This window comes from Hutsoniella sourekii ATCC 700629 (assembly GCF_000518205.1).
GTDB lineage: Bacteria > Bacillota > Bacilli > Lactobacillales > Aerococcaceae > Hutsoniella > Hutsoniella sourekii.
The window spans coordinates 1-57,671 of the sequence record NZ_JADD01000010.1; the positions used below are offsets into that span (position 1 = coordinate 1).

Annotated in this window: 58 protein-coding genes (1 of these 58 running past the window's edge); 50 read left to right on the forward strand and 8 right to left on the reverse strand. The window is 38.1% G+C overall.

Features of this window, described 5'->3' with window-relative positions; translation table 11 throughout:
* Nucleotides 1-446: 446 nt before the first annotated feature.
* A complete protein-coding gene (locus T408_RS0102255) occupies nucleotides 447-1,427 on the reverse strand; it encodes an MBL fold metallo-hydrolase (protein ID WP_028118499.1) in 981 nt (326 codons plus the stop codon).
* 136 nt (nucleotides 1,428-1,563) lie between these two features.
* Between T408_RS0102255 and T408_RS0102260 the strand changes: the two genes are divergently transcribed.
* The 23 genes from T408_RS0102260 to rpe all read left to right on the forward strand — a co-directional run bounded on the left by T408_RS0102260 (nucleotide 1,564) and on the right by rpe (nucleotide 21,824).
* Nucleotides 1,564-1,875 carry a biotin/lipoyl-containing protein gene (locus T408_RS0102260; RefSeq protein WP_028118500.1) on the forward strand — a complete coding sequence of 104 codons (312 nt, stop codon included), beginning with the start codon at nucleotides 1,564-1,566 and terminating at the stop codon, nucleotides 1,873-1,875.
* 20 nt (nucleotides 1,876-1,895) lie between these two features.
* Entirely contained in the window at nucleotides 1,896-2,567 is a 672-nt protein-coding gene (locus tag T408_RS11660) for an HAD family hydrolase (RefSeq protein WP_028118501.1), read from the forward strand.
* A gap of 82 nt (nucleotides 2,568-2,649) precedes the next feature.
* Nucleotides 2,650-3,591: an ATP-dependent 6-phosphofructokinase gene (locus tag T408_RS0102270; protein WP_035419865.1), complete on the forward strand. Its 942-nt coding sequence runs from the start codon at nucleotides 2,650-2,652 to the stop codon at nucleotides 3,589-3,591.
* A gap of 157 nt (nucleotides 3,592-3,748) precedes the next feature.
* Nucleotides 3,749-5,638, forward strand: coding sequence for a BglG family transcription antiterminator (locus T408_RS0102275; RefSeq protein WP_028118503.1), 1,890 nt, complete (start codon nucleotides 3,749-3,751; stop codon nucleotides 5,636-5,638).
* Nucleotides 5,635-6,090 carry a PTS sugar transporter subunit IIA gene (locus tag T408_RS0102280; RefSeq protein ID WP_028118504.1) on the forward strand — a complete coding sequence of 152 codons (456 nt, stop codon included), beginning with the start codon at nucleotides 5,635-5,637 and terminating at the stop codon, nucleotides 6,088-6,090. Before T408_RS0102275 ends, T408_RS0102280 begins: the two co-directional genes overlap by 4 nt.
* A 28-nt stretch (nucleotides 6,091-6,118) precedes the next feature.
* Complete coding sequence (locus T408_RS0102285) at nucleotides 6,119-6,436, forward strand: PTS fructose transporter subunit IIB (RefSeq protein WP_028118505.1); 318 nt, start codon at nucleotides 6,119-6,121, stop codon at nucleotides 6,434-6,436.
* Between the two features lie 2 nt (nucleotides 6,437-6,438).
* Entirely contained in the window at nucleotides 6,439-7,491 is a 1,053-nt protein-coding gene (locus tag T408_RS0102290; RefSeq protein ID WP_035419866.1) for a PTS fructose transporter subunit IIC, read from the forward strand.
* Nucleotides 7,492-7,509: 18 nt separating this feature from the next.
* Nucleotides 7,510-8,775: a class II D-tagatose-bisphosphate aldolase non-catalytic subunit gene (locus T408_RS0102295; protein ID WP_028118507.1), complete on the forward strand. Its 1,266-nt coding sequence runs from the start codon at nucleotides 7,510-7,512 to the stop codon at nucleotides 8,773-8,775.
* A 151-nt stretch (nucleotides 8,776-8,926) separates the two neighbouring features.
* Nucleotides 8,927-10,924: a transketolase gene (tkt, locus tag T408_RS0102300; RefSeq protein WP_028118508.1), complete on the forward strand. Its 1,998-nt coding sequence runs from the start codon at nucleotides 8,927-8,929 to the stop codon at nucleotides 10,922-10,924.
* A 121-nt stretch (nucleotides 10,925-11,045) separates the two neighbouring features.
* Complete coding sequence (locus T408_RS0102305; protein ID WP_028118509.1) at nucleotides 11,046-11,879, forward strand: class II fructose-bisphosphate aldolase; 834 nt, start codon at nucleotides 11,046-11,048, stop codon at nucleotides 11,877-11,879.
* A 12-nt stretch (nucleotides 11,880-11,891) separates the two neighbouring features.
* Nucleotides 11,892-12,572, forward strand: coding sequence for a triose-phosphate isomerase (locus T408_RS0102310; protein WP_028118510.1), 681 nt, complete (start codon nucleotides 11,892-11,894; stop codon nucleotides 12,570-12,572).
* Nucleotides 12,573-12,584: 12 nt separating this feature from the next.
* The gene (locus tag T408_RS0102315) at nucleotides 12,585-13,106 is read left to right on the forward strand and encodes a YjbQ family protein (RefSeq protein ID WP_028118511.1); all 522 of its coding nucleotides are present in this window, start codon (nucleotides 12,585-12,587) and stop codon (nucleotides 13,104-13,106) included.
* Nucleotides 13,107-13,113: 7 nt separating this feature from the next.
* Nucleotides 13,114-13,845 carry an SDR family NAD(P)-dependent oxidoreductase gene (locus tag T408_RS0102320; protein ID WP_235731610.1) on the forward strand — a complete coding sequence of 244 codons (732 nt, stop codon included), beginning with the start codon at nucleotides 13,114-13,116 and terminating at the stop codon, nucleotides 13,843-13,845.
* A gap of 174 nt (nucleotides 13,846-14,019) precedes the next feature.
* A complete protein-coding gene (locus T408_RS0102325; RefSeq protein ID WP_028118513.1) occupies nucleotides 14,020-14,469 on the forward strand; it encodes a PTS sugar transporter subunit IIA in 450 nt (149 codons plus the stop codon).
* A 16-nt stretch (nucleotides 14,470-14,485) separates the two neighbouring features.
* Nucleotides 14,486-14,770 carry a PTS sugar transporter subunit IIB gene (locus tag T408_RS0102330; RefSeq protein ID WP_028118514.1) on the forward strand — a complete coding sequence of 95 codons (285 nt, stop codon included), beginning with the start codon at nucleotides 14,486-14,488 and terminating at the stop codon, nucleotides 14,768-14,770.
* A gap of 27 nt (nucleotides 14,771-14,797) precedes the next feature.
* Nucleotides 14,798-16,069 carry a PTS galactitol transporter subunit IIC gene (locus T408_RS0102335; RefSeq protein WP_028118515.1) on the forward strand — a complete coding sequence of 424 codons (1,272 nt, stop codon included), beginning with the start codon at nucleotides 14,798-14,800 and terminating at the stop codon, nucleotides 16,067-16,069.
* A gap of 19 nt (nucleotides 16,070-16,088) precedes the next feature.
* Nucleotides 16,089-17,141, forward strand: a complete 1,053-nt coding sequence (locus T408_RS0102340) for a galactitol-1-phosphate 5-dehydrogenase (protein WP_028118516.1) — start codon at nucleotides 16,089-16,091, stop codon at nucleotides 17,139-17,141.
* A gap of 78 nt (nucleotides 17,142-17,219) precedes the next feature.
* Entirely contained in the window at nucleotides 17,220-17,651 is a 432-nt protein-coding gene (gene rpiB / locus T408_RS0102345) for a ribose 5-phosphate isomerase B (RefSeq protein ID WP_028118517.1), read from the forward strand.
* Nucleotides 17,645-18,322 (forward strand): ribulose-phosphate 3-epimerase, encoded by a 678-nt coding sequence (locus T408_RS0102350; RefSeq protein WP_028118518.1) that lies wholly within the window; start codon nucleotides 17,645-17,647, stop codon nucleotides 18,320-18,322. The genes rpiB and T408_RS0102350 overlap by 7 nt, the downstream gene beginning before the upstream one ends.
* A gap of 19 nt (nucleotides 18,323-18,341) precedes the next feature.
* Nucleotides 18,342-19,292: a sugar-binding transcriptional regulator gene (locus tag T408_RS0102355; RefSeq protein ID WP_028118519.1), complete on the forward strand. Its 951-nt coding sequence runs from the start codon at nucleotides 18,342-18,344 to the stop codon at nucleotides 19,290-19,292.
* Between the two features lie 77 nt (nucleotides 19,293-19,369).
* Nucleotides 19,370-20,416, forward strand: coding sequence for a zinc-binding dehydrogenase (locus T408_RS0102360; protein ID WP_028118520.1), 1,047 nt, complete (start codon nucleotides 19,370-19,372; stop codon nucleotides 20,414-20,416).
* Between the two features lie 67 nt (nucleotides 20,417-20,483).
* Entirely contained in the window at nucleotides 20,484-21,152 is a 669-nt protein-coding gene (locus T408_RS0102365) for a fructose-6-phosphate aldolase (RefSeq protein WP_028118521.1), read from the forward strand.
* A gap of 21 nt (nucleotides 21,153-21,173) precedes the next feature.
* The gene (gene rpe, locus T408_RS0102370) at nucleotides 21,174-21,824 is read left to right on the forward strand and encodes a ribulose-phosphate 3-epimerase (RefSeq protein ID WP_028118522.1); all 651 of its coding nucleotides are present in this window, start codon (nucleotides 21,174-21,176) and stop codon (nucleotides 21,822-21,824) included.
* A gap of 53 nt (nucleotides 21,825-21,877) precedes the next feature.
* On the opposite strand, the gene T408_RS0102375 is transcribed toward rpe, so the two are convergent.
* On the reverse strand, nucleotides 21,878-22,807 hold the full coding sequence (locus T408_RS0102375; protein ID WP_028118523.1) for a sugar-binding transcriptional regulator: 930 nt from the start codon (nucleotides 22,805-22,807) through the stop codon (nucleotides 21,878-21,880).
* Nucleotides 22,808-23,048: 241 nt separating this feature from the next.
* Here T408_RS0102375 and T408_RS0102380 point away from each other — a divergent pair, with 241 nt between their 5' ends.
* The 9 genes from T408_RS0102380 to T408_RS0102420 all read left to right on the forward strand — a co-directional run bounded on the left by T408_RS0102380 (nucleotide 23,049) and on the right by T408_RS0102420 (nucleotide 30,775).
* Complete coding sequence (locus tag T408_RS0102380; protein WP_028118524.1) at nucleotides 23,049-23,942, forward strand: aldo/keto reductase; 894 nt, start codon at nucleotides 23,049-23,051, stop codon at nucleotides 23,940-23,942.
* 26 nt (nucleotides 23,943-23,968) lie between these two features.
* Nucleotides 23,969-24,700: a deoxyribose-phosphate aldolase gene (gene deoC, locus T408_RS0102385; RefSeq protein WP_051444744.1), complete on the forward strand. Its 732-nt coding sequence runs from the start codon at nucleotides 23,969-23,971 to the stop codon at nucleotides 24,698-24,700.
* Nucleotides 24,701-24,984: 284 nt separating this feature from the next.
* Nucleotides 24,985-25,788: an SDR family oxidoreductase gene (locus T408_RS0102390; protein ID WP_035419870.1), complete on the forward strand. Its 804-nt coding sequence runs from the start codon at nucleotides 24,985-24,987 to the stop codon at nucleotides 25,786-25,788.
* 11 nt (nucleotides 25,789-25,799) lie between these two features.
* A complete protein-coding gene (locus tag T408_RS0102395; protein ID WP_028118527.1) occupies nucleotides 25,800-27,644 on the forward strand; it encodes a BglG family transcription antiterminator in 1,845 nt (614 codons plus the stop codon).
* A 4-nt stretch (nucleotides 27,645-27,648) separates the two neighbouring features.
* On the forward strand, nucleotides 27,649-28,131 hold the full coding sequence (locus T408_RS0102400) for a transcriptional regulator GutM (protein ID WP_028118528.1): 483 nt from the start codon (nucleotides 27,649-27,651) through the stop codon (nucleotides 28,129-28,131).
* 1 nt (nucleotide 28,132) lies between these two features.
* Nucleotides 28,133-28,687, forward strand: coding sequence for a PTS glucitol/sorbitol transporter subunit IIC (srlA, locus tag T408_RS0102405; RefSeq protein ID WP_028118529.1), 555 nt, complete (start codon nucleotides 28,133-28,135; stop codon nucleotides 28,685-28,687).
* A gap of 15 nt (nucleotides 28,688-28,702) precedes the next feature.
* Nucleotides 28,703-29,710, forward strand: a complete 1,008-nt coding sequence (gene srlE, locus T408_RS0102410; RefSeq protein ID WP_028118530.1) for a PTS glucitol/sorbitol transporter subunit IIB — start codon at nucleotides 28,703-28,705, stop codon at nucleotides 29,708-29,710.
* 15 nt (nucleotides 29,711-29,725) lie between these two features.
* Nucleotides 29,726-30,082, forward strand: a complete 357-nt coding sequence (locus T408_RS0102415) for a PTS glucitol/sorbitol transporter subunit IIA (RefSeq protein WP_028118531.1) — start codon at nucleotides 29,726-29,728, stop codon at nucleotides 30,080-30,082.
* Nucleotides 30,083-30,124: 42 nt separating this feature from the next.
* The gene (locus T408_RS0102420; protein ID WP_028118532.1) at nucleotides 30,125-30,775 is read left to right on the forward strand and encodes an HAD family hydrolase; all 651 of its coding nucleotides are present in this window, start codon (nucleotides 30,125-30,127) and stop codon (nucleotides 30,773-30,775) included.
* A 138-nt stretch (nucleotides 30,776-30,913) separates the two neighbouring features.
* On the opposite strand, the gene T408_RS10620 is transcribed toward T408_RS0102420, so the two are convergent.
* From T408_RS10620 to T408_RS0102430, 3 genes are all read right to left on the reverse strand, one after another.
* The gene (locus T408_RS10620; protein ID WP_328285591.1) at nucleotides 30,914-31,450 is read right to left on the reverse strand and encodes an SDR family NAD(P)-dependent oxidoreductase; all 537 of its coding nucleotides are present in this window, start codon (nucleotides 31,448-31,450) and stop codon (nucleotides 30,914-30,916) included.
* The gene (locus T408_RS12190; protein ID WP_235731612.1) at nucleotides 31,431-31,610 is read right to left on the reverse strand and encodes a hypothetical protein; all 180 of its coding nucleotides are present in this window, start codon (nucleotides 31,608-31,610) and stop codon (nucleotides 31,431-31,433) included. The genes T408_RS10620 and T408_RS12190 overlap by 20 nt, the downstream gene beginning before the upstream one ends.
* A gap of 242 nt (nucleotides 31,611-31,852) precedes the next feature.
* The gene (locus tag T408_RS0102430) at nucleotides 31,853-32,746 is read right to left on the reverse strand and encodes a LysR family transcriptional regulator (RefSeq protein WP_028118533.1); all 894 of its coding nucleotides are present in this window, start codon (nucleotides 32,744-32,746) and stop codon (nucleotides 31,853-31,855) included.
* 159 nt (nucleotides 32,747-32,905) lie between these two features.
* Between T408_RS0102430 and T408_RS10625 the strand changes: the two genes are divergently transcribed.
* The 6 genes from T408_RS10625 (at nucleotide 32,906) to T408_RS0102460 (ending at nucleotide 40,159) form a co-directional block, all read left to right on the forward strand.
* Complete coding sequence (locus T408_RS10625) at nucleotides 32,906-33,463, forward strand: NADPH-dependent FMN reductase (protein WP_051444745.1); 558 nt, start codon at nucleotides 32,906-32,908, stop codon at nucleotides 33,461-33,463.
* 15 nt (nucleotides 33,464-33,478) lie between these two features.
* Nucleotides 33,479-35,782, forward strand: coding sequence for an FAD-dependent oxidoreductase (locus T408_RS10630; protein WP_084543873.1), 2,304 nt, complete (start codon nucleotides 33,479-33,481; stop codon nucleotides 35,780-35,782).
* Nucleotides 35,783-35,808: 26 nt separating this feature from the next.
* Complete coding sequence (gene aroE, locus T408_RS0102445) at nucleotides 35,809-36,681, forward strand: shikimate dehydrogenase (protein ID WP_028118534.1); 873 nt, start codon at nucleotides 35,809-35,811, stop codon at nucleotides 36,679-36,681.
* 30 nt (nucleotides 36,682-36,711) lie between these two features.
* Complete coding sequence (locus tag T408_RS0102450; RefSeq protein WP_028118535.1) at nucleotides 36,712-37,929, forward strand: MFS transporter; 1,218 nt, start codon at nucleotides 36,712-36,714, stop codon at nucleotides 37,927-37,929.
* A 16-nt stretch (nucleotides 37,930-37,945) separates the two neighbouring features.
* The gene (gene aroD, locus T408_RS0102455; protein WP_028118536.1) at nucleotides 37,946-38,695 is read left to right on the forward strand and encodes a type I 3-dehydroquinate dehydratase; all 750 of its coding nucleotides are present in this window, start codon (nucleotides 37,946-37,948) and stop codon (nucleotides 38,693-38,695) included.
* A gap of 93 nt (nucleotides 38,696-38,788) precedes the next feature.
* Nucleotides 38,789-40,159 carry an SLC13 family permease gene (locus tag T408_RS0102460; RefSeq protein ID WP_235731613.1) on the forward strand — a complete coding sequence of 457 codons (1,371 nt, stop codon included), beginning with the start codon at nucleotides 38,789-38,791 and terminating at the stop codon, nucleotides 40,157-40,159.
* 118 nt (nucleotides 40,160-40,277) lie between these two features.
* On the opposite strand, the gene T408_RS0102465 is transcribed toward T408_RS0102460, so the two are convergent.
* Nucleotides 40,278-41,174, reverse strand: coding sequence for a Cof-type HAD-IIB family hydrolase (locus tag T408_RS0102465; RefSeq protein WP_028118538.1), 897 nt, complete (start codon nucleotides 41,172-41,174; stop codon nucleotides 40,278-40,280).
* A 21-nt stretch (nucleotides 41,175-41,195) separates the two neighbouring features.
* The gene (locus tag T408_RS0102470; RefSeq protein WP_028118539.1) at nucleotides 41,196-42,131 is read right to left on the reverse strand and encodes a sugar-binding transcriptional regulator; all 936 of its coding nucleotides are present in this window, start codon (nucleotides 42,129-42,131) and stop codon (nucleotides 41,196-41,198) included.
* Between the two features lie 179 nt (nucleotides 42,132-42,310).
* Here T408_RS0102470 and T408_RS0102475 point away from each other — a divergent pair, with 179 nt between their 5' ends.
* The 7 genes from T408_RS0102475 (at nucleotide 42,311) to T408_RS0102505 (ending at nucleotide 51,172) form a co-directional block, all read left to right on the forward strand.
* Complete coding sequence (locus T408_RS0102475; protein WP_035419874.1) at nucleotides 42,311-44,677, forward strand: phosphoketolase family protein; 2,367 nt, start codon at nucleotides 42,311-42,313, stop codon at nucleotides 44,675-44,677.
* A 113-nt stretch (nucleotides 44,678-44,790) separates the two neighbouring features.
* Nucleotides 44,791-45,423, forward strand: a complete 633-nt coding sequence (locus T408_RS0102480) for a copper homeostasis protein CutC (RefSeq protein WP_028118541.1) — start codon at nucleotides 44,791-44,793, stop codon at nucleotides 45,421-45,423.
* Nucleotides 45,424-45,517: 94 nt separating this feature from the next.
* Nucleotides 45,518-46,666, forward strand: a complete 1,149-nt coding sequence (gene nagA, locus T408_RS0102485) for an N-acetylglucosamine-6-phosphate deacetylase (RefSeq protein WP_051444746.1) — start codon at nucleotides 45,518-45,520, stop codon at nucleotides 46,664-46,666.
* Nucleotides 46,667-46,686: 20 nt separating this feature from the next.
* On the forward strand, nucleotides 46,687-47,580 hold the full coding sequence (locus T408_RS0102490; protein ID WP_028118543.1) for a DUF7916 family protein: 894 nt from the start codon (nucleotides 46,687-46,689) through the stop codon (nucleotides 47,578-47,580).
* 24 nt (nucleotides 47,581-47,604) lie between these two features.
* Nucleotides 47,605-49,059, forward strand: coding sequence for an N-acetylglucosamine-specific PTS transporter subunit IIBC (nagE, locus tag T408_RS0102495; protein WP_028118544.1), 1,455 nt, complete (start codon nucleotides 47,605-47,607; stop codon nucleotides 49,057-49,059).
* A 224-nt stretch (nucleotides 49,060-49,283) separates the two neighbouring features.
* Nucleotides 49,284-50,219 (forward strand): nitronate monooxygenase, encoded by a 936-nt coding sequence (locus T408_RS0102500; RefSeq protein ID WP_028118545.1) that lies wholly within the window; start codon nucleotides 49,284-49,286, stop codon nucleotides 50,217-50,219.
* Between the two features lie 164 nt (nucleotides 50,220-50,383).
* Entirely contained in the window at nucleotides 50,384-51,172 is a 789-nt protein-coding gene (locus T408_RS0102505; protein ID WP_028118546.1) for an enoyl-CoA hydratase/isomerase family protein, read from the forward strand.
* Here T408_RS0102505 and T408_RS0102510 read toward each other — a convergent pair.
* Nucleotides 51,169-52,110: a LysR family transcriptional regulator gene (locus tag T408_RS0102510; RefSeq protein ID WP_028118547.1), complete on the reverse strand. Its 942-nt coding sequence runs from the start codon at nucleotides 52,108-52,110 to the stop codon at nucleotides 51,169-51,171. The genes T408_RS0102505 and T408_RS0102510 overlap by 4 nt on opposite strands.
* A 174-nt stretch (nucleotides 52,111-52,284) precedes the next feature.
* Between T408_RS0102510 and fabG the strand changes: the two genes are divergently transcribed.
* The 5 genes from fabG to T408_RS0102535 form a co-directional block, all read left to right on the forward strand.
* Complete coding sequence (fabG, locus tag T408_RS0102515; protein WP_028118548.1) at nucleotides 52,285-53,022, forward strand: 3-oxoacyl-ACP reductase FabG; 738 nt, start codon at nucleotides 52,285-52,287, stop codon at nucleotides 53,020-53,022.
* A gap of 72 nt (nucleotides 53,023-53,094) precedes the next feature.
* On the forward strand, nucleotides 53,095-54,432 hold the full coding sequence (locus tag T408_RS0102520; RefSeq protein ID WP_028118549.1) for a GntP family permease: 1,338 nt from the start codon (nucleotides 53,095-53,097) through the stop codon (nucleotides 54,430-54,432).
* 34 nt (nucleotides 54,433-54,466) lie between these two features.
* Nucleotides 54,467-56,050 carry an acyl CoA:acetate/3-ketoacid CoA transferase gene (locus T408_RS0102525; RefSeq protein ID WP_028118550.1) on the forward strand — a complete coding sequence of 528 codons (1,584 nt, stop codon included), beginning with the start codon at nucleotides 54,467-54,469 and terminating at the stop codon, nucleotides 56,048-56,050.
* A 68-nt stretch (nucleotides 56,051-56,118) separates the two neighbouring features.
* The gene (locus T408_RS0102530; RefSeq protein WP_028118551.1) at nucleotides 56,119-57,366 is read left to right on the forward strand and encodes a thiolase family protein; all 1,248 of its coding nucleotides are present in this window, start codon (nucleotides 56,119-56,121) and stop codon (nucleotides 57,364-57,366) included.
* A 28-nt stretch (nucleotides 57,367-57,394) separates the two neighbouring features.
* Nucleotides 57,395-57,671 carry the 5' portion of a class I adenylate-forming enzyme family protein gene (locus tag T408_RS0102535; protein WP_028118552.1) on the forward strand. It continues 1,232 nt past the right edge of the window, so only the first 277 of its 1,509 coding nucleotides appear in the window; it begins with the start codon at nucleotides 57,395-57,397; its stop codon lies off the right edge, out of view.

Sequence of the window (57,671 nt, forward strand, 5' to 3'; positions counted from 1 at the left end):
CAAATCCACCGGCGAGTGTGCCAATAGCTTTGAGCCATTCGATTTCATTCACTTTTATCACCTCCTTACTATACTTACATTATACATAATAAAGTGTATAAAAACAAGTAGTATTAGGAAGTTTTTAGAAATATTTATAGCACACGTTATTGAATTCATGGGGCATTTATGGGGCAAAAATTTAATGATATCAGACGATACCAGCTAAGCTTATTTTTACGAAACCCCTTTATACCAAGGTTAATCTCATGCGTGATTATCTGAGCCTACTCGGTGAACAACTACATCACAATGGCAGCTTTAAGTGCGGAATAAGATCTCATCATATTCTAAAAGCATCCAATCAAGTTTAATTCTTGATTGGATGCTTTTTGTTTTTGGACTATAGGTATTTAAGGAATTTGGAATGGGTGAAGTCCATTAAGCTAGTGTTGAATTCACATTTCTTAATGAGGCTTGCGGAAGTATAAGACCCCTTGCTTATCCTGGCATTTAATGGCTCCTATAGTATAGAGATGGACCAGGTGAGCCATGGTCTCGCCTACCGCAAAGTATTTCTGGCTAACGGGGAAGTCATCCCAGCTCTTAAACTTGACCCGCCAACTAATACTGGCTGACAACTCGTTAGCCGTATAGTCAATACCCGGCTTCATGGCTTGGTATATCTCATCCAAGCGTTGTTGATGGTGGGCTAAGAGCTCTTGAATCCTTTGGCTAGGTTGATGAATAATCTGACGGTGGGCCGGATAAATAAGATCAAGTGACTGCTTAGCTAAATGGTTTAAGGTCTGGAAATATCGTCCAAGAATATCACCGTAGGCCGATCCCCAGTAGGTGATGTTCGGACTTATCGGGTCCAGAACCGTATCACCTGCTAATAACCAGTTCTCTTCTGGATTATATAAACCTAAATGACCGGGGGTATGTCCTGGCAGGTCGACTATTTTCAACCGGTAGCCACCATAAGAGAGAATTTCTCCAGGATTAACATAAGTATAATTAACCGCTTCTTGTGGTCTTAAAGCATAGAGAGGATTCTGATCAAGATTGGTTTCAATTTCAGACATTCCGTATTGATGATATTGTTCAAGCATCTCTTGCCAAAATTCAGACGTTAAAGTCGCCTCAAGAATATGACCATCCACTTGCCCGCAATAAATTCGAGCCCCAGCGTCCTGAAATAGTGGAGTTAGACCTGTGTGGTCGGAATGCAAGTGGGTGATAAAGACATCTAATTGATCCAGATCAATTTCCAATTCTTGAATACCTGCTAAGAGGTCTGATCGACTCTCGGGCAAGTTGTAACCTGTATCAATTAGAAGCGATCGGTCTTCACTCTTGATGACATAAGCATTAATCTGCTTGAGCGCTGTATTGGGAAGAGTCACATTAAAGGTATAAAGGTTTTGTTGCAGTTGTTTGATCAAGAAATCACGCTTTCTAAGTATTAATGATTATATTATAGCTGAATGGTTTCCAGTTTGGGTAGTGATTAGCTATAATTTGAGGATGTAAACCATTACAAATGTGATACAATATTCGTAAGGATTAGGAGAGGATGAAATGATGGAGGATAATGACTTATTAATAGACCAATTTGATGGACAACAAGTGCTCAGGATGTCCCCTCAATTACAAGAAGACTTGGGCGATATTTCCTATATTGAATTCTTAGTTGAACCTGGAGACAAGATAGTCAATGGTCAGTCGATCATAAGCTTTGAAGCTGAGAAGGCCTTGCTTGAAGTTGCCAGTCCCCTAGTTGGAGATGTTCTTGAGATTCATGAAGCAGTGATTGATCAGGTGGAATTATTACAGTCAAAAGCCAAGAAAGATAATTGGCTTATTTCTGTGGGTAAAGCCCAGAGCGAATAATGAATAGAGAAAGGAAAGCAATGAGTCAATTAAAGGCAGTATTTTTTGATATGGATGGGTTGTTGGTGAATAGTGAGATACATTACCTTCAAGGTTGGCAAGCAGCCTTTGGTCACCAAGGCATTGAAGTTCCTTATTCAACGCTTCTAACTTGGCGAGGAAAATCAACAGTAGGAAAGAATGAAGAGTTAATTCATCTTTCAGGAGGTAAGTCTCAAGCTTTAAACATTAGGGAACATAGAGAACAATATCTCCTTCAAATACTGGCTGATAATCAAATACAGCTAAAAAAGGGTGCTAAGGAACTGTTAGACTATTTGGCTAACCAGCATCTATATCTCGGTCTAGCTTCTTCATCTCCCAATGACCGAGGGACAAAGTTTTTGGAAGCCTTCAACCTACATAACTACTTTAATCAGGTTCTATTTGCCAACGATGTTGACCATACTAAGCCGGATCCAGAAATGTATCTTAAGCACTTGAAATTTGCTGGCTGTCAGGCTGATGAGGCTATGGTTATTGAGGATTCTAGAAGTGGGTTATTAGCAGCTAATCGCGCTCAAATTTCTCATATCATGGTTCCTGATGATGAATTTGAAGATGATATCTTTATTGAGGACTTAAATCATTTGATTATGAAGGCCGATGATTTACTTGAAGTAAAGGATTATTTGAGAAGGGAATATTTTTAGTGTAAATGCTTCCATTTTAAAATTTATTTAGCTTATAATTTGTGTTATATTTATCTTAATGATGATATTGAGGAGAAATGCTATGGTAAAGAGAATTGGAATATTAACGAGTGGCGGAGATGCGCCTGGTATGAATTCGGTTATCAATCGAGTGGTAACGTTGGCCGCTGAAGAAGATGTTGAAGTGAGAGCTTACCTAGGTGGCTATGTCGGACTAATTGAGGATAACTGGCGAGAAGTACCAGTAAGTGAAATTAAACTGTTTGATAATGTTGGTGGCACAATTATTGGCTCTGCTCGAACCAATCAATTCAAGGATGAAGCGGTCCGTCAGGCAGTAGTTGATCGACTACATGAGCAGGAGGTTGATGCTCTTATTGTCATCGGTGGTGATGGAAGTTATCGCGGGGCGCAAGGGTTAATTAATCTAGATTTTCCTGTGGTTGCTATACCGGGAACCATCGATAACGATATACCTGCAACAGAAGTTACGCTAGGATTTAAGACTGCTATTCATAACGTAGTTACTGCTGTTGATATGGTGACTACCTCTGCTGCGAGTCATGGCCATAATTTTGCCATTGAGGTAATGGGACGCCGTGCTGGGGATATTGCCCTATGGACGGGGATTGCTCTTGATGCGGACGTTATCTTAACTGAGTACGATGAATTTCAAACGGAATCTTATATTAAACTTATCGACCATGCACGTCAAATTGGTAAGAAATATACATTGAGTATTATTGCTGAAGGTGCAATGACCTGCGAGAAATACAAAGAATTAATCGAAGAAAAATCAGACTATAAGATTCATCCCTTACTATTGGGCCATATTCAAAGAGGTGGGACTACCGCTACGGAAGACCGGATTCTGGGTAAAATGTTTGGCCAGCGAGCTTTCGATTATTTAATCAATGGAGGAAAAGGATGTTGCTTGGCAGTTGAAAAAAACAGTATTGTGGAACAAGACATTAATGAAGCCTTAGCTACGTCTTATGAATTAATTCGGCCATTTAATTTTTGAAATAGAAAACTATAAATGTGAAAGTTGCAACATCAAGTAGAAGATGTTGCAACTTTTTGTTATTCAGTAAACGATTACATTACTTTATAATTAAGAACATAGGAGGCCGGTAATAGTTAGTGAAATAAAAAATATGGAATAGAAAGGAGGAAAATTATTGTCTCCTAAAGCACGTCGCGAGCGAATTTTAGATTATTTAATAAACACTAAAGATTGGGTAACAGTTTCATCAATATCAGACATGTTTAGCGTTTCTGAAAGAACGGTTCATAATGATCTAAAAATTATTGAAAAGATATTAATAAATAGAAGTTGTAAGCTTTTAAAAAAACCTGGGGTTGGAATTAGAGTTGATCAGGTAAAAAATAATGAAGAGAGCCTATCTGAAAGAATCAATGAAAATGATTTAACAAGAAAGTTAAAAATTTTAGTTGATTTACTCATCCAGAATAAAGTTGTAACAATTGAAGAATTAGCTGATCAGTTTTATGTCAGCCCTTCTTCAATACAATCTGATATGGCCGAAATTAGAAGTGAACTTAGTAATTCTACCTTGGTTTCTTTAGTAAGTGATAAACAAGGCACTTATATACTAGGGAATGAGGAGGAAATTCAACAAGCTATTTGTTGGTTAAATAAACAGTTGTTGCATTATTTTAGTGGAATGAATAAAAATGACAAAATTCAAAAACAAGTTCTAAATTTATTCTATCCAGATTCCATGATCGAGGAAGTCTATAAAGTTCTATATAACTACATTAAAATGAACAACAACCTTATTTCTGAATACTATACATTTAATGTGTTGAACGTATTTTTAGTGCTAGTTTATAGAATATCCTCAGGATTTCATCACAAAGAAGTTTCTGATTCTGGGATTAATTTTACTTCAAATAGTTTCTTAGAATATAGAACTATTGCAAATTTTTTACTTAGAACCATGTTTTCGCAAAATAATAAAGTATATGATGAGAGAGATATAACGTATTTTGCTAAATATTTAATGCTTAATCGTTTTTATATAGGGGACAAATCTGGTCAGAGTAACAAATTAGTTGATAAGCTTATTTCTCAATTAAGTGATAGTCTGGGGATAAATTTCAGTAAGGATCACAAGCTAGAACGTTTATTAGAGAATCACATTCCGCCAATGATATATAGACTAAAATCAGGACAGAAAATTAATAATCCATTTGTTGAAAAGATTAAAGCAGAATATGGTCCAACATTTTATACAATTTGGCATGTTGTTAGTCATTACGAAGATGAACTTGATGTGAAATTTAATGAAGAAGAAGTCGGCCTACTAGCGATTTATTTTCAATCAGCAATGGAACGAACTAAATCTGGTAGTAAGATACTAATTGTATGCCAATATGGCATAGCCACGGCAGAGTTACTATTGAATAGATTGCAGTCAATTCTATCACCTAATGATGAGACCCTAACAGCCTCTTTGAGCGAATATAAAAATATGGACCTTTCCAAGTTTGATATTATTATATCTACCACGGAATCAATTGAAGGCCCAAATGTAATTCATAGTTCTCCATTTATAGAAGATGATCAGTTACTTGAAATTAAAGAAAATTATCTACAGAAAAACAGTGAAAACCGAGGGTTTCCACACATATATAAATTTATAAATAAAGATTACATTTTTTTAAATACTAAAATAGAGTCCAAGCCAGAGCTCATTGATTTCGTTTGTACTCAACTCGAGAGTAACGGTTATGTAGATTCTAAATACGCTTCAACGGTAGTTCAGAGAGAAAGATTAGGTAATACCGATATGCCGTCAGGCTATGCGCTGCCACATGGCAATGCTCAACATGTGAAAAAATCTGTGATTTGTTTTTTTAACTCTGATAAAAAATTTCATTGGACCGATTATGGAGTCGATAAAATATTTATGCTAGTTTTAACAACTGAAGACTTAAAGGAAAGTAAAAATATTATTAAAGAAATATATCGAATAATGAAATTTCCAGAAATTGCAAGCAGATTTTATCAAAATATTTATAACTTAATGGGGGGAAAAGAATGACAACTGAAGTTGTTTCTAAGGAATTACTATTTTTAGACAAAGATCTCTATGATCAAAAAAAAATAATTGATTTCATTATATCAAAGGCAGATGAAGAGAATAAACTATCAGATGTATCTCAATTCAAGAAAGACGTAATCGATAGGGAAAATCAAGTTTCAACTGCCATTGGTTTTGATATAGCAATGCCTCATGGTAAAAGTGATGGGGTAAAGGAACCTTTTATAGCTTTTTACCGATCAGATCGACCATTTAAATGGTCAGATTCTGTTGATGAGGAAGTTCAACTAGTATTTCTAATAGGAGTCCCGAAAGAGAATCAAGATAATCTACATCTCAAATTTATTTCTCAAATTTCGAAAAAGTTACTCAATAACGATTTTAGGGAATCTCTTAAAAATGAAAAAGATAATGATCAAGTATTAAAAATTTTAACATCTTTGGATATTTAGATTTGGATATTTAGAAAGGAAGAAAATTATGATTATTGTTGGAGTTTCAGCCTGCCCAGCAGGTATTGCACATACATATATGGCTCAAGAGGCGATTGAACAAGAAGGTCGTAAGCGCGGTCACCAAGTTAAAGTTGAAACTCAGGGTAGTATGGGAATCGAAAATGAACTATCACAAGAAGAAATTGATGCAGCAGATTATGTTGTATTTGCAGTGTCAATCGGAGTTGAAGGAGAGGATCGCTTTGAAGAAAAGGATAGCGAGGATAGAATTATCACTGTTGAACCAGGTGACGCGATTCGACATGTAGTAGAATTATTTGATGAAATAGAAAGAAGGGGCTAAGTATGTTCGAGAAGAAAAAAGAACCAATTAGTGCTCAGTTACAGAAGGCTTTTAGTACTGGTGTATCCTATATGTTACCTGCTGTAGTAGTTGGTGGGGTTTTCCTAGCGATGGCCTTGGCAACAGGTACACCAACCGATGAAGGAATGCAGATTACCAGCCCATTTATGCAAAACTTGAATGATTTAGGAGCGGCTGGTTTTGCCATGATGATCCCAATCTTGTCTGGCTATATTGCTAACACGATTGCTGGGAAGCCGGCCTTAGCGCCAGGTATGATTTTAGGTTTTGTTGCAAATAATCCAATTGGTGAAGCTAAAGTATCAACTGGATTTTTAGGTGCAATGTTACTTGGGGTCGCTAGTGGTTATTTTGTAAAATGGATGAAAACTTGGAAGGTACCTGCTACTATTCGGACGATTATGCCAATACTAATCATCCCAACTGTAACAGTTTTTACTTTAGGCATGATTTATATTTATGGTTTATCTGTACCAATTGGAGCAGCTATGGACTGGTTAGTATCTTTCTTGGGATCATTACAAGGTTCTAGTGCTATTTTATTAGGGCTAATAATTGGCGCAATGACTGCAGTTGATATGGGCGGACCAATTAACAAAACTGCTACAGCTTTTACTTTGGCTTTAATGGCCGAGGGGATCTATGCACCAAATGGCGCTCACCGGATTGCAGTAGCTATCCCGCCATTAATAGTTGGTTTGTCTGTTTTAATCTCTAGAAAAAAATATACTGCTGCTGAAAGAGATACCGGAATCACCGCTATTTTTATGGGAATGATTGGTATTACAGAAGGAGCCATTCCCTTTGCAGTTAAGGACAGTAAGCATGTGTTGCCGGCTATTATTCTTGGAAGTGCTGTTGGTGGTGCTATTGGAATGATGAATAATGTTGAGTGTTTAGTTCCACATGGTGGCCCCATCGTGTTACCAGTTGTAAATGGGAAACTTTGGTTCATTCTTGCAATCTTAATCGGAACTCTAGTAGGTGTCGCTTATTTACATTTTGTTAAACCAGATATTGAAGAAGTAAAATAAGAAAAGGAGTAATTAATTATGTCTAAAACACCAATCAATGAAATTGTAAAAGGCTTATTAGAATTACAAAAAACTGGAGAGAGCGCAACTTTATTAGGTATCGGGCCTATGTCAAAAAATTGTGTTCAAGCTGCACTTGAACTTTCAATGGAAGACGATTATCCAGTAATGTTCATCGCTAGTCGTAATCAAGTCGATTTAGATGAGTTAGGTGGAGGTTATGTAAATGGATGGGATCAGTTCAGATTTGCGAAAGCCGTAGAAGAAGTAGCAAAAGAAATTGGTTATGACAATGAATATTATTTGTGTCGAGACCACGGAGGACCTTGGCAACGAGATAAAGAGCGTAATGATCACTTACCCGAGGATGAAGCAATGGAACTTGGTAAAAAATCCTACCTTGCAGATATGGAAGCGGGATTTGATCTACTCATGATTGATCCAACTAAAGATCCGTTTGAAGTTGGCAAAGTCATTCCGTTAGAAACTGTTATTACAAGAACTGTTGATTTAATTGAATATTGTGAAAAGAAGCGTAAAGAATTAGGACTCCCAGAAATTGGTTATGAGGTAGGAACCGAAGAAACAAATGGGGGCTTAACTTCAACTGAGGTATACGAAGAATTTATAAATCGCCTCCAAGACGAGCTAGGGGCCAAAAATTTACCAATGCCTACATTTATCGTTGGTCAAACTGGAACATTAACTAGAAAAACCGAACAGGTAGGCAAATTTAATTTTCATAATGCTTACGAATTATCTGAAATGGCCAAAAAATACAATGTCGGCTTGAAAGAACATAATGGTGACTATATGGGAGATGTGGATTTATTAATGCACATCCCTTCCAACATCACTGCAACGAATGTAGCACCTCAATATGGAACAGAAGAAACTCGAGCATATTTGAATTTGGCTAAAGTTGAAGCTGAGTTGAAAGAAAATGGTCTTATTGAAGACACCTCAAATATTTATAACGTTTTATTAGATAAAGCAATTGAATCTGAACGTTGGAGAAAATGGATGGTTGGTGACCAAGTTAACTTAACTGTTGATGAAATAAAAGCAGATCCTAAACTATCTGTAGAAGTATTAGATATTGCTGGTCACTATACCTTTAATGAAGATGAAGTAAAATCGGAAATTGAAAAGCTTTATAAAAATTTAGAGTCTCAACAAATTAATGGTAGAAGATATGTTATTGACCATATTAAGAGACCAATTAGAGATTATTCAGAATGTTACAACCTTAAAGGAGTTACTTCTAGAATTAAAACATTATAAAATGTTTAAAAGCTAGTCTTTGAGGCTAGCTCTTAAACATCTTTTTTATAAATAATAAGTAGACTCAAAATTAGTTATCATTAATGATAGCCCTTTCTTAACATTTGTGCTATGATGTAGTAAATGTTATTTAGATTATAAGGAGGACAATATGTTTACCAAAACAGATCAGTTAGCTGTCAATGCGATTCGGGCTTTGAGTGTGGACCAGATCGAGAAAGCCAACTCTGGCCACCCTGGTCTACCGATGGGGGCTGCGCCAATGGCTTACGCCCTGTGGGCAGACCACCTACAGGTGGATCCAAAAGCAAGTGATTGGATCAACCGCGACCGCTTTGTCTTGTCGGCTGGCCATGGCTCTGCCTTGCTCTATAGTTTGCTTCATTTAGCTGGTTTTGATGTGACGATTGAAGATTTGAAGAACTTCCGTCAACTGGATAGTCGCACACCGGGTCACCCGGAATACCGTCATACCGATGGCGTGGAAGCAACCACCGGTCCATTGGGCCAAGGGATTGCTCAAGCGGTTGGGATGGCCATGGCAGAAGCTCACCAAGCCGTCCTATACAATACGGATGACCATGCCATTATTGACCACTACACTTATACCTTATGCGGGGATGGCGATTTGATGGAAGGGGTAGCTTATGAAGCCCTGTCTTATGCTGGTCGTCAAGAATTAGAAAAACTCATCGTTCTCTATGATTCCAATGATATCTCCCTAGACGGTGACTTAGATCAAGCTTTTACCGAAGATATCAAGGGACGCTTTGAGGCCATCAACTGGCACTACCTGCGCGTAGAAGATGGCAATGATTTAGAAGCCATCTCTCAAGCCATTCAAGAAGCCAAGGACCACAAGGGACAACCAACAATTATTGAAATTAAGACCGTGATTGGTTACGGAGCGCCTAAGCAAGGAACCAACGCTGTCCATGGGGCGCCGATTGGTGCTGACGATTGGGCCGTCGCCAAGGAAGCCTATGGTTGGACCAGTGAAGCCTTTGAGGTGCCGGAAGAAGCGTATCAAGCCTTCAAGGAACGCGTTCAAGAACGTGGTCAAGAAGCGCATCAAGCCTGGCAAGCTACTTATGACGCCTATAAAGAAGCCAACCCTGAACAAGCAGCTGAATTAGAAGCGGCTTATGCGGGAGAATTACCTGAAGGCTTTGACCAAGGCTTGGCTTATCAAGAAGCGGGTGCTGGAGAAGCCAGCCGAGCTTCCAGTGGGGCTGCGATTCAAGCCTTGTCTAAAGAAATCCCATTCTTCTGGGGTGGATCGGCTGACTTATCGGGCTCCAACAATACCATGGTTAAGGCTGAAGAGGACTTCATGCCGGAAAGCCGTCAAGGACGTAATATCTGGTTTGGCGTGCGTGAATTTGCCATGGCCGCCATGATGAATGGGATTGCCTTGCATGGTGGTAGTAAGATTTATGGCGGAACCTTCTTCGTCTTTACAGACTACCTCAAGGGAGCCGTTCGTCTCTCTGCCTTGTCCGGGTTACCAGTCATCTATGTAATGACCCATGATTCGATCGCCGTTGGGGAAGATGGACCAACACATGAACCGATTGAACAATTAGCGGGCTTTAGAGCGTTGCCGAACTTGAATGTGATTCGACCAGCGGATGTGAATGAGACTTATGCTGCTTGGAAGGTAGCGATTAAGGAAGCCAACCGGCCAACCATGTTAGTCTTGTCGCGTCAAGGCTTACCGACGCTAGAAGCGACGCAATCCTTGGCTGAAGAAGGCGTTGATAAGGGAGGCTATGTCCTCTCACCGGCTAAAGGTGAGACACCTGAAGGAATTCTAATTGCGACGGGTTCTGAAGTGAACCTCGCGATCGAGACCCAAGCTCAGTTAGCCCAAGACGGTATTGATGTTTCCGTTGTTTCCTTACCTGCTATGAACCGCTTTGATGAGCAATCAGAGGACTACAAGGAATCTGTCCTACCGAAGGCGGTTAAGAACCGGGTATCCATTGAGATGGCTGCCACTTTTGGTTGGGAACGTTATGTTGGACTAGAGGGTATTACCCTAGGTATCGACCGCTTTGGTACTTCTGGACCCGGTAATCAAGTGATTGAACGCTTCGGGTTTACTGCAGACAAAGTCGCTCAGGCTTACAAGGATGCGTTTAAATAAAATAAATTAAGTTTTGTTCATGTTTTGGCGCATCCAATTTGAGAAATTCTCAATTGGATGCGCCATTTTTTCAATACCTTCTAAAAAACTTTAAAGCTAAAGTATAGAAAGGAATATCATCATGTTAACTAATTCTCACGAAATGATGAAAAAAGCACATCAAGAAAGGTTTGCAATTCCGGCAGTAGATTTCATAGATCTTGATATGGCAAGGGTATTTGTAAATGTAGCTGAAGAGAGGGGATTGCCTCTAATACTGGCATTTGCACAGTCTCATCGACATATGATCTCACTTGAGGAAGCGGCATTAATTGGAAGATATTTGGCAGAAAAAGTAAGAGTTCCTATTTCACTACATCTGGACCATGGTGAAGATATAGATTATATAAAACGGGCAATTGATTTAGGTTTTACCTCCGTTATGATTGATGCCTCTGAGAAACCAATTGATGAAAATATAGAGTTAACCCAAAGGGTCATGTCACTAGCAAAGCCGAAAAATATTACCGTGGAAGCTGAACTTGGGCATGTTGGCGCTAATGATACCTCAGAATCTTCAGTTCTTACTGATTCAATATACACTGAAACGGAAGAGGTAGATAAATTCGTTAGTGAGACGAAAGTTGATATGCTTGCCGTATCAATTGGTACTGCTCATGGTTTGTATACTGGAAAACCAAAAATATCATTTGATCGATTGGAGGAGATATCAAATATTACGGATACTCCTTTAGTGCTTCATGGTGGTTCTTCAAGTGGGGATGATAATCTTAATAGATGTGCTAAATCTGGTATTTCTAAAATAAATATTTATTCTGATTTTTTGAATGAAGCTTACCAAGCTATCATAAAAGAAGAGCCAAATAATTATCCAGAGATGAAGAGTACCGCAAATAGTGCAATGCGTAGTGTCTTAAACCACTACTACGATGTATTTGAAACTAAAGCCATATAAGGAGAGATAATTATGGAAAAAATAGAAATTAAAAAACCTTTCTTTATGTTTAATCCTAAGTCATATCTTTATGGAGATGAACTTTTAGAATTAGCTTTAGAAGCTGATAAATTAGCAAAGAAATTTCCGAATATTTCTGTTTTTGTAACAGTTCCGTTTGCTGATATATATCGAATATACAATGAAACAGAATCTATTATTGTAACAGCCCAACATATGGATGGAATTAATCCTGGTCGTGGAATGGGTCATGTACTCCCTGAATCGCTATACTCAGCTGGTGCTCGGGCTACATTTTTAAACCATGCTGAAAGATCCATGAAGTCTTCAGATATTGTTCGTGCGATTAGTAGAGCTAATGAGCTAGGAATAATTTCTATCCTTTGTGCTGATTCATTAGCAGAAGCTAAAGCGTTAGCAAGTTTAAATCCAGATATAATGTTATGTGAACCGACTGATTTAATTGGAACCGGTAAAACAAGTGATGAAAATTATGTTAAACAGACTAATGACGCAGTAAAGAAGATCAGTCCTAATACATTAATGATGCAAGCAGCTGGGATTAGTACTGCTGATGATGTTAAAAAAGTGATTGAATTGGGGGCTGATGGAACAGGATGCACGTCAGGGATTACTGAAGCTGAAAATCCAAAGAAAATGTTAGCTGATATGATAAACGCATTAATAAAATAAAAGGAGTATACAATGACTGTTTATAAACAAAAAATTGAGGTCCAGTCTACAGGTGAACGTCCTACATTTGTTGATCTAACTTCAGAAGTAAGAGAAACTATTGAGAACAGTGGCGTTTCTAATGGGATAGTTACAGTAGTCACACCTCATACCACATGCGCTATTTTTTATGAAGAATTTGCACATGATTTAAATGAGTTTGGCCAGGATACGCTTCAAGTAGAGCTTGATAGGGTTCTCCAGAAAATAATTCCTAACCATGATAGCGAGGATACATATATTTATCCAGGACCGGAGCATTTTAATGAAGTAATGAGCTGGCCTAACGCCGATAATTACCTTCCAAATAAGGACATTTCGGATCTTTGGAACGGTGATGCACATTTAAAGGCCACGATTATCGGTGCAAGTGAAAGTTTTGAAGTGGATAAAGGGAAACTAGCAGTTGGGAAAACAGGGTATATTTATTTCGTAGATTTTGATCGAGCACGGCCAAGAAAACGCTCTTGCTCAATAATCGTAATTGGGGAGTGAGATTTCTGTGAAGATTGCAGTCATAACAGGTGGATCAAAAGGAATCGGCAAGGCAATAGCAAAAAAGTTTGCTGAAAATTCTTATATTACATATATACTTGATTTGGATCAAGAAAATGGACTGAAGACAGCGGATGAATTAAAAAAGTATGCACCATCAAATTTTATTCAAACGGATGTATCTGATTTTAAAAGTATAGAAGCAGCTGAAGCACAAATAGTATCTAAGGAAAATAAGATCGATGTATTAGTTATTAATGCTGGTATTAGTAACCGGAAGACTATTGCTGAAATATCAGTTGCAAACTGGGATAAAATTATTGATGTGAATTTAAATGGCTCATTTTACACATTGAAAGCATTTTACGAGGACTTGAAGTCAAATAAAAATTCTAAATTGATATTCGTAACATCTGGATCGGGTCTTACCGGTACTGGCGGAGGGGCACATTATGCAGCCTCAAAATCAGGACAACATGGTCTAATGAAAGCAGCTTCAAAAGAATTAGGTGCATATGGAATTAACGTAAATGCTATAGCTCCAAGAGTTATTGAATCCGATTTATTAGACGAGTTATATCCAAATGAAAAGAGCAGAGAAGAATTAGTTAAAAAGATCCCTATCGGCAGATTTGGTAAACCTAATGACATAGCAAATTTAGCATTCTTCCTTGCGAGCCCTGAATCTTCTTATGTTCATGGACAGATTATTTTAGCCGATGGTGGTAGAACGCTTTAGTCAGTGATATAATAATTTAAGAAGTTGAAGAATTACTGTATTTTAATTTGACAGCGCATACAAAAAGGATTATTATATACAAGTAGCAAACTACATAGCCTATGTCAATTGCTAGGATAATGAAAGGAGTGTAGCTTAATTAATTTGTAGGGTTATTTTTATAGGAGGTTGTTTATGGACTTAAAAAATGTTATTAATGATGATTTAATTTTTCTGAATGAAACATTTAATGATTCATCTGAACTTTTTGATTTTGTTGCAGGGGAATCTACAAAGTTAGGTTTGAGTAAAGATACCTATGCTCAAGCTCTAAAAGATAGAGAAATTGAATTTCCTACTGGATTACAGTTGGAAAACTATGGTGTAGCAATTCCACATTCAGATTCAGTTCATATTAATGAGGAATTTATCGCTGTAGTTACTCTAAAAGAACCTGTTGAATTCAAATCAATGGAGGACCCTGATCAGTCTGTAGAAACTAGATTAGTATTTGTTTTAGGACTTACCAAGGCTGAGGATCAATTGTCAACACTTCAAACAATTATTCAATTAATTCAAGATGAATCAGCTCTTGAAGGGATTTTGGGAGCAGAAACTAAAGAAGAATTATTAAATAAACTTTAAAAGGAGAGTATTAATTATGGCTAAAAAAAGAATTTTAATTGCATGTGGTGCAGGAATTGCAACCTCGACTGTTGTTGTTAATCATGTTAAAAATTTACTAAAAGAAAATAATATTGATGCTGATATTGATCAAATTCGTATTTCAGAAGCTAAAGGTAAAGAAGATTCAGCAGATTTATTGATCTCTACAACTAAACTTCCAACTACCTATAGCATCCCAGCTATTGTGGCTACTGCTTATATTACAGGTATGGGTAAAGACAAAGTTGATAAAGAAGTCTTGGAAATTTTAAAAGACTAATAAAGTGAGCTTTTAGGAGGAAAAGAAATGGAAGCGTTTGTAAGTATTTTTGATTATATATTGGATTTAGGTCCAACAGTAATCATTCCACTAGCTATATTTTTAATTGGTCTATTATTTGGTGTTAAACCTGGTAGAGCTTTTACCTCAGCAATTACAATTGGTATTGGTTTTACAGGAGTTAACCTTGTAATCGGTTTGCTATCAAGCGAGCTTGGTACTGCGACTCAACAAATGGTTGAGAGATTTAACTTCAACTTAACAGTTGTCGATATTGGTTGGCCAGCCGCAGCTTCAGCGGTCTTTGCCTCTCCAGTTACAACATTAATGATTGTTTTAATTTTAGTGGTTAACTTAGGTATGTTAGTTTTAAACTTAACCAATACCCTAAATATTGATATTTGGAATTTCCACCATATGATAGCTGTAGCTGCATTATCTTATATTGCTACAAATAATTTTTGGTTAAGTATTGTTATCGGTCTTATTGCCACAGTTATTATTCTTAAGTTTTCAGATTACTTTGCTCATTTAATTGGAGATTATTACGGTCTTGATAATGTAACTTTTACTACTGGTTCTTCAATTGGATACGCTATGATTGGTATTCCTGTTGGTCGTTTAGTAGGTATGATTCCTGGAATTAATAAGGTTGAAGTCACCCCAGAATCAATTCAAAAGCGTTTCGGTATTTTTGGTGAACCAATGGTTATGGGACTTATCATTGGTTTCGTTTTAGGACTTTTAGCTGGATATGATGTTGGTGCTGCTTTCAAACTTGGCGTGTCAATGGCGGCTGTATTAGTTTTAATGCCTCGTATGGTTTCTTTACTTATGGATGGGTTATTACCGATTTCAGAAGCTGCCCAAGAATTTGCTAACAAGCATTGGGGAGATAGAGATATTAACATCGGTCTAGATGCTGCGCTAGCATTTGGAGACCCTGCGAACGCTTCTGCGGGTCTAATTTTAGTTCCAATTACATTATTACTAGCTGTTATTTTGCCTGGTAACAAGGTACTTCCTTTTGGTGACTTGGCTACTATTCCATTTTACATGGCATACGTAACTGCTGACCGCAAGGGGAACATCTTCCAATCCGTTATTACAGGTACAATAATGATTGCGATCGCTTTATATATTGCAACCAATTTTGCCCCTCTTCATACTGAAATGGTTGCTGGATTAGATTCAGTTAAAGATATGGCAGGATCAGCGTTCACCTCATTTGATACAGGTGGTAACGTTCTTAAATGGGCTCTAGTAAGATTAGCAGAATTTATTAATGGTATGTTCTAATAATAAAGGTGGTAATTAAGTGAAAGCTGCACAATTAAATGAACAACAAAAGTTTGAAGTTGTTGAAATTGAAGATCCAAAAATGAATGATGATGAAGTACGAATTAAAGTCTATGCTAATGGTGTTTGTGGATCAGATACTCATAAAATAGCAGACGGATGGCCGTACGAATTACCAGTAATCATCGGGCACGAATTCTCTGGAGAAGTTATTGAAATAGGAAGCAATGTAACTCATGTCTCAGTTGGTGATAGAGTTATCGCTGCCCCTATGATGCCATGTCATGAATGCGAATATTGTCAACAAGGCTACTATGGTATGTGTGAAAATTATAAAATGATAGGAACTCATAGAAGTGGCGGATTTGGACAACAAGTTGTAGCACCAAAAGAAAACGTTCTTCCAGTTGGTGATATGGATTATAAAACTGCAGCCTTAATCGAACCTTTAGCTGTTTCGATGCATGGAGTTATGGGTATCGATGTTCAACTGGGTGATACAGTTGTAGTACTCGGTATGGGAGCAGTAGGTTTGTTAACACTTAAATGCTTGTTAGCAGCTGGCGCTAAAGATGTTATAGCTGTTGATATTTCAGATGATTCTATTAAAGAAGCAATCAAGCATGGTGCAACTTATGGTATCAATTCTCTAAAAGAAGATCTTGAGTCAAAAGTTATGGAATTGACTAATGGGTTAGGTGCAGATATCGTAATGGAGTGTGCTGGTTCTGCAATAACTCAAGAACAAGCTTTACTCCTTGCTAAAAAGCATGGTAAAGTTGGTTATCAAGGTATAGCTTATAGAGACATTACTCTAAAAAGAAAAGCCTTCGAAAATATATTTAGAAGAGAATTAACCATCAAAGGATTCTGGAACTCATATTCTGCACCATTTCCTGGTAAAGAATGGCAAAATGCGATTGATTATGTCAATAGTGGTAAAATTGATTTGGATGGTATGGTCACCCATACATTTCCACTTAACAAGGCCGAAGAACTATTCGATATGATTATTAACAGAAAAGAAAACTTTAATAAAGTGCTTATTTTGCCTCAAGAGATAGAAGAATAATTTTAGTTAGGGATAACTATAGTTACTAGCTCAGCAGGTCGAAAGGCCTGCTGTTTTTTAGAAAGGATGAATAAATAAATGAAAATTGCAATCGGAGCAGATCATGGTGGATTCGAATTAAAAAATAAAATTATAGATCATTTAAAAGCAGACTATGAGGTGATGGATTTTGGACCAAATAGTTCTGAATCAGTAGATTATCCTGATTTTGCTGTAAAAGTGACTAGTTCGATACAAAATTCTGAAGCTGATTTGGGAATTTTAATATGTGGAACTGGAGTTGGTATGTCTATTGCAGCCAATAAACAAAAGGGCATTCGTGCTGCTTTAGTAGGGGATGTATTTACTGCCCAAGCAACTCGAGAACATAACAATTCTAATGTGTTATGTCTTGGAGCTCGAGTGACTGGGGACATGTTAGCGTTAATGATCGTGGATACTTGGTTAGGAGCTGAATTCCAAGGTGGCCGTCATGCAAAACGCTTAGAAAAGCTTGAAAACTTATGCTAGAGAAAAGATTAGTCGCCTCTATAATGACAGCTGATCAAATGCATTTAAAAGTGACTTTAGATGAGTTAGTAGAGGCTAAAATTAACTGGCTTCATTGCGATGTCATGGATGGTGTATTCGTAAACAATTTAGCGATGGGACCTTATCAAATTGAAGCTTTAAAAAAAGATGCACGTTTAATTTTAGATGTTCACTTAGCAACGGTTAATCCAGAGCATTATATCCGAATGTTTGGTCCACTACAACCGGATTATATTACCTTCCATATAGAAACTACCGAAAATCCTGAGGAACTTTTCCAACTGATTCGTAGTTATAACTGTAAGGTTGGCCTAGCCTTTAGTCCAGAAACTCCAGTGACAACAATAGAACCTTATTTAAAAGACATTGATTTATTGTTAGTGATGACAGTGAATCCAGGATTTGCTGGGCAAGAATTTAATTTAAATGTACTTAATAAATTAGAAAAGTTAACTGAAATTTTTTCTGAAAATAATTTTGAACGTCCACTTATAGAGGTTGATGGGAATATTTATGACCAAACGATTAGAAAAATGAAAAATTTCGATGTTGATTTATTTGTTCTTGGTACCTCAGCTCTATTTAATGATGATGGACAAAGTATTAATGATAAGTCTAAGTATTTAAGAGAAGGTTTATATGAAAGTTAAAAGGGAGAGGAGAGTGTAGGTGGATACGATTGAAGAAAAAGAACTAGTCAGAATTGCAAAAATGTATTACGAGGAAGGTTTAACACAAGCAGCAATAGCTAAAGAAGTGGGTGTATCACGTTCGCTTATTTCCAAACTATTAATGGATGCCAAAAGACAAGGAATTGTTGAAGTTTTCATAAAAAGTAGTAGTTCATATATTGTAGAACTTGAAAGAGAGCTTGAAAAAAACTTTGGATTAGTAAAAGCAATAGTGGTTGATTCCTTATCTGTGAAAGACGAGGAAGTGAATAAGTCAGCTAGTCAGCAAGCGGCATTATACTTAAAAAAAATGGCGGCTGATCATCCTAATATAGGTATATCCTGGGGTTATTCAATAAGAGGAATGGTAGATTCGTTTCCATATAGTAATTTGAGTGAAGTAACTCTGATTCCCTTGATTGGTGGTATGTCTGATGACTATTTTTCCATCCATTCAAATCAGTTATGCTTTGATTTGAGCCAGAAAATAAGATCAAATGTTAAGTATTTGTATTCACCTGCCCAAGTATCAAATGATCGAATTAAAGATGAATTAATTAATAATAATGCTATTAAATCTGTGCTCGATTCTGCTAGGAATGTTGACCTAGCAGTTGTTGGGATCTCTTCGCCTTACGAGCAGAGTACGATGCAGAAGATTGGTTATCTTAATGAAGATAATGTTGAAGATCTTATTAAGCACAATGTAGTAGGTGATATTAATTCTGCATTTTTTGATTCTAATGGTCAACAAGTTGATTTTGATCAAAATAGAAATGTAATTGGATTGAGCCTTGACGAATTAAAAGAGATTCCTCTTAGAATGTCAATTGCAACTAGTCAATCTAAGACTAAACCTTTAGCTGTGGCTTTAGAACATAAGTTACTCAATATTATAGTTACTACAGATAAATTAGCTGAAAACATCTTGAAAACAAATGCTATTTGATTTGACAAATGACAAAGCAAGTACTATGATAACAATATACTAGTTAATACTTAGGATTATATCAGGAGGAATTTATAATGAAAGCAGTTGTAAAAACAGCACCAGGCTATGACATGATGGAATTACAAGATATTCCTAAACCAGAAGCATACGATGATAAAGTTGTGATTGAGGTAGCTTATACTGGTATTTGTGGTTCAGATATTCATACATTTAAAGGTGAGTATAAAAACCCTAAAACACCTGTTGTTCTTGGGCATGAATTTTCAGGAAAAATTGTTGAAGTTGGTCCAGATGTAAAAGAATTCAAAGTAGGAGATCGAGTAGTTAGTGAAACTACTTTCGAAACTTGTGGTGAATGCCCATATTGTAAAGAAAGAGATTATAATCTTTGTGGAAATAGAAAAGGTATCGGAACTCAGGTCAATGGTAGTATGACTGATTACGTTCTTGCTAGAGAAGAAAGTTTACATTTAATCCCAGAGAATGTGTCTTATAAAGCAGCAGCTTTTAGTGAACCTTTAGCCTGTACAACACATGCCGTCATGGAAAAAACGTCTGTTAAAGATGGAGATATTGTGTTAGTTGTGGGTCCTGGTCCAATTGGATTGTTAGCTGCTCAAGTTGCTCAATCTCAAGGTGGAGAAGTTATTTTGTCAGGAATAACCCAGGATAAGAAGAGATTACAGTTTGCTAAAGACAAACTTGGAATTAAACACATTGTAGATTCACAAGCTGAGGATCTTGACCAAGTTGTTCTTGACCTAACTGATGGTTGGGGAGCGGACGTCGTTATTGATGCTTCAGGTGCAGTTCCTGCAGTAAACCAAGCATTAAAATTAACACGTAAAAAAGGGGATTTTGTCCAATTAGGACTTTTTGCTGAGTCTGTAGTTCCAATTGATACTGAATCCATTATTCAAAGAGAAATTAATTATATTGGATGTCGATCACAAAAACCATCATCGTGGGATAAGGCATTAAAATTACTCGAAGAAGAAAAGGTAGATACAGAATCTATTGTTACTAAGGAGTATCCAGTTGAAGATTGGCGAGAAGCCTTTGAAGCCGTTATGGGTGGTCAAGAAATGAAAGTAATGATTGCCTCAAATTCAGATCTATAAAACTTAAATATAAGAAGCAGGGTTACTCCTGCTTCTTTGTGTAATAAAAAATTATAGGGGGATTAATTTGAAATTAGTCATTGATTCAGCAAATCTAGAAAAGATTGAAAGCTATTTAAAATATTTACCAATTGACGGTGTTACCACTAACCCGAGTATTTTAAAAAAAGAAGGAAAGATCAATTTCAAGGATCATATTAAAGCTATCAGAGAACTCATTGGTTATGATAAAAGTTTGCATATTCAAACTATTTCTAGTAATTGTGATGGAATTATTGAAGATGCACGAAAAATTGTGGATTTAACTGATTCTGAAGTTTATATAAAAATTCCAGTCAGCAAAGAAGGATTAGCAGCAATTAAAATTCTAAAAACTGAAGGCTTTAATATTACTGCTACAGCTATATATAGTGAAATTCAAGCTCTGTTAGCAATTGGTTTTGATGTCGACTATATTGCTCCTTATGTTAATAGAATGCAAAATCTGAATTCTGATCCCTTTAAATTAATCGAAAATCTTAGTTCAAATATATCCAGTTCAGAAGATCAGACTAAAATTTTGGCAGCGAGCTTCAAAAATATTGATCAAGTATTGAAAGCTTTACATGCTGGAGCAAGCCATGTAACTGTTGGAGCAGACGTAATTGATAATTTTCTAACTAATGCGAATATCTCAAAAGCGATAAGTGATTTTGGTTCAGACTGGAAAGAAATAACAAATTCTGATCACATATAAATATATTTAAGGAGAAATTATATGAATGTTAAAATTGCCCCATCTATGTTAAGTGCTGACTTTTGTAATTTAGAAGCTGACATATTAAATATGATCGAGTCAGGTGCAGATTACCTCCATATTGATATAATGGATGGTACATTTGTTCCAAATATATCATTTGGCCCTATGGTTTTTGAAAGTTTAAGGAAGAAAACAGATGTTATATTTGATGTCCATATGATGGTAGAAAATCCTGAAAGATATATTGATTTAGTTGCTGATGCTGGAGCAGACATTATCACAGTTCATCTAGAGGCGACCTCACATATTCATAGAGCTCTTCAACAAATAAAATCTTTAGGTAAGAAGGCTGGGGTTGTTATCAATCCTGGTACATCTGTTGAAAATTTAAAAGCAGTATTGGATTTAGCAGATCTCGTGTTAATAATGACGGTTAATCCGGGATTTGGTGGTCAACAATTTATTGAATCGACTATGGAAAAGGTAGCTCAACTCAAAGCTTGGAGAGACGAGTATAATTATTCTTATGAAATTGAAGTCGATGGTGGGGTTAATAATGAAACCTATAAGCAATGCATTAAAGCTGGGGCGGATGTACTTGTTTCCGGATCATACCTTTTTAATTCGGAAAATCGCAAAAAGGCTATCGAAGAATTAAAAACAGTATAATAAATATAAAGCACAAACATACCGTTCTTTTTAGAACAATATGTTTGTGTTTTTTAATCTTGAGTTAAGAAGTTTGCTGTAGAAAAATCAGTAATAAGAACATCAATTAATCCAGCTCTTAAGGCCGCTAATATTGAGTTATTTTTTGGGACACCAAATGCAACACATATTTTTAGAGGGATATTTTGAAAATCTTTAATATTTAGGCCAATACTTCTATTGCTAATTTCATTGCATTTTTCCTGTCCGTTAATATCAAAAAAAGCTATAGACACAAAATCACAAATAACGTTTTGATTGATCATTTCCTTTAATTCTTTTGATGAAAAATAATTCATTTTATGAATGGTACTTTCACTACTAGTTGGATTACCAACGCTAAACAAAGCGATATCTGCTTTTTTGGTCTCAGAAATAGTCGAAGCGATATCGTTGTTATCGATAAAGATATTTTTTTCATCTAAATTATTTGCAAGAGCAGGACCATTTATAGAATAAGAAATGCCTCGACAATTTTTTGCAAATTCAGCAGCTATAGTTGATGAATGTATTAAGTTATTGGTAGAGCCATGACCGCCAATAATCGGGCTAAATTTTAAATTTAAATTATCATGAATTTCAGTTATTTCTGAAAGTTCTCGGATAGTTCTTCCCCAACCAACAGCTATAGTAGAGTTTTCCTTAAATTGGTTAACTAGATATTGACCGGCCAAACTAAAGATTTGCTTGTCATCTTTAATTAAAGATTCATTTCCTGAGATTAGAACCTCTTTAATTTTATATTTATCAATAAGTAATTGAGAAATCTCATAATTACTTGCACTATAATCTATAGAAATTTTGACAATATTTTTTTCTCTTGCTTCTTTAAGACCTCGAGTTACCTTGCTTCTTGAAACGTGTAGTTTGTCAGCAATTTCTTGATGTGTCATCCCTGTAACGTAATACAGATGGGCTAATTGTACCAGAAATTTTTTATCCATAAAATCACCTTCTATTTAAAAAACGGGTCTAAAATTGATCCTAATCTGATTACTACTCTATCATGCTCATTAAAATAATTAAAGATAAATATTAAAACAAATGTTTAATGGGTTGACATTTGTTCAAGTTGTGGTATTGTATTCATGAACAGATGACTATCTACTGAACATATGGTCAGGGAGGTGTTTGAATTCCAAAAAAATTCATCCCCATAGTACCTTTTAGAATTGGAGAATGATTATGATTCGAGTAAAAATGAATGATTCAATTGAATTTTCAAAAATAGTTTTAGGATTTTGGAGACTAATGGATTGGAATATGACTCCAAATGAATTGGCCGATTATTTAGAACAAGTGCTTGATTTAGGTATAACTACTATGGATCACGCTGATAGTTATGGAAGGTATCAGGCAGAAGGTAAATTTGGAGAGGCTATCAAAGTCAATCCATCTTTAAGAGATAAAATTGAAATTGTTACTAAATGTGGTTTAGTCTATAAATCTGATCAAGCAAGAGTTAAATACTATAATTATTCTAAAGATTACATTATCAAACAAGCTGAAAGATCTTTAAAACAATTAAATATTGACAAAATAGATACCCTTTTACTTCATAGACCAAGTCCTCTAGTTAATCCATATGAGGTAGCTGAAGCTTTTAATTATTTATATGAATCTGGTAAGGTAAGAAGTTTTGGTGTATCCAATCATTTAGTAGAACAATATAAGACCTTACAAAGTTATTTAGACTTCAAGTTGGTAACTAATCAGGTTGAATTAAACCCACTCAATATGGAAAATATAGAGAATGGCGTTTTAGATTTGGCAGTTCATGATAAGATTCATCCTATGATATGGTCGCCATTAGCAGGTGGAAGAATTTTTACTCGTGAAGATGAACAAATCGTACGTCTAAGAGATACACTTAATGTTATTAAAGAAGAAGTTGGAGCAAATGATATTGGAGAAGTCATTTTTGCATGGATAATGATGCATCCTTCTGAACCTGTCCCAATTACAGGATCTGGAATAATAGAATATGTTGAAACAGCTGTTAATGCGCTTGACATAAAATTAACATTGGAGCACTGGTTTATGATATGGACAGCTGTAAAAGGTCATAAGGTCCCATAAGTTAATATAGAAAGTTGGAGATTGAAATGAATAAAGTAAAAAGATTTCAACCAGGTACAAAGATTTCGGTAAAAGAGTTCGCAAATACATTAGATCATTCACTATTAAATCCGTCAATTACTGTAAAGGAGTTAAAAGAAGGTTGTCAATTTGCTAAAGATAATCATTGTATTTCAGTATGTGTTAGACCCTCAGATTTACCAATTGTTCTTGAAGAATTAGAGGGAAGTGATGTACTTCCGACTACGGTAATAGGCTTCCCTCATGGAACCTGTACGACAGAGACTAAGCTATTCGAAACAAAAGATGCGATTGAAAAAGGTGCAGTGGAAATTGATATGGTAATTAATATTGCCAGATTCCTCTCAGGTGAGTATGATTATGTAAAAAATGAAATTGCTGAAATTTGCAAAATTGCTCATCAACATGACGTCATCGTAAAGGTTATTTTTGAAAATCATTATCTTAATGATGAACAAATTATTAAGGCTTGTGAGCTATCGACAGAAGCAGGGGCAGATTTCGTGAAAACAAGTACGGGATACGCACCATCCGGATCAAAGATTCATGACCTAAAATTGATGAGAAGTCACATAGCCGATAATATGGAGGTAAAAGCAGCAGGCGGTGTCCGAACAATTGAAGATGCGTTGAAAGTCCTTGGTACAGGGACAGTGAGAATCGGAACTAGTGGTTCTGCGAAGTTACTGGAAAAAGCTAAAGAGTTAGAAGCTAAAGGTGAATTAGTAGTTTTATAGTCTTATAATAGCCTCTAACAATAGATTAGACTTTATATGCTAAACTTTTGGAAAGAATATCATATTTTTCATTTTTATTACTTGTTATTTATTTTAGTTATAAAAAGTAATAAAGCCTAGATTTTTAAATCTTTAAATCATATAGCTAATGAAAATAAATATTTCATGAATTACCTACTTATTATATAACCCAAACATTTTTCTCAAAGTAGAAAAATGTTTGGGTTAATTTTCTTGTTGAAAACGTTATACTTAATCCATAAAAAGATTGAGGAGGAAGTATAATGTCTGAAAATTGGTTAGGTATTGAAGGACGTGTTTATGTAGTAACTGGAGGATCTTCTGGTATTGGTGCTGCTGTAATTGAAGAATTACTGAATGACGGTGCGAAGGTAGTAAACTTTGATATAGCTGAAGGGAATGCTAGTCATGAGAACCTTCTATTTGTGAAGACAGATGTTACTTCACGCGAGAATGTTGAAGCGAGTGTTCAAGAAGTTGTAGATAAGTTTGGAACTGTTGACGGAGTAGTCAATAATGCAGGAATTAATATTCCAAGATTATTAGTGGATCCTAAAGATCCAAAGGGTCAATACGAATTATCTGATGCAGAATTTGATAAGATGCTAGCTATCAACCAAAAAGGGGTTTATTTAGTGGCTCAAACGGTTGGCCGTATCTTGGTAGACAAGGGTGAGGGTGTCATTCTAAACATGGGGTCTGAATCAGGTCTGGAAGGTTCAGAAGGACAGAGCCCTTACGCAGCGACAAAAGCAGCAGTCTATAGTTATACCCGTTCTTGGGCCAAGGAATTAGGTAAACACAATGTACGTGTTGTGGGTGTTGCTCCTGGTATTCTGGAAGAAACAGGCTTGAGAACATTAGCGTATGAAGAATCTCTATCTTATACTCGTGGCATTACTGTTGATAAGTTAAGAGAAGGCTATTCAAGTACCAGTACTACTCCTCTAGGACGGTCAGGTAAATTATCTGAAGTAGCTGACTTCGTGGCTTACTTGTTATCTGATCGAGCCAGTTACATTACTGGGGTAACCTTAAATGTTGCTGGAGGAAAAACCAGAGGCTAGGAGGGAATTACTTGTCCCTAGTCAATAGATGGTATCAAATATTAAATATATTTGAAGCTACGCCAACGATCGATCAACAATCACTCTGCCAGTATTTGAAGACCAGTAAGGCCACAGTTAGAAAGAATATCCAGCTATTAAACAATGAATTACAAGGCATTGCCTTTATATCGTTCGATAATCAGCTCTACCGGTTGGATATTCTAAACCATAGTCGCTATCAAGAGATTTTGGCCGGTGAACTGAGGTATGAGAGTGACTTTAACTCTGCTAGTAAGCGTAGTGCCTTTATTCTCAAGACGCTATTTGCTAGTGAAGCTAATGTAACGATAGCTGACTTGAGTGAAATTTTGAATGTTAGTCGTGGAACGGTGGGTAATGATTTAAATAAAGTACGAGAGATCTTGATTGAGTACAAGGGAGAAATAGTAGGGGTACCCAATAAGGGTTTACACTTATCAGGAGACAGCACCCAGTTAGCTTTACTGTACTGTCACTATATACTAGACTATTTTCCTATCGAAAAGATTGACTTAGATCTTGAAGAGCGTTTATTAGACTATGCTAACTCAATGGGACTCAACAAAGAAGCTAGTCTCTTATTGCTTCGAGCAGTTGAGACGGTTATATCAATGTATCAGTTTAACCGAAGAATCACCCAGCCCATTAACTTCTATACAAATTTTGTGGATGAAGAAGCTGAGTTTTCAACGCTTATCTCTATGCTTGAAGAAGTCCTTGAGATTGATTTTAATGCATTTGAAGTAGATTTTTTGTCTTTTCCACTTAATGTATACAATCAAGAAGACAAGCTATCAAAGAGTTATATGAGTCACTTCATCCCCCTAGTTTTTGATGCTATTTTGAATGAAGTATATGCTACCTTCGCTATTGATATCGATCAGGAGAAAATGTATGAAGATATTAAGTTTCACTTACATTATTTAGTGAATCGATTGGCTACCCATACCGAACTTAATGATGTTTTTTTGGAAGCTCTATCTGAACGTTATCCCTTGTCTCATGAAGTAGCCAAGGTTGCCGGACATGTGGTGAGTGAACTGATTGGTCATTCAATATCTGACTCCGAAATAGATTACTTGACCATATACTTTGAAATGGCTATCAACGAACCCCTTAGTGTGGAAAACAAAGAGGTAGCAGTGGTCTGCCATACGGGTAGAGGGACTGCTAAGATGATCGAACAACATTTCAAGCGAGCCTTGGGTTCTCACGTAAAAGTGGTTTCTTTGGCTGCTCATCAATTGTCCGTTCATTCCTTGAACCGCTACTTTGCCATATTTACGACGATTCCTTTGCGAATCAGGGATATTAAAGTACCCGTTGTCCACATTAACAACCTCTTTGATGAATCACTAATTAGGGAAGAATGGTACCGATTAGAGCGTAACAATCAACTTGAGATCAAAAAGCTTACCGTTGAACTTCAGGATCTTGTTTATGAAGATAATTATTATGGCTATTTAACCAAAATGAGTTCGCACTTATGGAAATTGAAGCTAGTAGATGCAGATTTTAGTTTTAGAATCTTTGAACGGGAAAATCTTCAATCAACAATCTTTGATCAAGGAATTGCTATGCCACATGCTATTCAAACACGAAGCGATCAGATTATACTCAATGTGGGACGCATAAAATCTGAAAATTCTAATAAAAATAAAGTTGAATTAATCTTTATGATTGGTATCCCAGAAAGTGAGAATGAAGAAATCGAAAGTAGCCTCATCATGATTTATGATTTTATCTTCAAGGTAGCTAACTCTCAAGCGCTCAAGACTCACTTAAAGACGATCAGTGAAAATCAAGATTTGATAAAAATGATATTGGAGACGTGATTGAATGAGTTTTCTATTACTGTTCGCAATTATTGCTATAGGAGCCTATGTTATTCAGTTTATTCTAGGCTATTACCAAATTAAGCACTTCAATCAAAATTATGTCGAATTAAGACGTAAAGGTCGGGTGGCTATTGGTCGCAAGCCTGGTCGAATTCAAGCGGGCACGATTGTAATGTTTGCTATTGATGACCAGGACCGCATTACTGATACTAGACTCTTGCAAGGGGTCACCGTTCTCTCGAAATTTAGAGACTTGCCTCAGTATGCCGGACAAGACATCCATTTTATTGATAAGAAACATCCACTCGTTCAAAGAGAAAATCGCTTAACTCAAATAGCGATGGAAGATGCTAGGGATTTATTTATCCGTTTTGAAATGGGTGAGTATAAGGAAGAACCTAAAGCATCTCCTATTGGTAAACTATCAACTAACATTAATGTAATGCGACATCAACTAAAAAATAAAGTAAAAGGACGTGTTTAAAATGCAATGGTTAATTAACTTTGCTGAAAGTTTCATGAACCTTTTCCAATTAGGAGCGGAAACGTTTATTGGTTGGATGGGCTCAATTGTTCCCCTGGTACTCATGTTATTAATTGCTATGAATGCTCTTATCAATCTCTTGGGAGAAGAGCGAGTTCAAAAACTAGCGGCAGTCTCTGCTTCTAACGCCTTAACACGCTATATGATTCTACCTTTTGTTTCAGCCTTCATGTTAGGGAACCCAATGTCTATGACTATGGGTAGATTCCTGCCAGAGTTCTATAAGCCAGGTTACATTGCTGCTCAAATGCAGTTTTGTCATACAAGTAATGGGGTCTTTCCTCATATTAATCCAGGTGAATTATTTGTTTGGATGGGGATCGCTCAAGGAATTATGACACTAGGCTTAAATGAAATGGAATTAGCCATCCGTTACTTGCTAGTCGGACTTGTAATGAACTTTATTGGTGGATGGACCACTGATTTTTTTACTGAACGTGTCAGTAAACAACAAGGTGTTGTATTGAGCAAGTCTGTCGAATCAGTCACAGAATAGAAAGGGGTAGCTGACATGACAAAATATAATAGTATTAAAATCTCTAAAGGATCTGGCGGTTATGGCGGTCCCTTAGCTATTACACCAACCGAAGAAAAAAATAAGTTTATCTATGTGGTCGGTGGCGGTGAAAGACCAGCCATCGTTGACAAGATCGAAGAATTAACTGGAATGGAATCAGTAAATGCTTTCAAGACTTCTATTCCTGATGAAGAAATCGCCTTAGCAATTATTGATTGTGGCGGTACCTTAAGATGCGGACTCTATCCTAAGAAAGGAATTCCAACCGTTAATATCATTCCTACAGGGAAAGCAGGCCCATTGGCCCAGTACATCACTGAAGATATTTACGTATCCAACGTTGGACTTAATCAGATTGAATTAGCTGACGCTGATGCTGTAACCGAACAATCAAAGGCTACTGAAGTTGTCCAAGCTGAAGAAGTGAAGAAACCAACTTACGATACCTCTAAGAAAATTACTGAACAGCAAAAAGGTGGCATCATTGCTAAAATTGGGATGGGAGCCGGTAAGTTTGTTTCCGTCTTCAACCAAGCAGCTCGTGAAGCCGTTCAAACCATGCTCAATACCGTCATTCCTTTTATGGCTTTTGTGTCATTAATTATTGGTATTATCCAAGGTTCTGGTGTCGGGGATTGGATTGCTAACACCTTAGCTCCTCTAGCTGGTAATATCTGGGGACTTTTGATTATTGGTTTCGTCTGTTCATTACCATTCTTATCTCCCCTATTAGGACCTGGAGCGGTTATTAGTCAGGTGGTAGGAACCTTAATCGGGGTAGAAATCGGTCGAGGCAATATCCCACCAAACCTAGCGCTTCCAGCCTTATTTGCTATCAATACGCAAAACGGTTGCGACTTTATTCCAGTGGGGCTAGGTCTTGCTGAAGCTGAACCGGAAACGGTTGAAGTAGGGGTGCCTGCAGTGCTCTATTCAAGATTCTTCAATGGCGTTCCACGTGTAATTGTCGCTTGGTTAGCAAGCTTTGGTCTATATAGTTAAGAAGGAGTATATTTTATGTCAATTTATCAAACTAAAGTAATTAACATCGGTCCTGAAGCTGAATTATTTAAAGGCGAAAAGATGATGATCTTATTTGGTGAAAATGCACCTGAAGATTTAGCTGAATACTGCTATAATATTAATGTGAACGATATCAACGGTTCAATCGAACCAGGTCTAACATTACAGATTGGTCAAGATCAGTATCAGATTACGGCAGTAGGCGATGTTGTTGAGAAGAACCTGAAAGATTTAGGTCATATCACCATTCGCTTCAATGGGTCTAAAGACGCTGAACTTGGTGGCACTCTATATGTTGAAGACAAGGAGCTACCATCATTAAGCGTTGGGACAGAGATTACGATTGGGTAGATTTGATAGCCGTTCTTTTAAGAACGGCTTTTTTTAGGAGGTATTATGAAAACGGTTATATTTGATATGGATGGAGTCTTAGTTGATTCTGAATATACCTATCTTGAATCCAAGACTGAGATTCTTAAAGAGGCAGGCTATGATAAGGATATTAGCTATCAGTATCAATTTATGGGGACGACTGGTGAATACATGTGGAGTGAAATGAAAAGAGATTTAGATTTACCAGAATCTGTGAATTACTATATAGATTTGATGGATTTCAAAAGACATGAGATGATTCGTCGAGATGGTGTTCGTGCGGTGGAGGGAAGCATTAAATTTGTAAGACAACTAGTAGATGAAGGTTTCCGATTAGCAGTGGCCTCCAGCTCAACAAAAGATGAAATTATTCAAAATATGCAATCACTCGGTATTGATGACTGCTTTGAAATTCTCTTAAGTAGTGAGGAGGTCGCGAATTCGAAGCCAGAACCTGATGTGTTTTTAAGAGTAGCAGAATTAATGGGTGTCTCTCCAACAGAATGTGTTGTGATTGAAGACACGAGAAATGGTACCTTATCAGCTTCTCGAGCAGGTACCTACTGTATCGGCTTTGCTAATCCAGATTATCCGAGTCAAGATTTGAGTGCAGCAGATGAAATAGTAACATCTTTCCGGGACATTGATATCGAATCGTTAAAAAATAAATAAGATAAAAGGATAAAAAAAGTGACCCCCAAAAGTTGAGTAAGCTAACTTTTTGGGGGTCACTTCAGATATTATGACCGGTTTCAACTGTAAATTGTATTATATTTTTCGTTAAAAATTTATCACCTTTAAAGTAAATAACTAAATCGCCGTCCAACCACCATCAATGCCAATAATCTGCCCGGTTACATAAGTAGATTCATCCGCTGCCAAGAAAACAATCGCTGAATCTAATTCTCCAGGTTTACCAGGACGCTTCATTGGTGTTCTAATTTCAATCATTTCCCTCATGAAATCCATAGCTTCTTCATTGTTTGCTTCAGAAGCAAAGAATCCTGGCGCGAGTGCATTAACAGTCACTCCTGTTTGGGCCCACTCTGCAGCAGCAGCCCGAGTAAAGTTTACGATTGCTCTCTTAGCTGTAGCATAATCGATAATTGGGAGCTCAACTAAGCCACCAAATCCTAAGATGGAAGCAATATTAATAATTCTTCCATAACGTGCTTCAACCATACTGGAACCAATTTCACGAGTCATATACATTACACCATTTACATCAAGGTTTTGCGTTTTGAGCCATGCCTCATTGGTTATTTCACTCAAAGGGGCATTATTACCCCCGCCAGCATTATTAACTAATATATGAACAGAGCCTAATTCAATCTTGATTTTTTGTATGAGCTTCCGTGATTTGGTTCACATCAGTCACATCTATAGCAATTGGCAAAACTTCGCCCCCGCTATCACTAATAATCTCTTCTGCCGCTTTCTCTAATACCTCTAATCTTCGCCCCAAGATAGCTAACTTTGCCCTTGTTTTGAAAGGGTCTAAAGCCATTTGCTTTCCAATTCAGCTACCGCCACCAGTTACTACTGCAACACGGTTTGTTAGATCAAACATATTATCACTCCTAAACTATTATTTATATTCTAATTAATAAAATTAATGAAAGCAAATTATCTTTTTAGGTGAACTCATGTAATTAAAGATGAAACCTAGAAGTGTAGCCTAGAAAAAAGGATTGATTTATAAAATAGGATCTTAAAAGTGACAAAGATGCTAATTAATAAAGGCATAATTTAATTAATGTTGAGTGAAAAGTTTTCTTCAATAAAAGAAATATATTTTTGTACAGCTGGGATTTGGTAAGTATTCTTAAGATAGCAGAAGTAGTAGTACCGATTGGAATCAATATCATCAATTGGGATCTGAGCTACTTCAAATCTATCTAAATGGCTGAAATGGGGCATGATCGCGATACCAAAACCATTTGAAACTAGTCCAGCAATACTTTGATCTTCATTAAGTTCATATAAAACATTTGGTGACAAGTTTTTTTGTTTAAATAAGGGCTCTATAACAGTTCTTGCTCCTGCATCTTTTGAAAAAAATATCTGACCGTAAACGATTGTATCAGCAAGTTTAACTGATTGACGAGTAGCTAATGGGTGATTTAAGGGTGTAATTAGAACTATGTTTTGATTTTTAATGGGCACATAAACAATGTCATCATTATATTCATTAAGTCTTGAACAAAAGGCAACATGGTAGCGTCTATTCAATAAATTCTGCAAAATATCCTTACTTAATCCGGAATCTGTATCAAAATCTACAGAAATACCAGTGTAAATATCGAGGAATCGTCTAGTTATTCCTGGAACACTTTCGATACTTAGTTCACGTAATAGCCCTATATTTATATGTCCACCTCCATCCTTCAAGTCATGAACTTGTTTGATTGAGAACTCTAGCATTTCGATTGCAATGGAGACAGATTCATAAAATGTATTACCAATTTCAGTTAATTGAATGTTTCTGCCTTTATGTTCAAATAGTTTGACCCCTAATTCATCTTCAATTTGCTTCAAGGCGTAACTTAAGGCAGGCTGCGTGATTTTTAACTGTTGGGCACTTCTAGTGTAATGTTCATTTTCTGCTAAGACTAAAAAATATTTCAAATGGTCTAGATTCAATTAGTTCATCTCCGTTCAAAACTATTGACAATATGCTTATAAGACCATTTTATCATTACCTATAAAAAATATCTATTGATCGTGAAAAAAAGATTAATTAGTCTTATGCTATTGTGAATGTTATAATTATCTCAAAGTTAAAGAGTTAGGAGGAATTAAATGAAGTTAATCGCAATTGTTGGCACAGCTGCCGACTTATCTTATAATCGAAAATTACTGTATTTTATGAAAGAACATTTCAAAGACCTAGCATCTATTGATGTATGTGAAATAAAAGGCATACCAGCATTCAATAAACCCGATCCAAAAGTAGATTTGCCTGATGAGATTTCTGAACTTCAAAAGAAAATTCAAGAGGCTGATGGAATAATTTTTGGAGTACCAGAATACGATCATTCAATACCAGCAGCATTGAAAAGTGTATTAGAATGGTTAGCTTATCCTCCAAAGGCTTTAGTAAATAAGCCGGTCCTTATTATTGGTGGTTCCTATGGCACTCTTGGTGCTTCTAGAGCTCAGATTCAATTAAGACAAATTCTTGATGCGAGGGATCTAAGAGCGATAGTTATGCCATCAAGTGATTACTTCTTAGGCCATATTGCACAAGCCTTTAACGAAGAGAATGACATGGTTGACGAAGAAGCTAAAGAAGAACTTGAAGAGTTGTTCGAACGATTTCTCAAGTTTGTCCAAACTGTTAATTCTATAGAAATGTAAAGGGGGATCTTAATTGTGTTAAATATCATTGCTCTGGTAGGGTCTAATGCCGAGAAATCATATAATCGACTATTATTGCAATTTATTGCTAAACACTTCCAAGATAAAGTAAACGTAGAATTAGCTGAAATTAAGGATATTCCTATGTTTGATGAATCGGATATTATCCCAATTGTGCAAGAATTAGCGGATAAAATAGAAAATGCTGATGGCGTTATTATTTCATGTCCGGAGTATACTAATTCATTAGCTTCAGCATTAAAGAGCGTCTTAGAATGGTTATCACATCAAGTGACGCCTTTTAAAGGAAAACCGGTTATGATTGTTGGTGCTTCTACAAGAAGACAAGGTACATCAAGGTCTCAACTTCATTTGAGACAAGTGCTAGATTCGCCAGGATTATTTGCTAATGTCATGCCCGGAAATGAATTTTTGATGGGGAATGCCCAAAACGCATTCGACGAAGAGGGCAACATTAAAGATTCAGGCACGATTAACTTCTTGGAAAGTTGTATTGATAATTTCATTCGCTTTGCGAGTGTTTCAAATGATCTAAACAAAGAGGAAGAAATTACATTTACCCCTGGTGTCTACCATACTACGGCTGTCGGACACAATGGTCAGTTACCGATGGAAGTTGAATTCTCAGCTGATCGGATTGAAGCGATTCGTGTCGAGAATTCCCAGGAATCGGATGGACTTTCCGATGAGGTCTTTAAGGTTATTCCACAACAAATTATCGATTATCAAACCTTGAATATTGATACCATATCGGGAGCTTCAACCACTAGTAAAGGATTGATTGAAGGTGTCAGTGAAGCGGTGAAGCAAGCTAGTGATTCACCTCGAGCTGTGGAAGTGATTAAGGGGAGACCAAAACCTAAGAAAGTTGTTAATAATGAAATAGAAGATTTAAATTTTGATGCAGTTGTCATAGGCGGGGGAGCTGCTGGTATAGCTGCTGCTTTAAGATTAGACCAATTGGGTTATCATACGGCCTTAATTGAGAAACAAAGTTTTGTCGGTGGCGCGATCTCCATTTCTGGTGGAAACCAAGTGGTGATGGGATCACAACTTCAGAATGAATCAGGGGTTACTGATGATAGCGTTCAATCTATGATTGACGACTTCAAGGCAAATGGTAACAACGAAAACTCTGAAGAATTATTAGAGTTATTTGCTAAGGAAGTCGGCCCGACCACGGATTGGCTGAATGAATATGTGGGCATCCAATATGATATGGATGGTGGCTTACATGTCTTAGCAGAGTATCAAAATAATCGTGAACTAGCCTATCAAAATGGTGGCCCTGGATTTGCTGCATCTGCAAGAGCCAAATTAAGTCAATCAAACGTTGAATTATTCAAGAAAACTCAGGCAATAGAATTGTTGACCGATGACGATCATGTGACAGGCGTAATCTGTAAGCAAGATGATGGCAAGACTCTCAAACTTCATTCTCAGGCTGTTATTCTCACTACTGGAGGATATGGAAACAATAAAGAATTTCTGACGGATGAATTACAATCTGTATTATATTACGGGCCTCAATCTGCCACTGGTGATGGATTAAACATTGCTTTGTCTATTGGTGCAGAAACCATCAATATGCCGTATGGAAAAATCTACCCTAATGGGATTGAGATTTCACCGGGTATCGCTAAATCTACGATTGACGGAAACTTGCGCGTTCTTAAAGAGAATGCGATATTAGTCAATCGCGAAGGAAAACGAGTGGTTAATGAAAGAGCTTCTAATAAAGACATCTTAACTGTACTATTAGAGCAAGATCCGCAAGTACTCTACCTGTTATTAGATCAGGAAGCCTTCGAAAAATTTAGAGATGGCGTTGCAGAAGCAGGGATCACCTCTAAACAGTTGGAGGACTGGCTAGAGCAAGAAGATAGTAAATCTCCTCAATTTATAAAAGCAAATTCAATTGGCGAATTAGCTAAGAAAGCACATATTTCGAATGAAACTTTGACAAATACTGTTAATCAATTTAACCAATTCGTGCAAGGTCAAAGTGACCCAGACTTTGATCGACCAGTTGAATACTTGCAAAAGGAAATTGGCCCGGGACCTTATTATTTAATTGAACAGAAACCAAGATTTGCGACGACTCTTGGAGGATTGTTAGTAAATGACAAGTTAGAAGTTCAAAATAAGAATCAAAGAAGTATTAAGAATCTTTATGCTGCTGGTGAGGTAGTTGGTGGTGTTATGGGGACAGATTCTCCGTCAGGAGCCAATAATGCATGGGCACTGACCTCAGGTAAAAAAGCAGCAGAATCAATAAATAATCAGTTGATAAAATAAGAAAGAAGGAAATAATCATGAGTAAAATTACTGAAAGAATTGACGGACATACCTATTTAATTTCATTATTAGCATATCCTATTCGTCACAGTTTATCGCCAACTATGCACAATGAAGCTTTTGCCAAACTCAATTTACCGTATGCTTACATGGCATTTGATGTGACCAATTCTGAATTGGAAGATGCAGTACAAGGAATTCGTGCACTGGGCATCCGAGGATCTAACATATCAATGCCGAACAAAGGAAAGATTATCGATTATTTAGATGAGGTGTCTGAAGGCGCAAGACTAATTGGTGCCGTAAATACTGTAACTAATGTTGATGGAAAAGGGCATTTAGTTGGTTATAATACTGATGGTATTGGGGCGATGAGAGCATTGAGAGAAGAAGGTGTTCCAGTAGAGGGCCAAACAATCACTATTGCAGGAGCTGGTGGGGCCGGTACGGCCGTAGCGATTCAAGGTGCACTGGATGGCATTAAAAATCTTCACATTTTTAACCAAGATGATGAACATTGGGAAAATGCCTTATTAACGGGAGAAAAGATAAATAAAAATACAAAGTGTCACGCCACAGTTGAACGATTAGAAGATCAAGAAACATTTAAGCGCAGAATTGCTGAAAGTAGCGTTTATATTGATGCTACAGGTGTTGGAATGCATCCTCAAGAAAACTTATCCTTAATTAATGATCCTGAAGTAATCAGAGAGGATTTAGTTGTATTTGATGTCGTATATGCGCCCGCTGAGACAAAACTATTGAAATTTGCTAGAGAAAATGGTGCAAAAAAAGCATTTAATGGGTTAGGTATGATGCTTTACCAGGGTGCTGCCGCATTTAAACTATTTTGTGGTGAAGAAATGCCCGTTGACTACATTAAAGACTTATTATTTTAATGACTAGATTATCAAACAAGGAGAGAAAAAATGCGTAATAATAGGTATCTTCCAACGGCTTTAAGCCTTTACTTCAACTATATTATTCATGGTATTGGAGTCATAATTATATCACAAAACCAAAACGTACTGATGGAACAATGGAATACTGACTTACAAGGCGTTTTCAGTGTTATTGGTTGGCTAGGTATTGGGCGACTCATTGCTATTGTCTTCTCAGGTCCACTATCGGATAAATTTGGACGTAAGCCATTCGCTTACTTAGGTATGCTGACCTATATTGCATACTTCTTAGGCTTGGTATATAGTCGAAGCGTTTTCATGGCAAGTGCGTTCGCGCTAATTGCTGGACTCGCTAATTCATTCTTAGATTCAGGAACTTATCCTGCACTAATGGAATCATTTCCCAAAAATGCAGGAACTGCAAATGTATTAATCAAAGCCTTTGTTCAAATTGGTCAATTTATTTTACCATTAATAATCGGTATTATAACTACTAATAATATGTGGTTTGGATGGTCATTCGTAATTGCTGCTATCGCTCTTGTTGTCAATATGTTGGTTATGTGGCGTTTACCATTCCCAGATGGAAAAGATGGAACTGAAGAAGTCGTTGTAGAAGAAGAGCCAGAAACCCTTATTCATTATAAATCTGAAACTAAATGGTACATTGAAGGAATTGCTTTTGTCATTTATGGATTTATCTCCCAAGCTACATTCTATTTAATTTCACAAAGTTTAAATACTTATGGAGAGATGGTCGCTGGTATGTCTACTAATGCTGCCAACAGTCTGATGCAGTTCTATTCAATCGGATCACTAATATGTGTTGCAGTTACGGCTGTGATTGCAACCAAAATTCGATCAGTTAATTTAGTTTTAGGCTATACTTTCATGTCCTTATTAGCGGCCTTGCTGATGTATTTTATTCCTACTCCTGCGATGCTACGTATCGGTGCGGCTTTAATTGGATTCTTTGCTGCCGGTGGTGTTATGCAATTAGGGTTAACTGTCATGGGCGAGATGTTCCCTCAAGGTAAAGGGACTGTAACAAGTATATTCTATACATTTGGTTCAATCGCATCATATGCCATTCCTAACATTACTTCTCGTTTGATCAATAATTTTGGTGGCCAATCAATTATGTTATTTGAAGTTTCAATTGCAGCTATCGGATTTGTTATAGCGGTAATTATATTTATTAGATATCATCAAGTTATAGACACGGAGAAAACGTCGCAAGTTTAAAATGGAGGATGAATATATGAATACCGTTACTGTAGGAAATTGTACCTTTGGTGAAGGGCAACCCAAAATCATTGTTCCAATTGTTGCTACTAATAAAGCCGATGTGCTTGCTGAGGTTAATAATGCTAGTCAAGTAAATTGTGATTTAATTGAATGGCGCATTGATCATTTTGATCAAGTTCTAGAAGATGGGGCCGTTGCTTCACTTAGCAAGGAAATTAAAAGTCAGACCCAGCTTCCCCTATTAATTACCTTTCGTTCAAAACGAGAGGGTGGAGTCAAAGAGTTATCAGATGATGGGTATATCAATCTCTATCATCAAATCATTGAAGATGGTCAATTCGATTTAATTGATATTGAATTATTTATGTCTGGTGATGTGACATCACTAATTAAAGCAGCAAAAGATAAGGGAATCAAAGTTATCATGTGTAACCATGACTTTAATGCTACACCAGCGGAAGCGGAAATTATTAATCGCTTAACTGAAATGGAAGATAAAGGTGCTGATATTTGTAAAATTGCGGTCATGCCAAATGATTCAGATGATGTATTAACTCTCTTAAGTGCTACTAATAAAAGATATAAAGAAGCTAATGCACCCCTAATTACGATGTCAATGGGACAACTAGGAATGATTAGTAGGGTAAGCGGTGAGCTTTTCGGTTCATCGGCTAGCTTTGGAACTGTAAATGAAGCGAGTGCTCCTGGACAGTTACCTGTATCTTCCTTGAGAAAAATTCAGAATGATTTGTCATTAAATTAGGAAGAAAACAGCATATTAGTGTTATGACTCAATATGCTGTTTATTTTATGATTATTAATGTTCAAAGAATCACATAATAGAAAGGAGATAAAAATGATATTATTAATTATGGGTCTACTGATGATTATGTGTTTCGTCTATTTACTGTTGTCACAAAAATTAACTGTATTTGGATCGTTAATTATTGTCCCGTTAATCTTCGGTTTGTTGACGGTTGCTATCGGTGGGTATCGATTGTCTGATTTGTTCTCTTGGATATTTGAGGGGATATTCTTTTCAATCGATAATGCTTCAGGACAATTGAATATTGGTGTAGCTCCGGCCGTCTTTCTTATATTATTTGCAATTGTCTATTTTAATTTGATGCTAGATATAGGATTATTTGATCCAATTATTTGTTTTTTTATCAAACAGATGAAATCAGATCCGCTTAGAGTAACAGTTTTGACAGTATTAACATCCATTGCTGTTTCATCAACAGGAGATACGACAACCACTGTTATTATTTTACTTGCAGCATTTGTAGACTTATATCGACAATATAAAGTTAGATTGTGGATGTTAGCTATACTTATTATAGGACCGAATACTATTCTAAATATGCTACCGTGGGGTGGACCTGCTGCAGTAATCTCTTCAGCTGTGAAGATTGATCTGGTAGATCTTTCTAATGCTTTGTGGCCAGGAATATTATTAGCTTTGGTCTATTGTATCGGGTTAGGAGTATATTTTGGGCTTCAGGAACGTAAGAGATTAAATTACCATTCGGATGACTTCCAACGCTTAGATAATTCCCAGGAAGAACAAATGGTTTTATCTGTTCGTAATCGAAAAAAAGAATTGAAAAAGCCAGAATATTTTTGGTTCAATTTATGCTGGACCATACTTGTATTGGGGTTAATTGTATCCGGGACAACGCATGGATCAATTGCTTTCCTTATTGGTACGATTGTAGCCATGACAGTTAACTTTAAAAATACGAAAGAAATTAATCAATTAATTGGTCGTTATATTGGAGATGCCATGCTTCCGCCTTTAGCTACTTTAGGAGCAGGTGTTTTTAGCGGAATATTGAATGGGTCAGGAATGAGTGGCGCCCTCGCAAGTGGAGCTACAGCTATTATGCCTAGTTTTCTAGGAAATCAGATTATAATAATTTATTGTTTTATAACTATATTTGGTCTTGTTTTCCTACCTCAAGAAGCTTATTACTTCGGTATATCAAGTGTAATGGCAAGAATAATGGAACAATTTGGTATTTCAAGAGTTCAGACAGCTGTTGCTTCAATGATGCCTCAAGCTTTTGGGATGATTTCACCCATAATTCCGGCATTGTATATCTTAACGGATCGAACAGAGCAGGACTTTCTAACCTATCAAAAAAGATATATTACTTATCTTTGGCCTATCTTCTTAATATTCGTTGTAGTTTATTCACTTACTGGTGCCTTTCCGATTACATAGCAAATTAGATTTTTTAGGAATTAAAAAATCCCGTTATCTGTTTCTAAAATGAAAGATAACGGGATTTCTATTTGCAATCGAATACCTAATTTTGAGCTTATAAATTTTAAAGTACAGTCTACTTTTTATTAAACTCCTCCACAGTTCCAGTCAATTCTAAGGTCTTATTAATCGCCTTAGCTACTCCACCTTCATAGTTGCTAGCTGTGGTGAATTGGGCTACTTTTTTTACTGCTTCTTCAGCGTTCGCCATCGCATAACTATAGCCAGCAATTTCAAGCATCGTAAGGTCGTTCAGGTTATCACCAATTGTCATTGTATTTTCAAGGTTGTAGCCGTGATCTTTAGCATAACGTTTGATTGCTTGGCCTTTAGTGGCATCTTTATGCGATATTTCCAGGTTGTAATAGAAGGAACTGGTGACATAAAGATCCTCATATTCCTGTTCGATTTCTTTCCAACTTGATTCAAAAGCAGATCGCCCCTCTTCAGAAATATAGACGATTTTGACAATTCGTTGTTGCTCTTCAGTTATCAGTTTCTTCAGATCTTCTCGGTAATCAATCGAGTTAACTTCGTGTGATTGGGTCGCTCTTTGACTAATCTCATCCACAGAAAGATCTGGATTCTGCTCACTAATTAATTTAGAAATCATCTTAATACGCTCTGTCTTCGAACTAGAGTAGACATTCTTAGAAGTCATAGCTTCGAGGTAGAAGCCTTGTTTTGTTCCATAATCAATCAATTCTAACGCCACTTGGTCATCGATAGAAATTTCAAATTCAACATTACCCTCGCGGTCAAACTGAATCGCGCCATTTAGGCCTATAATTGGGCAACGAATACCAGCATTATCCAGAGGTACCTTAGCTTCAGTAAAATTTCTACCTGTACAGACGACAAAGGGAATACCTAGTCGATAGGTATGCATAATGGCATCAATATTTTCTTGAGGGATCTCGAGTGTTTGATCAAGTAGGGTCCCATCCATATCAGAAGCAATAAATTCAAGCATAATAAATCTCCTTATTATTTTTTATAGAGTCAACAGTTTACTAGCTAACGTGTCAGTAGTGACAAGGATCGAAATGTGATTGGCATTCAATGCAGAGTGAATGGCTAAAGCTTTTTGGTCGCCCGTAACCACAGCCATGACCTCAGGGATATCTATGAAGGCATCAAGAGGTAAGCCAACAACCGACTTATTAATCGGATCATCTACAGCCATTCCGTTTCTATCAAAGAAAATCGAATTAATCACACCGACTGCATCTTCTAACTCCAGGCGATCAACATCATTTTGATTAATATAGCCAATGCGCAACATATTGTTTTCCTGATGTAAAGATGATATACCAATTAATGCTAGGTCTACTTTTCTTCCTGATTGAAGGGTCGCACAAATAGCACTATTGTGAATCAATTCGTCATATAATAGATGATTTTTTGCCAGGGCCGGCGCATATAAGTAACTGGCTTGTCCTCTTGTCTTACGCGCTAAATCATAACAGAGCTGATTAGATTGGATGTCAAAGTATTGGTCACTCAGACCACCAATTAGTGGTGTAATAGTCAATCCTCCCTGATCTTGATAGGGCAGAGCATCAATGACCCGTCTCAAGGTGCGCCCCCATGAGACCCCAACTTTGGGATACTTGCTAATGTGTTCGTTTAGGTAATGAGCTGCTTGTTGAGAAACAATTTGTTGGACTTCTTCTGCTTTTAAGTCATAGGAATCAACGACGATTGCATTGGTGAGTTGATATTTCTTCTCTAACTGCCGGGCCAGTCGGACCGAGTGAATAGACTCACTGGAGATATGAATGTGAACAATTCCCGCCTGCTTGGCATCATTCAGGTATTTGGCTATCAAAGACCTTGAGACCCCTCTCTGTCTGGCAATTTCAGCTTGCGTTAACCCCTCCTCATAATACATGGTAGCAACCTTAACGATTTCTTGGTCGATGGCCATGGCGTCCCTCCTTCACCCATTTAATATACCATATTTCTAAATGGAATACGATTACAAGTCCCGTAAAGGCTGGAAAACAGCCGATATGTGAAACTATATTGACATTTGTCACAACTGTTGACAAATGAATTTAACTATACTATAATAAATTCATCACAAAGATAAAGGAGCCATAAATCATGACAGATTTTGATAGCAAAGAATATTTAAATACCGTTGACAAATGGTGGCGGGCTGCAAACTATTTAGCTGTTGGACAGATGTACTTAAGAAATAATCCTCTACTAGAAGGGGAAGTTACTTCTGACGACATTAAAGTGACGCCAATTGGTCACTGGGGAACAATTGCTGGCCAAAACTTCGTCTATGCACACTTAAACCGAGCCATTAACAAATATGACTTGAACATGTTCTATATTTCTGGTCCTGGACATGGTGGACAAGTCATGCAAACGAATGCTTATCTTGATGGAACTTGGACGGAACATTACCCAGAAATTACTCAAGATAAAGAAGGAATGAAGACTTTCTTCAAGAAATTCTCATTCCCAGGAGGAACAGGATCTCACGCTACCTCAGAAATTCCTGGATCCATCCACGAAGGTGGGGAACTAGGCTATTCTGTGTCTCACGCAGGTGGGGCTATTCTGGATAATCCAGATGTTATTGCAGCAGTAGTCGTAGGTGACGGTGAAGCTGAAACAGGCCCTCTAGCAGGTAGTTGGATGGTTAATACCTTTATCAACCCAGTCACTGATGGCGCTATTCTACCTTTCTTATATTTAAATGGTGGAAAGATTTCTAACCCAACGATTCTAGAGCGTAAATCCAATGAAGATCTAATAAAATACTTCCAAGGACTTGGATGGGACCCAGTGGTTGTTGAAGGTACTGATCCTGAAAAAGTCCACCCTATGATGGCTGAAAAATTAGACTATGCTATCGAAAAAATCAAGTCTATTCAAGAAGAAGCTCGTAAAGGTTCTGCAGAAGAAGCTACCATGCCTGCTTGGCCATTGATTCTTTACCGGACACCTAAGGGTTGGACGGGTCCTAAGACTTGGGACGGGGATGATATTGAAGGTTCCTTCCGTGCTCACCAAGTACCAATCCCAGTTAATGCTGGCAATATGGATACAGCCGATGCCTTGATTGACTGGATGAAGTCCTACAAGCCTGAAGAGTTGTTCAATGAAGACGGAAGTCCTGTTCAAGAATTAGTTGACTTCGCACCGAAAGGTGACCAGAGAATGGCATCTAATCCAATCACTAATGGAGGTATTGACAGCCGCCCATTAGACCTACCTGATTGGAAGGACTACACCCTAGACATTGGAACACCTGGATCACGTGAAGCCCAAGACATGATTGAATTGGGTGGGTATGTACGTGATGTAATTACTGAAAACCCAGATAACTTCCGTGTCTTTGGACCAGACGAGACCAAGTCTAACCGCTTGAATAAGGTCTTCGAAGTGACGAACCGTCAATGGTTGGAACCAATCAAAGATAACTTTGATGAAGCCGTCGCGCCATCAGGACGAGTCATTGATTCGCAATTATCTGAACACCAAATGGAAGGTCTATTAGAAGCCTACGCATTAACAGGTCGTCATGGTTTCTTCGCTTCTTATGAAGCCTTCTTTAGAACAGTTGATTCCATGATTACCCAACACTTCAAATGGATTCGTGAAGCTTCTGAATTCAAGTGGCATAAACCTTATAAATCACTAAACTTAATGAGTTGTTCAACTGTCTTCCAACAAGACCACAATGGATACACTCACCAAGATCCAGGTTTATTGACTCACTTATCTGAGAAGAAGGGCGAATTTATCCGTGCATACTTACCAGCGGATACTAACTCATTGCTAGCTGTGATGGATGAAGTCTTATCTTCTGAAAACCGTATCAACTATATGGTTACTTCTAAGCATCCACGTCCACAGTTCTATACAGCCGAAGAAGCAGAAGTACTGGTGAAAGATGGTTATAAGGTTATTGATTGGGCTTCAACAGTTGAAGAAGGACAAGAACCTGATGTTGTAATTGCAGCAGCTGGTACTGAACCAAACTTTGAAGCGATTGCAGCTATCTCATACTTGGTTAAGGCTTTCCCTGACTTGAAGATCCGCTTTGTCAACGTTGTGGACTTGTTCCGCTTACGTCATCCAGACATTGATCCGCGTGGATTAAGTGATGAAGAATTTGATGCTGTCTTCACGACTGACAAGCCAGTATTCTTCAACTTCCACTCATTTGAAGGATTATTGCGTGACATCTTCTTTGATCGTCACAACCATAATTTATATCCTCATGGTTACCGTGAAGAAGGGGCAATTACGACACCATTTGATATGCGTGTTCACAGTGAACTAGACCGCTTCAACCTATCCGCTCACGTAGCAGACGTTGTTCTTGGTGAAGAAGCCAAAGACTTTGTTGCTGAAATGAAAGGTAAAGTGGCTGAACATAAAGAGTATATCAAGGAAAATGGTACCGATATGCCAGAAGTCAAAGAATGGAAATGGGAACCAATTAAATAATTAATGATTAGACTTGGGTTGGTGGATAACTTCCACCAACCTTTTTTTATTGGTTAGGGCTATTATCTTAACTAACAACTATTATAATAGAAGCAGTAGATAGGGGGAGTTGGATGAAACTTGAATTTTGTGCGGAAAACTTCACAGACATTCCGAGGAAGATTGACCAAGGGGCGAGCCGAATTGAACTATGTGACAACTTAGCCCAAGGTGGGACTACGCCTAGCTATGGGGTGATTGAGCATAGCTTGGCTTATTGCCAAACTCGAGGGATACCTGTTATGGTGATGGCTCGGTGTCGGGGTGGCAACTTCAATTACAATCAATGGGAAAAGCAGATCATGTTAGATGATGCCAAGGTGATCCTCGAACTCGGTGCCAATGGTTTAGTATGTGGTGGGCTGATTGGGAAGCAATTAGATACGGACTTACTTGAATCATTAAGTCGCTTAGCCAAGACTTATCAGGCGGAACTTACTTTTCATATGGCATTTGACCAATTGACTAAAGATCAGCAACTACTAGCTATTGATCAACTCGCTCAGATGGGTTTCCAGCGGATCTTGACCCATGGTGGTTCCATGGATGCACCCATCATGGATCATGTCGAGTGGTTAAGCCAACTGATTGATTATGCCAGTCAACGCATCGTAATTATGCCAGGTGGTGGCATCACTCGAGATAATCTGGCTGACTTACACGCGCGTCTTCAGGTAAATGAATATCATGGGAGCCGAATTGTTTAGAAAATAAGAAAAGTCATAGAAAGTAAGAGCTGTTTATTTTATAATAATTGAGTGTTTGTTTGGTTTGTTTTCTGGAAAGAATAGGGGTTTAGTGATGTATTATCAAGCAAGACAAATTATTCTTGAAGATCAGGTGGTTCATCAAGGCTACTTAGAAGTAGTGGCTGGCAAGGTTGTGGCCATTCATCAGGATCGTCCACAGTTTGGCACTATTGATGAGACTTATGCTGAAGCGATTATTGCTCCTGGTCTGGTTGATACCCATATCCATGGCTATGGATCATATGATGTGATGGATAACAGCAAAGAAGGCTTACAAGTGATTGCACAGGGACTTCTTGAATGTGGGGTTACCTCATGGCTTCCGACCACTTTAACAGCGAGTATTGAGGAATTATCGGCAGTTGTCGCTGGGATAGCTGATTGCTATCAAGATTTATCCGGAGCTCGAGTTCAAGGTATTTTTTTGGAGGGGCCATATTTTACCGAGAAGTATAAGGGCGCTCAGAATGCTAAATACATGTCTGACCCTTCCATAGACCAACTGGCCCAATGGATAGACCTGGCTCAAGGACTACCTCTTAAGATTGCTATTGCCCCAGAAAGAAGGGGCGTGGATGCTTTTACCCGTTATGCGGTTGAACAAGGGGTAGCGGTAGCCCTTGCTCATTCAGATGCCACTTATGATCAAGCCATGGCAGCTGTCCAAGCCGGTGCTTCGATCTTTGTTCATACCTATAATGGCATGAGTGGCCTTCATCACCGTGAGCCTGGAATGGTCGGAGCAGCCTTGACAGCCAATCAAGTGTTTGCTGAATTAATTTGTGATGGTCATCATGTTCATCCAGCTGCAGCTAAAATAGTCACTCAGTGTCGCGGATTTGATGAGACGGTGCTCATTACTGACTGTATGCGAGCGGGTGGAATCGGGGAAGGGCCTTCTAAATTAGGAGAGTTAGAGGTTATGGTTCATGATGGCAAAGCTACCTTGGTTGATGGTGGGAACCTGGCTGGATCGATTCTAACCCTGATTGAAAGTGTCCAAAATGTTGTAGCTTGGGGACTAGCCCCTCTAGAGCAAGCATTGAGAATGGCCTCCTGGGTCCCTGCTCAGTCGGTGGGTATTGAGGACCGTTGTGGATGTCTAGCTCCTGGTTACCCGGCTGACTTCATTGTTGTCGATGACCAAGCACACTTATTAGCTACTTATCTTGCCGGAGAAGAAGTTTATAGCCAGCTCTAAGTATAGAAAGGAAAAGCAATATGAAACGATTAATATCATGTTATGCTAGTGATTTGAAGAATCGATCGCGGGCTGAACTCAAGCAATCCATTCAAGCGAGTGAAGGGCGAACAGTTCTAGCGGAGACAGTAGTTACAGCTAGTCCCTTGTTAGAAGGGGTCACAAATGCTGAAGTGATGGCAGCTTTTGGAGCGGATATGATTTGCTTGAATGAGCTGGATGTCTTTGATCCGCAAATTGTTGGTTTTGACTGTAAAGATAACCCCATTGCTGAGATCAAACGCTTAACTGGCCGACTGGTTGGGATCAACTTAGAGCCAGTCGACGAGGCAGGTGAAGTGATGGATGTTAAAGTCAATCTGGTCCCTGGTCGTCGGGCTAGTAAAGGGGCCTTTCAAGCAGCTCAAGACTTGGGAGTGGACTTTATCATGATAACTGGAAATCCTTCGACAGGGGTGACCAATCAAGGAATTTTACAGGCGATTTCAACAGGGCGTGAGTTCTTTCAAGGGCTTTTATTTGCTGGAAAAATGCACGGAGCGGGTGTGGCTGAATCAGTCATTAATCAAGGTGATTTAGAAAACTTTATCGAATCGGGAGCAGATGGTGTGTTGATTCCTACGGTTGGCACGGTTCCTGGTGTCACCCTAGAAGAGACCCACCAAGCCTGTAGCCGTGTTCATCAACTGGGTGGCTTGGTGATGTCTACTATAGGGACTAGCCAAGAAAGTGCTGATGAAGACACGATTCGTCGCTTCGCCCTAGCCAATAAACAAACAGGCTCTGACATTCACCACATTGGTGATGGAGGGTATGGTCGGATGCCCCTCCCAGAAAATATTACCGCATTAAGTATTGTTGTTCGCGGTAAGCGTCATACTTATTTTAAGATGGCGCAGTCAATCTTACGTTAATTAGACAGAATTGAGGAATATTATATGTTACGTTACTTACAACAAATAGGACGCTCACTAATGTTACCGGTATCCGTACTGGTTGTTGCTTCCTTGCTAATGGGAGCTGGCTATGCCTTGGACCCACAAGCAATGAGTGGTAGTTCCAATAGTGTGGCGGTCTTTTTAGTTCAGGCCGGTCTGGTCGTGATTGGCAATCTACCTATATTATTCGCAGTGGGTATTGGAATGGGCTTGGCCCGTGATAATAACGGGGCAGCTTCGTTGAGTTCTGTGGTTGCCTATCTGATTATTACTAAGCTTCTTCAGCCGGAAATGATTGCTTCGTATACTGGAGCTGAATTGGACGCTATTCCGGCAGCTTTTGCTTCGATTGAGAATGTCTTTATTGGTATTATTGCAGGTATTGTCGGAGGAGAAGCTTATAATCGTTTCCAGAATACCGAATTACCGCAGTGGTTAGCCTTCTTTAGTGGGCGCCGATCTGTACCGATTGTATCCGCTTTGATTGCGGTCATTTTGACTTTGATTTTATATTTTGTATGGCCGGTTTGTTATAATGCCTTAGTTGGTCTAGGGACCGCTATTTCAAGTTTAGGAGCTCTAGGAGCCGGTTTATATGGTTTCTTTAATAAACTTTTAATTCCATTTGGTCTACATCACGCCATTAATAATGTCTTCTGGTTTGATACGATAGGTATTAATGATATTGGTAATTTCTGGGGCGGTACAGGTACACTCGGAGTTACCGGTATGTATCAAGCAGGCTTTTTCCCAATTATGATGTTTGGCTTGCCTGGTGCAGCCTTAGCCATGTATCGGAATGCGCGTCCGGAAAATCGGGGCACAGCTGGAGCCTTATTGCTAGCTGGGGCGATAGCCAGTTTTTCTACTGGTATCACTGAACCGATTGAATTTTCATTTATGTTTCTGGCGCCGGGACTTTACTTAGTCCATGCGATTTTAACCGGTATTTCGATGTTTTTGGCCGCCTTGCTACATGCGACTGCTGGCTTTAGCTTCTCAGCTGGCTTGATCGACTTCCTATTGAGCTGGCGCATGCCAATGTCCCACAATCAGATCTATCTCATTGGTCTGGGCTTGGTGATGTTTGTGGTTTATTATTTAATTTTTGACTTTTGTATCAAGAAATTTGACCTAGATACACCGGGTCGAGGAAGCGTCCAGGCTTCAACAGAATCAGAAACGGTGCCATCCGGTCAATTCAACAAGCATGATCAACGAGCTCAAGTGATCTATGAGGGCCTTGGAGGAGCTGATAATATTCTTGAGATTAATAACTGTGCAACGCGGTTAAGACTGAAGGTAAGAGATTCTCAAAAGGTCGATTCCGATAAGATTAAATCGGCACCTGTTCCAGGGGTATCGATTGTTGATAAAGAGAATGTCCAAGTCATTATAGGAACAGAAGTGCAGTTTGTGGCTGACGCCTTAAAGAAGATCAATCAAAACAAATAAAATCTTTCTCATTCGAAAAAATGGGTAAATTGGAAGCAGACCTTCAGGATAAGATTTAGATAGCCGAAACAGCTTGATCTAACTTCAAGCTGTTTCGGCTATTTGATTAGTGAAATAACTAATTAGTTATCTGAAATCTTCAGAAAAGATATTGTACAAACACTCACAAAGAGAGGATAATAGGGATAGAGTTAAAAAAGATAAAATAAAAAGGAGCGATACTTATGACAACCGTTGCAGAATTATTAGGCATTGAATATCCAATTATTTGTGGTGCCATGGCACGTATTACAACTCACCAAATCGCTGGTGCGGTATCTGAAGCTGGTGGATTAGGAATCTTGGGATCAGGTGGTTGGACAGCAGAGCAATTGCGTGAAGAAATCCAAAAAACGCGCGAAATCACTGACAAGCCATTTGGAGTAAACTTGATGCTACAAATGCCTAACATCGCTGAATTAGTCGATGTTCTAATTGAAGAAGGTGTAAAAGTTGTAACAACTGGTGCGGGTTCTCCAGAGAAATTCTTGCCTCAATTAAAAGAAGCTGGCGTAAAAGTTATTCCTGTTGTTGCTTCTGTTAAGCATGCCACTAAGATGGAGTCACTAGGTGTCGACGCCGTGGTTGCAGAAGGACAAGAAGCAGGGGGCCATATTGGTCAAACGTCTACAATGGCTCTTCTTCCACAAGTAGTAGATGCTGTTAATATTCCTGTTCTAGGTGCTGGTGGTACAGGGGATGGCCGTTCAGTTGCTGCTATGTATGCCCTAGGCGCTCAAGGTATTCAAGCTGGGACTATTTTCCTAACAGCTGAAGAGTGTCCAGTTCCTGCTAACTATAAGCAAATGGTGATTGACGCTAATGATACAGCGACTATTGTTACTGGACGTCGTTACAAGGATCCAGTTCGTTCAATTGCCAACGAATTACAAATCGAATACTACCAAAAAGAATTAGATGGCGCTCCATTGGAAGAGATGGCAGCCTTTGCAACGGGTTCATTGGCTCGTGCGGTTTATGAAGGTGATACTGAGCGTGGTTCAGTAATGGCTGGTGAAATCGCTGGTATGATGAAGGATATTCGTCCTGCAAAACAAATTATTGAAGAATTATTTGCTGACGCAGAAAAAGTAGCAGGAAACTTAAAAATTACTTACTAGTAAATTCAAGCGATCCTTTCAGGATCGCTTTTTTCGATTTAAGGAATAGTGTACATAACTTATCGGTTATCGTAAACGCTTCAAAAAGGAATTTGTGAAACCTTCAACTTAGAGAGATAATGTAATTGTGATAAACAACACAAATATTTTTAAGGAGTGATTAGATGTCAGCTGTAGAAGTAAAAATTGAAAATCGAGTAGGTACGGTTACTTATAATAATCCGCCATTAAACATACTAACCATGGCCAACCTTCAAGAAATTGAAGACGCTGTGGCTGAATTAGATAAGAATGATGAAGTGGCAGTGATTGTCTTCACGATGGCTATGCAAAAAGACGGAAAAATCTTCTGTGCCGGCATGGACTTGGATGAAATGTTGGCCACTCAAGAAGATCCTAACGGAATCGAAGAATATTGCCGTGTATCTAAACAAAACTACACCATTCTTCACCGCGTAAAAAAACCAGTGATCTACGTATTTGATGGTGTTGTACGTGGCGGGGGCTGTGAAATGTCATTGTTAGCCGATATTCGTTTATCTGGTACGCACTTAAACTTAGCCTTACCTGAAATTGGTATTGGAATTATTCCTGGTGGTGGTGGTACTCAAACCTTACAACGTCTGATTGGAACAGCTAATGCTAAGGCTTTGATCTATTCTGGTGATGTGATTCGTTCTGAACGTGCTTATGAATTAGGTTTAGTTCAAGAAGTTTATGAATCAGACGAATTGTTAGAGAAAGCTCAAGAATACGCAGAAAAAATTGCTAAACACTCCGCTCTAGGACTTCAAGCTGCTAAACGTGCGATCAACGACGGTCAGTACAAACCTCTAGAGGAAGGTCTAGCAATGGAAACAGAAGTATTCGTTGAAAACTTCAAGACAGAAGATGCGGCTGAAGGAATTACAGCCTTCAAAGAAAAACGTAAGCCAGTTTACAAAAACCGCTAATCAACATTAAAACGGAATTCTTTGCTCTTAGATGCTAATAGCTGGGCAGACGACTCGATAAATTCAATCAAGGTTGGAGAGAAAGTGTGGTCTTCTCGGTAAGAAAAGGCATAGTCACAAGCAAAAATATCTGTATCAAACTCAAAAACGTTACAATTATTAAATGAGGGCCAGTGCATACCTGTCACTGGCACAAAGGTCGCCCCCATACCCTTGCGGACAAATCCTACAGCCGTGTAGACGGTATTTACTTCCATGATAATATTAGGTGACAGATGTTTACGTTGGTAGAAATAATCCACTAAGCGTCTCAGTCCGAATTTTTCAGATAAGGTTACCAATGGTATCTTACTTAGGATTTGGTCGTCGTAAGGGAAGGGGGTTGTTTTTGTTCCTAGCGTTGGATCATAGTAGGGGTTTCCCTTAGGGACGATTAGATGCATCCGGTCTGTATAGGCATGGTAATTGTTGAAGATATTAGTTTCTATGGGGAGCATGCCATAAATTAAATCAATCATCCGCTTTTCTAGCATTTGGTTGAGATTGTAAGCATCATCTTCAATGAATTCAAAGGATATTTCAGGATATTTCTCGATAAAGGGTGGAATGATGACGGGTAGAATACTGGCCGCTAAGGTTGGATTGATCCCCAATTTAATCTTTCCACGTTTATGCTTGGAGATCATATCAAATTCACTGAGCATGCTTTCTTGAATATCATCAATCCGGCGAAGATAATCCAGGTAACGTTCACCAGCGTAAGTGACCTGCATGGCTCGGGGTAGACGGTCAAAGAATAAGAGACCATGCTCTTCTTCCAGCCGGCTTAAAAGCTTACTCAGATAAGGCTGGGAAACATATAACTTATTAGCTGCTGCGGTAATGTTGCCTTCTTCAATAATCGTTTCAATCAGAACTAAAGGGGTTATCTCAGACATCATTTTTCCTCCTCCGGGGTAGTTTCCTTTGTACTATCGATTATAGCAAATAATGTTTTAATATTCGATAACCATTTAGTTATTGATAGCGTTTACAAAAGTTATTTATCATTTCTTATTAGTTAAGATACAATTAATAAAGAGTTAAAAAAGATTTCTAAAGGAGGAATTTTAATGTTTAAAGATCAAGTAGTGTTAGTTACGGGTGCTGGTCAAGGGATTGGTGCTGAAATCGCCCGTGAATTCTCTGAGGATGGTGCACAAGTTGTTATCGTAGACTTCAATGAAGAAACGGCTAACAAAACGGCAGAAGAAATCACAAATGCTGGTGGTAAAGCCGTAGCTTACCAAGCGGATGTTTCTGATTTTGATCGTGCTGAAGAAATTGTTGCTGATGTTGTTGAAAATTACGGCAAGATCGATGTTCTAATCAATAATGCGGGTATCACTCGTGATGCTTCACTTAAGAAAATGACTAAAGAACAATGGGATCAAGTTATTGCAACAAACTTAACAGGTGTCTTCAACTATACTAAGGCTGCCTTTGTACGTATGACAGAAGCTGGATACGGACGTATCGTTAATGCTTCATCATTAGCTGGGGTTGAAGGTAACTTTGGTCAAACAAACTACTCAGCTTCTAAGGCTGGTATCTTAGGTTTAACTAAGACGGTTGCTCGTGAAGGTGCAGCTAAGGGTGTAACAGTTAACGCGGTTGCTCCTGGATTCATCGAAACACCAATGACTGACGCAATTCCAGAAGAAATCAAGCAAAATATGATCAATGGTATTCCAGTTAAACGTATTGGTTATCCTAAGGATATCGCTTATGCGATGAAGTTCTTAGCTTCTAAAGATGCTGGTTACATTACAGGTCAATTAATTCAAGTTAACGGTGGTATGAACATGTAGTTCTCTACCTACTCACTAATCAAGGAGGATCCCCTCCTTGATTAGTCATTATTAATAGCAAGGGGAAAACATATGGAAATATTAGGAGTTTTAGGAATATTTCTTGCGATTATCGCAATCATTTATTTATCGGTTAAGGGTCTAAATATCATTATTGCTGCGCCACTAGCAACATTAATTGTTATTTTGACTAACCAAATGGACATTTTTGGATCATTAATCGGAGAAGCGCCTTCTTATATGACAGGTCTCTCAGGATTCTTGATCAACAACTTTGCCATTTTCTTACTAGGGGCTGTCTTAGCTCAGTATATGGAGAAATCCAATGCAACGGTTTCAATTGCTAACTGGATCCTATCCAAAGTAGGTTTGGATAATCCTTACATCGTACTCGTGGCTTTCGCATTAATTGCAGGAATCTTAACTTACGGTGGTATTAGCTTGTTTGTTGTTATGTTTGCACTGGTTCCATTAGCTCGTCCGATCTTCAAGAAGCTTAACGTAAACTGGGCCTTATTACCAATTCCGCTATTTCTAGGGATGGCAACAGTTACCATGTCCATGCTACCTGGTACACCGTCAGTTCAAAATGCGGTACCAACAACTTATCTAGGAACAACTTTAACGGCCGCACCAATTTTGAGTTTGGTCGGGATCGTCACCGTATTGGCTTATGGTTTAATCTACTTGAAAGTACAATTAAACCGTAGTATCGGTAAAGGCGAAACCTTCTATAGTTACTTAGGAGAAGGAGCTCAAGTTAATACTGATGAAGAAGAAGTGGAACCAGATCCATCAAGCATTCCTTCAGTGGGCGTAGCCTTAGCACCACTAGTGATCTTGGTAGCGGTTATCCTAATCTTCTCGAAGGTACCGAATATCATTCTAATTGCCTTAACTATCGGTATTCTACTATCAGCAGTCTTATATCGTTCTTACTTACCAGAGCAAAAAGGATTGCTTAATGCTGGAGCAGCTGGATCTGTTACTTCAGCCTTTGCTACTTCATCTTCTGTAGCCTTTGGTTCGGTATTAACGAACGCACCTGGATTTGCGGTTGTTCAATCTGCCATTATGTCGATTCCAGGTAATCCACTGATTGGTTTATCAGTCGCAACTGCTTTACTTGGTGGTATTACAGGTTCGAGTTCAGGAGCCCTAGGTATTGTGATGCAAAACTTTGCGCCAACTTATCTAGAGATGGGTATTCCTGCTGAGCTAATTCACCGAATTGCCGTAGTGGCTTCGGCTGTAATTACTGTGGTGCCTCACTCAGGTGTTACAATTACTTTCAATAACTTGACAGGATTAAGCTTGAAGAATGCCTTCATCCATCAGTTCCTAATTGTTAATGGTGGTCACTTATTGGCCTTGATTGCGATGCTTATCGCTTCAACTGTATTATATTAATTGATACTCAAATTTTAGAAAGGATGATTCATAGATGGTAAAATTTATCTCTAGACGTGAAGCTGCTGATTTAATTCCAGATAATGGTGTTTTAGCGACACTAACATTCGGATTAGGAGGACTTCCTGAAGACCTACTAGTTGGTGTTAAAGAACGCTATGAAGAAGAACAACATCCAAAGGATATTACCTTCATGTGGTCTTGTGGGATTGGTAACAACACGCCAGGCCGTGGGGCTGACCACTTAAAGGCTGAAGGTCTAATTAAGCGTATCGTTGCTGGTCACGTAGGTTCTTCACCTGAAACAGTTGCTCGTGTTGTTAACAACGAAATCGAAGCTTACCTATGGCCACAAGGGGTATTTACTCAATACTACCGTGCCATTGCTTCTCAAAAACCTTACTTATCTCGTGTAGGTCTTCAAACATATGTTGACCCTCGTTTAGAAGGTTCAAAAGCAACAGCTAAGACGACAGAAGAATTAATTGAAGTAGTTGAAGTAGCTGGTAAAGAATACTTACATTATAAACCAATCAAGATTGACGTAGCCTTCATCCGTGGTTCTTACTGTGATGAGCATGGTAACTTAATCGTTTCTGAAGAAACTTGTAAGTTAGAGCAACTTGAATTAGCAACTGCTGCTCGCAATAATGGTGGTATCGTTGTCGCTCAAGTGAAGGGTGTCGTTGAATCTGAGTCAGTAAATCCTAAAGATGTACTTGTACCAGGTGGAATCATTGATTATGCAGTCATTGCTGATCCTCAATACCACTATCAAACAATGGGTACTTTCTATGATAAGAAATTCTCTGGCGAAAGAACAGTTCGCCTAACTGATAACGAAGGTGGAGTAACACCATTATCTACACGTAAGTTGATGGGACGTCGTGCTGCAATGGAATTGAAGCCAGATTCAATCATCAACTTAGGTATTGGTACGCCTGACCAAGTGGCTGTAGTTGCTCAAGAAGAAGGCGTAGATGATCAATACGTTGCAACTCTGGAGATGGGTCTATGGGGAGGAACTCCTTCTGGTGGCCTAGACTTTGGTGCTGCTTTAAATGCTCAAGCTTCTATTCCTATGGCTAACCAATTCGACTTCTACGATGGATCAGGACTAGACTTAACTGTACTTGGTATTGGTGAAATTGACCAATATGGTAACAACAACGTTACTAAGTTCGGACCTAAGGTTCCTGGACCAGGTGGATTTATCAACATTTCACAAAACACTGAAAATATTGTCTTCGTTGGTACTTTCACTATCGGCGGAAAAGCTCACATCGAAGATGGTAAATTAGTGATTGACAACCAAGGTAAAGGACCTAAATTCAAGAAACAAGTAGAACAAGTATCATTCTCTGGTAAATATGCAGCTGAGAACGGTCAACGTGTTCTATATGTAACTGAACGTGCAGTCTTTGACTTACACGAAGGTAAAGTTCGCTTAATCGAATATGCACCAGGTGTAGATGTTCAAAAAGACATCTTAGACTTGATGGAATTCGAACCTGAAATTGCTGAAGATTTGAAAGAAATGAATCCGGATATCTTCCAAGAAACATGGGGCGAAGGTAAATTAGCTGAAATTATTGCTAAAAACGGCGAAGCTGAGTAATCATTGCTATGGCCTAGCTAATTAAATTAGCTAGGCCATTTGAATTTAATAAAGGAGAGATTCAATACATGTTAAAACAAAAGCAAGAAGAAATCGTAATCGTTGGTGCTGCGCGTACGCCAGTTGGTGCTTATCTAGGTGATTTAAAGACTGTTCCTGTACAAGAACTAGGTGTGATTGCTTTAGAAGAAGCGATCAAACGTGCTGGCGTTGCTAAAGAAGACATCGATGAAGTGATTGTCGGTCACGTAACAGGTTCTCAAACAACCAACAACCTAGGTAACATTATCGGTATTGATACTGGTCTTCCAAGTTCATCAACAGGTATGACGATTAACCGTATCTGTGGATCTGGTATCCAATCAGCTGTATCAGCGACTTTAGAGTTATTACACTCTAACAAGTCAATGATTGCAGCCGGAGGGGCAGAATCTCTATCACGTGCACCTTACCAATTACCAGAATCTGTTCGTTATGCTGGCTTCAAGATGGGTGATCAACAATTAATTGACGCCAACTTAGAAGGTCACCGTTCAGCTTCAGGTAAAGACTCAGGCGTTAACCACATGGGTAACACAGCTGAAAACGTGGCACGTAAATACGAAATCACTCGTGAACATTGTGATGAATTTGCGGTAGAATCTCAACGCAAAGCCGCTCAAGCCATGGAAGATGGTAGCTTTGCTGAAGAAATTATCCCAGTAGAAATCAAGGGACGTAAAGGCCAAGTGACAGTTGTTGACACAGACGGTCACCCACGTCCAGGAACAAGTATGGAATCTCTAGCTAAACTACGTCCAGCCTTTGAAAAAGACGGCGTGGTAACAGCTGGTAACGCTTCAGGCTTGAACGACGGAGCCGCTTTTGAAATCTTCACTTTAGGTTCAGTTGCTGAAGAAAAAGGCTTAGAAGTCATGGCCAAAGTGGTGGACTATCAAATCGCTGGATGTGAACCAGAATATATGGGCTTAGGACCCGTTTATGCGATCAACCAACTATTAGATCGTCAAGGTATGAAGTTAACAGAAGATATTGACATCTTAGAAATCAACGAAGCCTTTGCGGCTCAAACCATTGGATGCTTGATTGAATTAGGTATTGAAGAAGACTCAGACTTCTACAAGAACAACTTCAACTTACGTGGTGGAGCAGTTGCCTTAGGACACCCACTAGGTATGTCAGGTGCACGTATCATCACCTCGATCCTTTACCAATTCAAGAACAATCCTGACAAACGTTATGCGATTGCTTCAGCTTGTATTGGTGGTGGACAAGGAATTGCCCTACTATTAGAGAATGGATACTACAAGGGATAATATCGTCCTCAATTAGAAAGGAATTATTATGAATGTCGATTGGTTGGCGAGCCATGCTTCCTTTAACAAGGAGAAGATCGCCTTAGTGGATTCAGACACAAAAGAAACTTATACTTATGAGCAATTAAATGAGCGTGCTATGCGAATGGCTAAGTACTTGAAACAATTCAAAGTGATGCCTGGCGATCGAGTAGCTTTACTTGCCCCTAATCATATTGCTTATTTAGATTTGTTTTTTGCCTGTTGTAAGATTGGAGCTGTCTTCGTACCTTTAAACTGGATGTTAAATGATAGTGAAGTGACTT

Bases quoted from the DNA above. Each gene is read 5' to 3' on its own strand.
- T408_RS0102260 (WP_028118500.1), top strand. From the start codon at position 1,564: ATGATGGAGGATAATGACTTATTAATAGACCAATTTGATGGACAACAA.
- T408_RS11660 (WP_028118501.1), top strand. From the start codon at position 1,896: ATGAGTCAATTAAAGGCAGTATTTTTTGATATGGATGGGTTGTTGGTG.
- T408_RS0102270 (WP_035419865.1), top strand. From the start codon at position 2,650: ATGGTAAAGAGAATTGGAATATTAACGAGTGGCGGAGATGCGCCTGGT.
- T408_RS0102280 (WP_028118504.1), top strand. From the start codon at position 5,635: ATGACAACTGAAGTTGTTTCTAAGGAATTACTATTTTTAGACAAAGAT.
- T408_RS0102285 (WP_028118505.1), top strand. From the start codon at position 6,119: ATGATTATTGTTGGAGTTTCAGCCTGCCCAGCAGGTATTGCACATACA.
- T408_RS0102290 (WP_035419866.1), top strand. From the start codon at position 6,439: ATGTTCGAGAAGAAAAAAGAACCAATTAGTGCTCAGTTACAGAAGGCT.
- T408_RS0102295 (WP_028118507.1), top strand. From the start codon at position 7,510: ATGTCTAAAACACCAATCAATGAAATTGTAAAAGGCTTATTAGAATTA.
- tkt (WP_028118508.1), top strand. From the start codon at position 8,927: ATGTTTACCAAAACAGATCAGTTAGCTGTCAATGCGATTCGGGCTTTG.
- T408_RS0102305 (WP_028118509.1), top strand. From the start codon at position 11,046: ATGTTAACTAATTCTCACGAAATGATGAAAAAAGCACATCAAGAAAGG.
- T408_RS0102310 (WP_028118510.1), top strand. From the start codon at position 11,892: ATGGAAAAAATAGAAATTAAAAAACCTTTCTTTATGTTTAATCCTAAG.
- T408_RS0102315 (WP_028118511.1), top strand. From the start codon at position 12,585: ATGACTGTTTATAAACAAAAAATTGAGGTCCAGTCTACAGGTGAACGT.
- T408_RS0102325 (WP_028118513.1), top strand. From the start codon at position 14,020: ATGGACTTAAAAAATGTTATTAATGATGATTTAATTTTTCTGAATGAA.
- T408_RS0102330 (WP_028118514.1), top strand. From the start codon at position 14,486: ATGGCTAAAAAAAGAATTTTAATTGCATGTGGTGCAGGAATTGCAACC.
- T408_RS0102335 (WP_028118515.1), top strand. From the start codon at position 14,798: ATGGAAGCGTTTGTAAGTATTTTTGATTATATATTGGATTTAGGTCCA.
- rpiB (WP_028118517.1), top strand. From the start codon at position 17,220: ATGAAAATTGCAATCGGAGCAGATCATGGTGGATTCGAATTAAAAAAT.
- T408_RS0102350 (WP_028118518.1), top strand. From the start codon at position 17,645: ATGCTAGAGAAAAGATTAGTCGCCTCTATAATGACAGCTGATCAAATG.
- T408_RS0102360 (WP_028118520.1), top strand. From the start codon at position 19,370: ATGAAAGCAGTTGTAAAAACAGCACCAGGCTATGACATGATGGAATTA.
- rpe (WP_028118522.1), top strand. From the start codon at position 21,174: ATGAATGTTAAAATTGCCCCATCTATGTTAAGTGCTGACTTTTGTAAT.
- T408_RS0102375 (WP_028118523.1), bottom strand. From the start codon at position 22,807: ATGGATAAAAAATTTCTGGTACAATTAGCCCATCTGTATTACGTTACA.
- T408_RS0102380 (WP_028118524.1), top strand. From the start codon at position 23,049: ATGATTCGAGTAAAAATGAATGATTCAATTGAATTTTCAAAAATAGTT.
- deoC (WP_051444744.1), top strand. From the start codon at position 23,969: ATGAATAAAGTAAAAAGATTTCAACCAGGTACAAAGATTTCGGTAAAA.
- T408_RS0102390 (WP_035419870.1), top strand. From the start codon at position 24,985: ATGTCTGAAAATTGGTTAGGTATTGAAGGACGTGTTTATGTAGTAACT.
- T408_RS0102400 (WP_028118528.1), top strand. From the start codon at position 27,649: ATGAGTTTTCTATTACTGTTCGCAATTATTGCTATAGGAGCCTATGTT.
- srlA (WP_028118529.1), top strand. From the start codon at position 28,133: ATGCAATGGTTAATTAACTTTGCTGAAAGTTTCATGAACCTTTTCCAA.
- srlE (WP_028118530.1), top strand. From the start codon at position 28,703: ATGACAAAATATAATAGTATTAAAATCTCTAAAGGATCTGGCGGTTAT.
- T408_RS0102415 (WP_028118531.1), top strand. From the start codon at position 29,726: ATGTCAATTTATCAAACTAAAGTAATTAACATCGGTCCTGAAGCTGAA.
- T408_RS12190 (WP_235731612.1), bottom strand. From the start codon at position 31,610: ATGGCTTTAGACCCTTTCAAAACAAGGGCAAAGTTAGCTATCTTGGGG.
- T408_RS10625 (WP_051444745.1), top strand. From the start codon at position 32,906: ATGAAGTTAATCGCAATTGTTGGCACAGCTGCCGACTTATCTTATAAT.
- T408_RS0102450 (WP_028118535.1), top strand. From the start codon at position 36,712: ATGCGTAATAATAGGTATCTTCCAACGGCTTTAAGCCTTTACTTCAAC.
- aroD (WP_028118536.1), top strand. From the start codon at position 37,946: ATGAATACCGTTACTGTAGGAAATTGTACCTTTGGTGAAGGGCAACCC.
- T408_RS0102460 (WP_235731613.1), top strand. From the start codon at position 38,789: ATGATATTATTAATTATGGGTCTACTGATGATTATGTGTTTCGTCTAT.
- T408_RS0102465 (WP_028118538.1), bottom strand. From the start codon at position 41,174: ATGCTTGAATTTATTGCTTCTGATATGGATGGGACCCTACTTGATCAA.
- T408_RS0102470 (WP_028118539.1), bottom strand. From the start codon at position 42,131: ATGGCCATCGACCAAGAAATCGTTAAGGTTGCTACCATGTATTATGAG.
- T408_RS0102475 (WP_035419874.1), top strand. From the start codon at position 42,311: ATGACAGATTTTGATAGCAAAGAATATTTAAATACCGTTGACAAATGG.
- T408_RS0102480 (WP_028118541.1), top strand. From the start codon at position 44,791: ATGAAACTTGAATTTTGTGCGGAAAACTTCACAGACATTCCGAGGAAG.
- nagA (WP_051444746.1), top strand. From the start codon at position 45,518: ATGTATTATCAAGCAAGACAAATTATTCTTGAAGATCAGGTGGTTCAT.
- T408_RS0102490 (WP_028118543.1), top strand. From the start codon at position 46,687: ATGAAACGATTAATATCATGTTATGCTAGTGATTTGAAGAATCGATCG.
- nagE (WP_028118544.1), top strand. From the start codon at position 47,605: ATGTTACGTTACTTACAACAAATAGGACGCTCACTAATGTTACCGGTA.
- T408_RS0102500 (WP_028118545.1), top strand. From the start codon at position 49,284: ATGACAACCGTTGCAGAATTATTAGGCATTGAATATCCAATTATTTGT.
- T408_RS0102505 (WP_028118546.1), top strand. From the start codon at position 50,384: ATGTCAGCTGTAGAAGTAAAAATTGAAAATCGAGTAGGTACGGTTACT.
- T408_RS0102510 (WP_028118547.1), bottom strand. From the start codon at position 52,110: ATGTCTGAGATAACCCCTTTAGTTCTGATTGAAACGATTATTGAAGAA.
- fabG (WP_028118548.1), top strand. From the start codon at position 52,285: ATGTTTAAAGATCAAGTAGTGTTAGTTACGGGTGCTGGTCAAGGGATT.
- T408_RS0102520 (WP_028118549.1), top strand. From the start codon at position 53,095: ATGGAAATATTAGGAGTTTTAGGAATATTTCTTGCGATTATCGCAATC.
- T408_RS0102525 (WP_028118550.1), top strand. From the start codon at position 54,467: ATGGTAAAATTTATCTCTAGACGTGAAGCTGCTGATTTAATTCCAGAT.
- T408_RS0102530 (WP_028118551.1), top strand. From the start codon at position 56,119: ATGTTAAAACAAAAGCAAGAAGAAATCGTAATCGTTGGTGCTGCGCGT.